We start from the raw sequence: 57,671 nt of genomic DNA, 5'->3' as shown, positions 1-57,671 counted from the left end.
AAGACGAGAGTCAAATCTTTTGATGGAATCCTGAAAAAAGTCAAGAGAAAACAGATTCCGTTTTCCTTAGAATCCATTGAAGAAAATATTAACGACATTGCAGGAGTCCGTGTGGTATGCTCGTTTCCGGAGGACATTTATCTGTTAGCGGAATGTCTGTTACAGCAGGATGACATCCGGCTCATCGAGAAAAAAGATTACATCAAGAATCCAAAACCAAGCGGCTACCGGAGTCTGCACCTGATCGTGGAAGTACCGATCTTTTTAGAAAACGAGAAGAGACCGATGAAGGTGGAAGTACAGCTTCGCACTATTGCAATGGACTTCTGGGCAAGTTTGGAGCATAAGCTGCGTTACAAAAAAGAGATCCCGGAAGCAGAGGCAGTACAGATGGCAGAAGAACTGACCGAGTGTGCAAATGTCATTGCCGATTGGGACAAGAAGATGGGAGAGATCCGTAACCGGATCGAGCGTTACAGCGAAGAAAAAGACGAGAGCCTGCCGGCAATCGGACTGGCACGGATCATCAATCGTGACTAAAAAAGAGCCTGTTGATAAAATTTTTCAATAAGATAAAAAACGTGGAAAATGCCGATGGGAGGTACTATGATAGAGTAAAATAAAAATAGCATATGCGTAAGGAGGAAACAACGATGAGTATTAATTGGAAAAAAATCGGACTTTTTGCAGGAGGAACGCTGTTTGGAACAGCCGGAGTCAAAATCCTGTCCAGTAAAGACGCAAAGAAAGTATACACAGGCTGTACGGCAGCGGTGCTTCGGGCAAAAGACTGCGTGATGAAGACTGCAACAACCATTCAGGAGAATGCAGGCGACATTTATGCAGAAGCTAAGGATATCAACGAGGCAAGAGCTGCAAAAGAAGAAGAATTTGAAGATACAGCAGGTGAGGAATAAGTGAAATTTTCAATTAAGCATGAAATGACGGGAAGGATGAGAGTTCATCTTTCGCAGAACAGAATGACTTATGCACAGGCAGATATTTTACTCTATTTTTTACAAAACGATAAGTACGTTACATGTGCAAAAGTATATGAGCGGACTGGAGATGCGGTGATTTCGTATACCGGAGAGAGAAGTTATATCATTCAGTTATTGCAGGGCTTCTGCTATGAAAAAGCAGAAGTTCCGACAGGTTTATTAGAGCATTCTGGCAGAGAACTCAATGCCGTTTATCAGGAAAAACTGATAGGAAAAGTTCTGATGCGGTATGTCAAAAAGATCGTACTTCCATATCCGGTCTACACAGCCTACATTACACTGAGTTCCTTAAAGTATATTGCAAAAGGAATCCAGTCACTCTGGCATCGTAAGATAGAAGTGGCGGTGTTAGATGCAACGGCAATTGGAGTATCTGTTCTTCGTAAAGATTTCGGCACGGCAGGCTCAGTCATGTTCCTGTTGGGAATCGGAGAACTTTTAGAGGAGTGGACACATAAGAAATCCGTGGATGACCTTGCAAGAACCATGGCTTTAAATGTAGGAAAAGTATGGTTGAAGTCAGACGGTCAGGAAGTCTTAGTATCGGTAAATGATATTTCCGCAGGAGATGAAGTTGTTGTACATATGGGTAATGTGATCCCATTTGACGGCGAGGTTTCCGAAGGAGAAGCAATGGTCAATCAGGCATCCTTAACCGGAGAGTCCCTGCCGATCAGAAAGGCAGAAGGCAACTATGTCTATGCCGGTACCGTTTTAGAGGAAGGCGAGCTTACCATTCTGGTAAAAGAAGTAGGTGGTTCAAGCCGCTTTGAGAAGATTGTGACCATGATCGAGGAATCAGAAAAACTGAAATCCTCATTAGAAGGAAAAGCAGAGCATTTAGCAGACAGATTAGTACCATATACACTTGGTGGAACCGCGTTGACCTATCTGTTGACCCGCAACACCACAAAGGCACTTTCTGTTTTAATGGTAGATTTTTCCTGTGCCTTAAAGTTAGCAATGCCGATCTCTGTTCTTTCTGCGATCCGTGAAGCAAGCCTCTACCATATGACGGTAAAAGGCGGCAAATATTTAGAAGCCGTAGCAGAGGCAGATACGATCGTATTTGATAAGACAGGAACCTTGACAAAGGCAAAACCATCGGTCGTTGAAGTTGTATCTTTTGACGGAAGAGAACCGGACGAGCTTTTAAGGATTGCAGCTTGCATGGAAGAGCATTTCCCACATTCGATGGCAAAAGCAGTCGTTCAGGCGGCAGAAGAAAAAGGCCTTGCCCATGAAGAGATGCATTCTAAGGTGGAGTACATTGTAGCACATGGAATTTCCACGACTATCAACGGAAAACGGGCGGTCATCGGAAGCAGCCATTTTGTCTTTGAAGATGAAAAATGTACGATTCCGGAGGGAAAAGAGGAATTATTTGAAAATCTTCCGGTAGAGTATACACATCTCTATTTAGCCATTGAGAATCAATTAGCAGCCGTCATCTGCATTGAAGATCCGTTACGCGAAGAAGCGGAAGCAGTCATCACCTCGCTTAGAAAAGCGGGACTGTCAAAAATCGTCATGATGACAGGTGACAGTGAACGTACTGCACATGCGATCGCAGAGCGCGTCGGTGTGGATGAATATTATTCGGAAGTGCTGCCGGAAGATAAAGCAGCATTTGTGGAAAAAGAAAAGGCTGCCGGAAGAAAAGTCATCATGATCGGTGACGGAATCAACGATTCTCCGGCGCTGTCAGCGGCAGACGTTGGAATTGCCATCAGTGATGGTGCAGAGATAGCAAGAGAGATCGCAGACATTACCATCAGTGCAGATGACTTGTACCAGATAGTAACTCTGAAACTCATCAGCGATGCTCTGATGAAAAAAATCAGTAAAAACTACAAACAGATCGTAGGATTCAACACAGGCTTAATCGCACTCGGTGTTGCAGGAGTGATCCAGCCGGCAACTTCGGCACTGCTTCACAATACCTCTACACTGGTGATCAGCTTGAAAAGTATGCAGAATTTACTGACATAAGGATATCTGATGTTTTTAAAAAAGGCAGCCGTAGGCTGTCTTTTTTTGTAAAGTGTATTTCATTTTTAAAAATTTATGCTAATATCATAGTATGAAAAAATATTTATCCATACTACTCATCTTATGCATGTGCCTGACCGCATGCGCAACTATACAACCGGACACATCCACTTCGGGAAAAGACCGGTTGGACACCACATCCGAAAAGACATTACAATCCGGGCAGGAGGAAAAAGCAGCAAAAGCACCGGATACGTCAAAACCGGAAGGGATGCTGGAAGTCCACTACATAGATGTTGGACAGGGAGATGCAACCTTGATAAAATGTGGCTCCCATGCCATGCTGATCGATGGCGGTAACAACAATAAAGGAACCACCGTACAATTATATTTGAAAAAACAGGGCGTGGAATCCTTAGATTATGTCATAGGCACACACCCGGATGCAGATCATATCGGTGGTCTGGATGTGATCGTATACAAGTACAACTGTGACACGGTCATTATGCCCGACTATGAAAAAGACACCAAAACCTATCAGGAGTTAGTCGATGTTATTCACGATAAAAATATGAAGATCACCTATCCGGTGGTAGGGGAACAGTATGCTCTTGGAGAAGCAAAATTTACGATCATAGCACCAAATTCCAATTCCTATGGTGGCAATGCCAATGACTATTCCGTAGCAATCCTCTTAGAATATGGAAAAAACAGATTTCTGTTTACCGGAGATGCCGAGGAAGCATCAGAAGCGGAAATGCTCACGAATGGAATCGATATCTCGGCAGATGTGTACAAAGTGGCACATCACGGAAGCCGTTCGGCAAGCACGCAGGAATTTTTAAATGCTGTTCATCCAAAATATGCCGTCATAAGCTGTGGCGAGGGGAACAGCTATGGACATCCTCATGCAGAAGTGTTAAACCGGCTGCGGAGTATGGGAGTAGAGGTGTTCCGTACCGATGAGCAGGGCAGCATTATCGCAAGTTCGGATGGAGAAAACATCACCTGGAACTGTTCGGCAACGGATTCCTGGCAGAGCGGGGAACAGACAGAGTCTGACAGGGAAAATGCAGACAATGTCACAGAGCAGACAACCTATGTCCTGAACACCAATACGAAAAAATTCCACCGGGAGACCTGCGGCAACGTATCACAGATCAAAGAGGAAAATTTTCAAAAAGTACAGATGAGCCGTGAAGAGTTAGAACAGAGTGGATATTCGCCGTGCAAGAACTGCAATCCGTAGAATAAATGCGTTGAATCTGTTTTCGCAAAGTGCTAGAATAAGAACATCATGAAATCTCGGAGGAACAGAATGGAAACAGAAAAAAAATATGCACTGCTGATAGATGCGGATAATGTATCGCCAAAATACATGGATTTGGTTCTTCGTGAAACCAAGACCTTAGGAGATGTCAGCATCCGTAGGATTTATGGGGACTGGACAGAGATTGGAAAACATTCATGGAAAGAATGTCTGTTGGAAAATTCACTGACACCGATTCAGCAGTACAGCTATACAACCGGGAAAAATGCATCCGATTCGGCAATGATCATTGATGCAATGGACATACTGTATACAAGAGAAATAGATGGATTTGTCATTGTCTCATCAGACAGTGATTTTACTAAACTCGCAATGCGTTTAAGAGAGTCGGGAAAATATGTGGTCGGCATGGGCGAGAGCAAGACACCGTCACCGTTTGTCAAAGCATGTGACCGTTTTAAGACACTGGATATCTTAATGCGCAGCGTGGAAGAGATTCCGAAAAAAGGAAGAAATGTTGGAAAAAGTTATTATAAACGTGAGAACAATAACATTGCGGAGCAGAGTATAGAGAAAGAAAAAAATGAGGCAGATATTTCTCCGATCACCGATCTTAGAGAGATCAAAACGGCAATCTTTTCACTGTTAAAAGAAAATTCAGACGAGAGCGGCTGGATGTTCTTAGGGGAACTTGGAAACATGGTCTTAAAGCTCTATCCGGATTTTGACTGCCGTAACTATGGCTATGCAAAACTGAGCAATCTGTTAGAGTCCTTCCGGGATGTTGAGATCCGTCGGGAGAATGCAAAGGACAGCCATAATCAGTTGGTTTATGTGAGAAAACGGGATTAAGTTCATTTCGATTGAATAATTGAAATAATTGTGATATAACAGTCATAGACAAAACACTTGGAGGAAAAGAAAATGAACATTTTTCAAAAAATAAAAAGTGGAATGCTGATATCGGGAGCAGTTCTGATCGTTGCAGGATTGGTATTGCTGTTTTTCCCTGTTACAACCACAAAAATGATTGCGTATATCGCAGCGGCAATGCTGCTCTTTATGGGAATAGGACAGGTCATCGGCTACTTCCGCTATGAGCCGGGAAGTGGAAGATACAGCAGCGGACTGGTGCTTGGAATCTTTCTGATGATCGTAGGATTGCTGATCTACTATAAGGCAGAAGTTGTCGTTTCCATTATCCCGATCATCTTAGGCGTGGTCATCCTGTTCAGTGGATTTTCCAAACTGCAGCAGGCAGTAGATTTAGCAAGAATGAAAGCCAGAAGATGGACGACGGTATTAGCAACCGCCTGTTTAAACCTGATCTTAGGAGGCGTTATTATCTTTAATCCGTTTTCAACGGCAATGACATTACTTCGCTTTGTCGGAATCGGATTGTTATACAGTGGCATCTCCGATATTGTCTCAACACTTTATATTTCGCGCGAGACAAAGAATTATCGTGATTTTGAGTAAAAGATCCTATCAGAATATCTAAGAATAAGAGAAAATCTTTCTGTACATACTAAGAAAAATATTTCGTGAAAGGAAACAGAAGATGGACTCTTTACATCATGAACAGAACAACTTTAAGCCGTTTATCCCTGCAGAAAAAAGGGTATCGGAATTTACCGCCACCAGTGTGATCTTAGGCATCATACTGGCGGTTTTATTTGGAGGGGCAAACGCATATCTCGGACTGCGTGTCGGAATGACGGTATCCGCATCGATCCCGGCAGCGGTCATCTCAATGGGAGTTATTCGCATTATCTTAAGGAAAGATTCCGTTTTAGAAAATAATATGGTGCAGACGATCGGTTCAGCCGGAGAGTCCCTTGCGGCAGGAGCTATCTTTACCATGCCAGTACTTTTTATGTGGGCAGCGGAAGGAAAAAGTACCATGCCCGGATTAGGAGAAATCGCACTGATCTGTATCTGTGGAGGGGCGCTTGGAGTATTTTTCATGATCCCGCTGCGCTCCGCACTCATTGTACAGGAGCATGGCGTACTGCCATATCCGGAAGGAACGGCCTGTGCAGAAGTATTGTTGGCAGGAGAAAAAGGTGGAGCCAAAGCAGGAACGGTTTTTGCAGGACTTGGGATAGCGGCTGTTTACAAATTTATCGCAGATGGTCTGCGGGTGTTTCCAAGTGAAGTGGATTTTGAGGTAAAAAGTTATAAGGGAGCGGGAATCGGTATAGATGTGCTTCCGGCACTGTTAGGAGTCGGCTATATCTGCGGAATGCGTGTGGCATCCTATCTGCTTGCCGGCGGAGTAACGGCGTGGTTTGTCATTATGCCTGTGATCGCACTTTTTGGAGGAGATGCTGTTTTATATCCGGCTACGGTACCGATCAGCGAACTTGGAGCATGGGGCATCTGGAGACATTACATCCGTTATATCGGTGCAGGAGCCGTGGCGGCGGGAGGTATTTTCAGTCTGATCAAAGCATTGCCGCTGATCATACGGACTTTTGCACAGGCAGTCCGCGGTTATGGAAAAAATATGGAAGAGGAATCTAGAACAGCGCAGGATATCCCAATCCGTGTCGTCCTTGTGGGAATTTTAATTACCGCGATCGTGATGTGGCTGATCCCTGTGATACCGGTCAATTTACCGGGAGCAATTTTAATTGTAGTCTTAGGATTCTTTTTTGCAACCGTATCTTCAAGAATGGTCGGGTTAGTAGGAAGTTCGAATAATCCGGTATCGGGAATGGCAATTGCAACTTTGATCATTACCGCAGCAATTTATAAAAGCAGTGGGGCAAGTGCAGAGGGAATGGTATCGTCGATCGCAGTCGGCACGATCATCTGTATCATTGCCGCAATGGCAGGCGATACTTCACAGGATTTAAAGACCGGTTATATCGTTGGGGCAACCCCGAAAAAACAGCAGTACGGAGAGCTGATCAGTGTAGTGGTATCCTCGATGGCAATTGGAGGAATTCTCTATCTGCTCAATGCAGCCTGGGGATATGGCTCGTCAGAACTTCCGGCTCCGCAGGCGACCTTAATGAAAATGGTAGTGGAAGGTGTCATGGGCGGTAATCTTCCATGGAATCTGGTTTTTGCAGGCGTGGCACTCGCAGTTGCAGCAGAAATACTGACGATACCGGTCCTTCCGTTTGCAGTCGGTCTCTATCTTCCGATCCATCTTAGCACACCGATGGCAGTCGGTGGTCTGGTAAGACTCTGGATTGAAAAAAAGAGAGGGGAAGAGGAAGAAAATCAAAAACAGATGATCGAGAGCGGAATCCTGTATTCATCCGGCTTAATTGCAGGGGAAGGACTGATCGGAATCCTGCTTGCCGTATTTGCCGTCCTTCCGTCAAAACGAGGCGGAACCGTAGGGGAATGGCTCGCAGCCGCCGGAGACAGAATGAATTTTGGAAATATCGGAGCACTGATCATGTTTGTGGTATTGATCGGAACATTGATATTATCCATCCAGAAAGGAAAAGAAAAATGAGAAAGCAGGAGAACTATCTTGACTATATCCCAAAGAGAAACAGCAGATATTCTTATCAGTTAAATGAACACGGCAATGTAGAGATTATCGTAAAAAATGAAGGATTCTGGAATCGAATCTTGCAAATCACACTAAAAAAGCCACGCTACTCCATGATAGAATTAGAGCAGATGGGAAGCTATGTATGGCAGGAAATGGACGGGCAAAAAACAGTATATGAGCTGGCATGTATGGAGAGAGAAAGGTTTGGGGATAGGGCAGAACCTGCATTTGAGCGTCTAAGTTCCTATTTGAAAATCCTAAGAGAGTGTGGTTATATCTGCTATGTCAATAAAATATAAAAAATTTTATCAATTAAATTAATAAAAATGCAGGAAAAATGTTGCAAAATTGCAAAAATCATAATAAAATAAAAAACGATGAGGCGGTTATTAAAGATTATGGATAACCCTAACGAAGTATGTACACTAATTAAAAAGGAGATTGAAAACGATGAGCTATGTTGATGAAGTACTTGAGAGAGTACGCGAAAAAAATGCGTCTGAACCGGAATTCCTTCAGGCAGTAACCGAAGTATTAAATTCTTTACGCCCGGTCATTGATGCAAACGAAGAAGTATATAGAAGAGAAGCTTTATTAGAGCGTCTTTGCGAGCCGGACAGACAGTTTAAATTCAGAGTACCTTGGGTAGACGACAAAGGTCAGGTTCAGGTAAATACAGGATACCGTGTACAGTTCAATAATTCTATTGGACCATACAAAGGAGGACTCAGATTACATCCTTCCGTAAATATCGGTATTATCAAATTCTTAGGATTTGAGCAGATTTTCAAGAACTCTTTAACAGGACTTCCAATCGGAGGCGGTAAAGGTGGTTCTGACTTTGATCCAAAAGGAAAATCAGACCGTGAAGTTATGGCATTCTGCCAGAGCTTTATGACAGAACTCTGCAAATACATAGGAGCAGATACAGATGTTCCTGCAGGAGATATCGGAACAGGTGCCAGAGAGATCGGTTACATGTTCGGACAGTATAAAAAGATCAGAGGTCTTTATGAAGGTGTATTAACAGGAAAAGGATTATCCTACGGCGGATCTTTAGCTCGTACAGAAGCTACAGGATATGGTCTGTTATATTTAACAGAAGAGATGTTAAAATGCAACGGACATGACATCAAAGGCAAGACCGTATGTGTTTCCGGTTCCGGTAATGTTGCAATTTATGCAACACAGAAAGCACAGCAGTTAGGTGCTAAGGTTGTTACCGTATCTGATTCTACCGGTTGGGTATATGATCCGGAAGGAATTGATGTAGCATTATTAAAAGAAGTAAAAGAAGTAAAACGTGCACGTTTAACAGAGTACGCTGCAGCAAGACCAAGTGCAGAATATCATGAAGGACGTGGAGTATGGAGCATCAAGTGTGACGTAGCTCTTCCATGTGCAACTCAGAACGAGTTATTATTAGACGATGCAAAACAGCTTGTTGCAAACGGATGTATTGCAGTAGCAGAAGGAGCAAACATGCCTACTACCTTAGAGGCAACCGAGTACTTACAGAAGAACAACGTACTCTTTGCACCTGGAAAAGCTGCAAATGCAGGTGGTGTTGCAACATCCGCATTAGAGATGAGCCAGAACTCCGAGAGATTAAGCTGGACCTTCGAGGAAGTAGATGCAAAATTACAGAACATCATGGTAAATATCTTCCACAACTTAGACGATGCTGCAAAACGCTACAACATGGAAGGTGACTATGTTGCAGGTGCAAACATTGCAGGATTTGAGAAAGTTGCAGATGCGATGTTAGCTCAGGGTGTTTGCTAATCAGAATTCATAACGAATCAGCAGAATAAAGAATATATGATATGGAAAAGTCTCATAGACCTTGGTCTATGGGACTTTTTGTGTTTGTTTTAGGGGTATTTTATGACGGCTTTTTAATGCAAAAATAGGGTTACTGATAATGTTGATTTACAATTTTCATGCAAAAAGCACATGGAAATGAGAAAAAATCGAATTTATACATTGATTTTAGATAAAAAGTGTATATACTAGAATATAGAAAAGAAGGTAAGGTGGCAATCATGTTAATCCAATTTAATTTTAAAAATTTTAAATCATTTAGAGAAGAAGCTACTTTGGATTTGTCAGCAGCGAAGATGACAGAGTTTTCAGATAGAGTAGTTGCTATTGGTAGTGAGAAGATTTTGCCGGTTGCTGCCATTTATGGAGCCAATGCCAGCGGAAAGTCTAATATATATAATGCCTTTGAATATATGTCGGATTATGTTGTTAATTCTTTTAAGTATGGGGATGAAGAGGAAAAGTTTGAAGAATTCAGACCTACTCCGTTTTTATTTGATTCCATATCAGCGAATGCAGAATCCGGTTTTGAAGTATATTTCATTTTTCCGGGGGATAAGTCGGAGAGAACATATAATTATGGTTTTTGCATTAATAAAGAAGGTGTGACAGAGGAATGGCTCAATTCTAAAGCGAAGACTGCTAGAAAATATAGCACTGTGTTCTATCGTGGAACTTCTGATGAAGAATTAGACTTGTCTGGTTTTCCTAAGAACAGCAGGGATAATATTCGAGTCGCACTTGAAAAACAGGTGCTTATTATTTCTTTAGGAGCGAAACTGAAAATCAGTAAGTGTAAAGCAATCAGAGACTGGTTTGTGGCAAATGAATTTGCTGATTTTGGTAATCCGTTTACAAACTTTTTTATGTCCCACAGATTACCAAAGGACTTTGTTGAAAGCAAAGATGTCCAGCAGAAGGTAGTAGAGTACTTTGCATCTTTTGATGAGCATATTAAGGATTTTAAGATAGAAAAGATTCCCAGTGATGGAGAGGTAAAAGAGGATACTTACAAGATTAATGCGCTTCACAAAATGATTGATTCGGATAGAATGGCAGAAATTCCTTTGGGCATGGAATCTGCCGGAACATTGAAAATGTTTGCATTATATCCGGAGTTGCAGGAAGTATTGGAGAAGGGAAGCGTGTTCTTTATTGATGAATTAAATGCTCGTCTTCATCCGTTGCTTGTAAGAAATTTTTTGCTTACATTTTTAAACCCGGAAATCAATACCAATCATGCACAACTTGTATTTACAACCCATGATACATGGCAGCTATCTAACCAGTTGTTGCGTCGTGATGAAATTTGGTTTGTAGAAAAGGACAAAAGAGGGGTTTCCGCATTGTATTCTTTAGCTGATTTCGTAGATGAGGATGGCTATCGTATTCGTAAAGATGAGAGTTATGAGAAGAATTATTTGCTTGGAAAGTATGGAGCAATTCCAAACTTAAAGAGCATTGATGTTTTTAGGGAGGATTGAGTATGGCGAAAAAGGACAGAACTGGTAATAGAAAGACTCGTGAGCAAAGCAAACGATTTAGAGTACCGAATACCGTGGATTGTGTTTGACAGAGACCAAGTGCAGGGATTTGATGAGATTATTGCGAAAGCGGAGAGGGAAGGAATACAGGTGGGATGGTCAAATCCGTGTTTTGAAATATAGATGTATGCATATTTTGGTTCCATGCCGGTAATTCAGAATTCCTGGACATGTTGCTCAGAATTTGGACGGATGTATGAAAATAAAACAGGGCAGAAGTACTCTAAGGCTGATGGTCAGATGTATGGAAAACTCTGTAAATTTGGTAATGAGGAAAATGCGATCCGGATAGCAGAAAAGAAGCTGGAGCAATGTATCAGGGAAGGTAAAACAAAGCCATCAGAGATGTGTCCATGTACCACGGTAGATGAGCTGGTGGGGGAGATAAAAAGATAAAGTATGAGGTGTAAAATAGTTATGATGATTAGAAGTTTTTTGCCTGTTGGTCAGGGGGCATTTTATTGTGAGCAATTTATGGACGACTTAAAAAGAGAATGGGTAAATGTTGTTTATGATTGTGGTTCTTCAACAAATGTGAAATTGGTTGAAGAACAAATAAAAAATAATTTTGAAAAAGATGAAATTATTCATGCAGTATTTATTTCACATTTAGATGAAGATCACATTAATGGAATTCCCTTTTTGTTAAAATATTGTAAGGTTAAAAAAATCTTTTTTCCATTATTAACAGAGGAAAATGCAAAGTATCTAAGATTATATAATTTAATCAAATATAATGGAAGAGAATCATTTACATCATTATTTGCCCGTAATCCTTATGAAGCACTCAATTATTTAAACATAGGATATAGTCCAAGTCTATATCAGATCCGTGAAACCGAGGAAAGCTATAGTGTCATTGATGTAAGAGGAATCTCTTCAGGAGAAAATATTGTTGGTACTATTTTTGAACGAACTCTTAACAATGACTATATGTGTGAAGAATGGGCATATATTCCTTATAATTTTAGACAAACAGACAGGCTTAGACGGTTGCACGAGGAATTAAATCGTGTGTTTTTGAGTGAGATGAATAACGAGGATATACAGGAAATTTGGGAGAAAGGAACAGAAAGTAATCGTGAGAAGATAAAAAATGCATATAAAGCAATAGGAGGAAGTTTTAACACAAATTCAATGACTTTATATTCTGGCATGAAAGAACAATATTTTAGACAAAGTATAGTTGATACTAGTTATTGTGGGGAGTACTGTAATCGAAATTTTAAAAATGCTGGATGCTTGTATCTGGGGGATTATGATGCGTCTGGAAAATTTAAGTGGCAGAATTTGGTTCAGGCATATGATATATATTGGAAAAATATAGGCTGTATCCAAATTCCTCATCATGGATCAAAATATAACTATAATAAGGAATTAGGGAAATTAAATGCTTATTGTATTATATCAGCAGGGATGAATAACAGATATCAACATCCACATAGTATGGTGATTAAAGACTTGCTATTTAATGGGAATTTTCCACATATTGTTACAGAAAATAAGTCAAGTGAAATACATTTGGTTATAAATGTATAGGTTGTTTGATGATCAAAATCTTACGTTGAATTTTACAGCAATACTGGATATAATACAGATATAAGATAAAAAACACCTCAGAAAAAGGAGTTGATGTTATGCCAAATATATTACCTGTATCGGATTTAAGAAATTATAATGAGGTATTAAAAAATTGCCAGGTTGGAGAACCCGTGTTTTTGACGAAAAATGGCAGAGGCAAGTTTGTGGTTATGGACATTGAGGACTATGAGCGCGAGAAGGCAGAGAAAAAGCTGTTGATGAAGCTGCAGGAAGCAGAAGAAGCAGTTAAGGATGAAAGTACCTGGATGAGTTTGGATGAACTGAAGAAATCTGTCGGGGTATAGCTTATGATGAAATTACGGATTAACCCTATTGTAGCAGAGGACTTGAATAATTGCAGAAGATAATGAAGAAATGGCAGTAAAGACCATTCAGGAGATATATGCTCGAATTGAGAATATACAGCAATTTCCGTATATGGGATCTGATTTTGCTAAGAGGGTCAGCTTTCGTACGGATTATAAATATGTGATTTGTGGGAATTATGTTGTGCTGTATAAGATCGGGGAAGAATATGTAGAGATTTACCGGGTGGTGAATCGGTATCAGGATATTACGCAGATATTTATATAAAATTACAATAACCAAGGAGGATGATTAGGTGTCATATATTCCAAAGCCAAAACCTTGCTTTTTGGATGGATTACAAAAGTTTAGGGTAATAGGAGATAGACAGATTTATAGAGCTAATGATAAGTATTATTCGTGGGATGAATTGCACGGAGAAATAGAAGTTTTTAATAAACGAGGTAGACATATCATGGTATTAGATGCGCAAGGAAATTATATTAAAGATGCAGTAAATGGGAGGAAAATCGATGTTAAGTAAAACATATGTACAAGCATGCTTGGATGGCGACGCAAATATATTTGACTTAGATGACTACATTGATTATTGGCATGATAATGACACAGGTGTGACATTGAGAGAATTTCTTGGCTTGACCCCATATGAGTATCAAGAATGGGGAAAGAATAGTGACAGTATATTTAGAGATATCTTAAGATGTCGAAGAGAAGGAATTGATTTCGCTGAGTATGAAAGGATGAGTGATACAAACCGAATTGCAGCACGCTCTTATGACGAAGAAGCTATTGATAGGTTAAGAAAGGAGTCAAATGAATAGATTCGAAGCTGTGAGAAAATTTGCACGAAGAATTGCAGATAGATTTGATTTGACGCCGCCAATTGATGTAAGTAATATTTTTTCAGAAATGGATATTCAAATTGTGGAAGAAGAAAATCAATACGGAATAGAAGCATATTCACAGTTGAATGATAATAAAGTAATAATAAATACGGAAATAACATATATACCAAGGCGAAGATTTACATTGGCACATGAGCTGGGGCATATATGTATACCGTGGCACAATGGAGACGTTAAGTGTATAGCAGGTGAACACTATATTCAAGTTAGTGGTAAACGTTTATTAGATACTCAAGAATTAGAAGCAAATATTTTTGCTTCGGAATTGTTAATGCCTACTAGTTGGGTAAAAGAAAAGATAGAAGAATATCTAGAGCAAGGTTTTCAAATATTAGTAAGAAATATAACCGAAAGTGCTCAAACATCAACTATGGCATGTTTTTTTGCACTTGAAAATGCTATGCCCAGTGGTAACATTTTTTTTGTGAAAAAGGAGACAGATGAATATTGGAGAACCTTTAGTAGTGTAAATACATGTACTATTAGCTGGAATTATCTTGCTGAGAAAAACATGGAATTTTTAGATGTTATATGTGAGAAAAAAGAGGAATGTAAGATTTCTCAATATGGTGTAATATATTATCAAGTATTACCGTGCCCAACTACAAAAGTTATTACATATACTTAGGTCAGTTTACAAGGAACTACACGCAGACCACGAAACGGGGGCTGCTGACAACAAATAAAGGCTGAGTATCAAGCACCGGGAAAGTGCGGGATATTCAGCCTGTTTTGTTGTCAGGGGTTTCCAAAGGGGCTTGCCCCTTGGCACACGACTTTGCTTGCAAAGTGTAGTGTGTTATACGCTCTGTCGGCGTTGCTGCGAAAATGCGGTTGCCACCAGGGAGGGCAAGGGCATTTGAAACGGCAGGAAAACAGGGCTGTGATTGCGTGGCGTGGAGCTGCAAGCGCAGGACTGGTTTCATCAGCAGACAGGGCGTATATGAAAGCCCCCATCCCTCGTCCTGCGCCGAACTATGGGACAAAGTGTCCCAGACAGATAGCCACACTTACGAAAAAGCAGACGGATTTTCTTTTCAAAATTGAAATGGGTGGGAAGCCATTTTAGGGCTTTCCCGCCTTGATTACCCATCAGCAAAGACGAGCGAGGCTGTCAACGGCGGCGCATGAAATGTGCCGTTCATCTTGACCGTTGACTGGCTCGGCTGGCTTTGCTATCTCCTCGATAAATTTATAGTTTTAAATCATTCAAATAGTGTTTTAACTTTCAAATCAAGGTCTATTGCTTTCGTATAATTTTCTTTAGCATTTAATTCAGATTCCAAGAATAATATTACTATCTTATTTTTAGTTGGTTTGCATAATATTGCTTTTGTTTTTCCTTGCGAAAAAATTTGAGGCATTAATTGACCTTCACAAAACTCATTCAATGTGGCTACACTTCCATATTCTATCAGTTGCTTGAATAAATCATTTGAACTGCATTTTGTTACTCCATAATGTAACTGAAATATATTTTCAACTGTATCTCCTACAGCAAAAATAGAAATAGCATTTTCTATTAAAAATCCATTTATTTTTTCTTTCATTTGAAGGATTCCTCTCCAAGCCTAAATTGTGATTTGTCGCTCTCTTACTTTCTCCCCCGCTGTGGGGTTGGATTTTTCAGCAAGTCCGACTTCTGTGCAATCTTTTTCAGCCACTTCTTTTCTTCCTCGGACAGCTTTTTCAAATTCAATTTGAGCCGCTTACAGATAAACGCCAAAGCTGCTTGCTCCGGGTCGCTGTCTGGGCTGGCGGTTTCCTCGGCGGCTTGCAAAAAATCTTCCAGAGGATTGTCCTCCGGGACGCTGAAAAAATCGTCCTTATGGGCTTCCCGCAGGTCGAGGGCTATCTTGTTTATGTCCTGCTGTATCACATAGCGGCAAAAGCTGTCATCATCAATGTGGGCGGCAATAAGCTGCCGTAACTGCGGGTCGGTCAAGCCGGGATTGTGCTGTTTCATAATCCTTGCGATCACTGCGTCCACGATGGCGTTTGCGCCCTGTACCTGCTTTGTGGCTACGCCGTTCACATAGATTTCAAGGTCGGCCATGAGCCGGGGAAAATCCGGGTGCGTTGCCAGCTCGCACAAGAGGGGATTATCTAACAGCCCGCTTTTCAATAGTTCAATCATATCATCACTCAAACGCAGGTCTGCGAGATCGGCGTTTGGGTGATTTTTTGTTTGAGAACGCCCCAGCAGATAATCAACAGTCACTTCATAAAACTTTGCCAACTCAATAAGGGCATAATGGCTGATGTCCTTGAAATTATCTCCTTCATAACTGCCCAACGCAGACTTGGAGAGGTGCGTCTGCTCCGCAAGCTGTTCCAGCGTCAGCCCACGCTCCACACGCAGGTCTTTCAATCGTTCTTGTATGGATAGTTCCATGCGCTCCCTCCTCCCATGCTTAAGAAACTCTGTATGTATTTATAAATTTCCCTCAACTACGATGATAGATGAATATTTGAGTGCTTCTTTTAACCATTCAAGAAAGCCTGTCAAAAAAATTCTTTCTCCATCCAAAACACCGTTTAAGTCTTTTTCTATTTCGAAAATAATTTTTATCCAATCATTTTTCCCTATCCAATTATCAAAACAGACACTAAATTCCTGCTCAAGTGTTCCATCAAATGTATCCTTAATAGGATATATTTTGTTGAAATAATCAACTAAAATCTCATAATCCTGCTGATAAATCCTTAAAGGATTTCTATAACAATGCCATTCTTCCCACGCAGGGTTCCAATCAGGCGTATCAGAGATTTTTAGCGGATTGAATTCTAATAATATTTTTTCGGCTTTTGGTGCATTCAATCTCAATTCCACATATTCTTGTCTTTCATAACTATTTAAATTTAACCATGCCATATTTTTCAGTTCACCTCTATCATTTCCTATTTCTTGTTCCGTTTTTTCTATTCTACCATAATTCCGAGAGCGTGGAAATAGAGAGTTTTTGGTGCTGATTTCCGACCTTATGGATATACGGGGCGGGCGGTCTTTTAGGTGTAGACTTAGGGTAGTTCATCGATGAACTGCACCTTGAAAAATGAATGACCGTCCGAAAAGGAATACCCCGGCAGGGGAAGCACTGCAACGAGCCACTTCGGGACAAAATGTCCCGAAGTCCGGGGAGCGTGCCAACGCCGGAACACGCCGCAGGAATGGGGCAGGAAGCCTTTTCGGGAAGAACGGCTAAGGAGAAATGGAGGGAACACATGAAAGAGAACCCATATAAACGACTGCCGCCCATAGAGCGCAAGCCGGACGGTTCCCTTTACCGCATGACACCGGCACAGAGGAAACAGGCAAACGCCCTGATCCGCCGGGAGTGCTGCAACTATGAGGACGGGAACTGTATGCTCCTTGACGATGGGGACACCTGCGCCTGCCCCCAGACCATTTCTTTCTCGGTCTGCTGCAAGTGGTTTCGGTGGGCGGTCTTGCCGCTTGCCGGGACGCTGGAAGCGGAGATTTACCGGGGCAGGGACTTGAAACGCTGTGCGGTCTGCGGCGGTGTGTTCGTCCCCAAATCCAACCGGGCTAAATACTGCCCCGACTGCGCCGCCAGAGTTCACAGGCGGCAGAAAACAGAAAGTGAACGGAAAAGGAGGTCTTGTGTGGACAGTTAGGGGCTGAAAAGTCCTTGATTTACAAGGCTTTGCAAGCACAGAACAGGGGCAGGCAATAGAAACTACCGTCTGCCCCCGGAAACAGGCTTCTAACCGTCCACAAAACACGATATGACAAACACCATTTATATCCATCAGCCGGAAAAGGCGGTCAGCTTTACCCGGCTTCCGAATTTCCTTTTTGAAGCCCCCACATTCACACCCCTGTCCAACGAAGCAAAGGTACTGTATGCCTTTATCCTGCGCCGGACAGACCTGTCCCGGAAAAACGGCTGGGCGGACGAGTACGGGCGGATTTTCCTGTATTACCCAATCTGCGAGGTTGTTGCCCTGCTTCACTGTGGGCGGCAAAAGGCGGTGAACACCCTGCGGGAACTGCAATATGCCGGATTGGTGGAGATCCAGAAGCAGGGCTGTGGAAAACCCAACCGCATTTACCCAAAATCCTACGAAGCGGTTCTAAACACCGACTTCAATAAATCCCGTTCCGGTACGCCGGAGGACTGAAAACCGCACTCCACAAGTACGATAATCAATCCTCTTGAAGTACGAAAACCGGACGGTATATAGAAATACAGAGATTAAAAGATTGATTTATATTCTATCCATTCCCTTTCTATCCGAGATATTTTCTGCGGGATTTTCCTGTGGAAAAGTCCCGGAAAGGAACGGAACGGGGAAAGGAGTTTCATGGCACAACACGCAATTTTGCGATTTGAAAAACACAAGGGCAATCCAGCAAGACCGCTGGAAGCCCATCACGAACGGCAAAAGGAACAGTACGCCAGCAACCCGGATATTGACACCAGCCGGAGCAAGTACAACTTCCATATCGTCAAGCCGGAGGGACGGTATTACCACTTCATTCAAAGCCGCATTGAACAGGCAGGCTGCCGGACACGCAGGGACAGCACCCGGTTTGTGGATACGCTGATAACCGCCAGCCCGGAGTTTTTCAAGAAGAAGTCCCCAAAGGAGATACAGGCGTTTTTCCAGAGGGCGGCTGATTTCTTAATCGGGCGGGTAGGAAAAGAAAATATCGTGTCGGCGGTGGTACACATGGACGAGAAAACACCCCACCTACATTTGGTCTTTGTTCCGCTGACAGAGGACAACCGCCTGTGTGCAAAGGAGATTATAGGAAATAGAGCCAACCTCACAAAATGGCAGGACGATTTTCACGCTTATATGGTGGAGAAATATCCCGACTTGGAGCGTGGGGAAAGTGCCAGTAAGACAGGCAGGAAGCATATCCCCACCCGTCTGTTCAAGCAGGCGGTCAATCTCTCCAAACAGGCAAGAGCCATTGAAGCCACGCTGGGCGATATTACCCCGTTCAACGCCGGAAAGAAAAAAGAGGAAGCCCTCTCCCTGCTGAAAAAGTGGTTTCCGCAGATGGAGAACTTCTCCGGTCAGCTCAAAAAATACAAGGTCACGATAAGCGACCTTTTGGCAGAAAATGAACAGTTGGAAGCCAGAGCCAAAGCCAGCGAAAAAGGCAAGATGAAAGATACGATGGAACGGGCAAAGCTGGAAAGCGAGCTGAAAGACATTCAGCGGCTGGTAGACCGTATCCCGCCGGAGGTGCTGGCAGAACTGAAACGGCAGCAGCGGCACACAAGGGAACGGTGATTGATGACAGAAAACATTTCACGCCGCAGCATGGCGGCACTGCACTTTGAAAATTAAATATGGAGGTACTATGGAGCATATCAGATACAAGAAAGAAACCGAAGTCGTGACTTTTCAGGGAAAGGAAATCACGCTGGAAAATCTCTCCCCGGTGTTCACGCCGGAGCAGGAAGCAGCAAAACGCCGGGAGCTGGAACAGCAGCTTTATGAGGTGTTCCGCAAGTATGCCGACAAACGGCAGAGAGAGGAAGCCGGGGCATAAGGTTTTCCGAAGCCATCGTTGATTTGCGGGGCTGCTGGCGGTATAATAAAACTGTCAGCAGCTCCGTTTCTTTTTTAAGAAAAGGAGCGACAATATGAACAATCGAATAGACGCAATCTATGCAAGACAATCGGTAGACAAAAAGGACAGCATTTCCATTGAAAGCCAGATTGAATTTTGCAAATACGAGTTGAAAGGCGGTAACTGCAAGGAATACACAGATAAAGGGTACAGCGGCAAGAACACAGACCGTCCAAAGTTTCAAGAACTGGTGCGGGACATCAAGCGGGGCTTAATTGCAAAAGTCGTGGTTTACAAGCTCGACCGTATCAGCCGTTCCATTCTGGACTTTGCCAACATGATGGAGCTGTTCCAACAGTACAATGTAGAGTTTGTGTCCTCTACGGAAAAGTTTGATACCTCCACCCCGATGGGGCGGGCGATGCTGAATATTTGTATTGTGTTCGCCCAGCTTGAGAGGGAAACCATACAGAAGCGGGTAACGGACGCTTACTATTCCCGCAGCCAGCGAGGTTTCAAGATGGGTGGGAAAGCACCTTACGGCTTCCACACCGAACCAATCAAGATGGATGGTATCAACACAAAGAAGCTGGTGGTAAATCCAGATGAAGCGGCAAATATCCGGCTGATGTTTGAGATGTACGCCCAGCCCACTACCTCCTATGGGGACATTACCCGGTACTTTGCGGAACAGGGGATTTTGTTCCATGGCAAAGAGCTGATACGCCCCACGCTGGCGCAGATGTTACGCAATCCTGTCTATGTGCAGGCAGACCTTGATGTGTACGAGTTTTTCAAAAGTCAAGGGACAGTCATTGTCAATGACGCCGCCGATTTTACAGGCATGAACGGCTGCTATCTGTATCAGGGGCGGGATGTGAAGCCCAGCAAAAAGAACGACTTGAAAGGCCAAATGCTGGTGCTGGCTCCCCATGAGGGCATTGTCCCCTCCGACATCTGGCTGACCTGCCGCAAGAAGCTGATGAACAACATGAAAATCCAGTCTGCCCGAAAAGCCACCCACACATGGCTGGCGGGAAAAATCAAGTGCGGGAACTGCGGGTATGCCCTTATGAGCATTAACAATCCTGTGGGGAAGCAATATCTCCGCTGCACAAAACGGCTGGACAATAAAAGCTGTGCCGGGTGCGGGAAAATTATCACTTCGGAACTGGAAACGGTTGTTTATCAGCAGATGGTAAAGAAACTGGCAAGCTACAAGACGCTGACAGGCAGAGAGAAAGCGGCAAAGGCAAACCCGAAAATTGCCGCCCTGCAAGTGGATCTTGCCCATGTGGACAGCGAGATTGAAAAGCTGGTGGACAGTCTGACGGGCGCAAACAATGTGCTGCTCTCCTATGTGAATGTGAAGATAGCGGAACTGGACGGGCGCAAACAGGAACTTGTGAAGCAGATAGCCGAGTTGACGGTGGAAGCCATCAGCCCGGAACAGGTCAATCAGATTTCTGGCTACCTCGACACATGGGACAATGTATCCTTTGACGACAAGCGGCGGGTGGTGGATTTGATGATTACCACCATAGCCGCCACAAGCGACAGCTTGAATATCACATGGAAAATCTGACGGGCGGAACCCCTCCCGTCAGATACCTACTCTGTGTAGTCCCTTGTAAACTGTACTTTATCATTCTTGTGGACAAAATTTATATAAGTTGTTAAATGCAATTTCAGAAAATCAACCTATAAAAGTATTGCCATTTTTGGATGTCGTATTAAATGCAATACCAGAAAATTATGTTGTTTTTCTTATTAATGATGATGCAATTATAAAAACTCTTTGTAATAATACTAGCCCACTTAGAATGTTCTATAGAGGGTTAGGGTGTACACAAATAATTAGCATAGCTAAATATTATGGATTTACATGTAATCATATACAATTAAGCAATGCATTTAGTATTTTATATATTAAGGAAAAGTACTTTGCTGTTCCGGAATGTGGAGCATGTGATCCAAATAAATTGCTTAAAAGTATTGTGAGTGAACTGTATTGGGATGATAATATGGAGCATATGTTAAAAAGTATAAATGGTATTGTTGCAGGAATGAATAGTTCATTTAAAGAAGCATCAAGAGAAGAATTATATAATTGGATAAAATATCGTTTTATGACAGATAAAAGATTTACGGAATTTTTTGAACATAGATATTTTGAAAAATATATAGTCAATAAGATTGACAAGATGATAGAGATGAGAAATGGATAATTGAATGTAAAGAAGGCCTCGCCTGTAGCGTTTGTTAATATTACATAGTAGAAATTCAAGCTATTTAATTGTGGATTTTGAGAAAATTATTATTATGCGACTCTTTGAATTCTTACTCATATGAGCATTGTTTGCATATATTATGGTATTTTCAAAAATAGGTCTTAATCGAAATTGTTCGACAATCACTCTATACACGTGATATACAAACGACCTCAAAACCCCGGTAAATTTGCGGATACCTTAGAAGTTGCCATGTTAGCTCAGGGTGTTTGCTAATCAGAATCAACAGTGAATTAGTACAATCAAAGAATATATGATATGGAAAAGTCTCATAGACCTTGGTCTATGGGACTTTTTGTGGTATGATAACGAGGTATTGAGGAACACAAAATCGGAGGAACATCCATGAAACTAAAAAACGTACTAATCGTTGTAAAAGACATCGAAAAATCAAAGCAGTTCTACCATGACTTGTTTGGCTTAAATGTGGTATTAGATAATGATGGGAATATGATTCTAACCGAAGGTCTGGTGCTTCAGGAAGAAAAGATCTGGAAGAGTTTTCTTGGAAAAGAGATTATTCCCCAAAACAATTCCTGCGAACTGTATTTTGAGGAACACGATATAGAGGCATTTGTTCAAAAACTGGAAAGACTGTATCCGCCTGTTCAATACGTCAATAAACTGATGACAGACAGTTGGGGTCAAAAAGTAGTTCGGTTTTATGATTTAGATGGTAACCTGATAGAAGTGGGAACACCGATGTAACCCGGACCCGTCCCCACACATACGATACAAAAAACATCCAAGGAGGCTCTACATGCAGATAAAAGATACCGATATCTACAAACTGAATTATTTTACATACAACAGGGCATTTACCGGCAGCTATGGAAATATGCGTTATCGACTTATCCGAAAAAAAGACGAGGAAGAGGAAGCAGTTCTGTCAGCAGCAGTCTATCCGCAGCCATACTGTTGGGAAGAAACGGAGGACGAAAAAAAGCAAATACGGGAATTTCCATTTACGGAGGAGGGAAGAACCGGGATGATAGAATGGCTGAATCAGAAATTGAGCGAATTTAAATAGAATGATAGAAAAATTATAGAAAGAGGAAAAAACATGGTAACATTATTGGCTGGAATATTTATTAAAGATAAGGAGAATACATCTTCGCCGGAAGTCCGGCAGGCATATGGAATGTTGACCGGAATTGTGGGGATATTTTTAAATATATGCCTGTTTGCGGGAAAATTCATAGCAGGAACGATCAGTGGTTCCATTTCCATTACTGCAGATGCGTTTAACAACCTGTCCGATGCAGGTTCTTCTTTTGTGACTTTGATCGGTTTTAAACTTGCAGGGGCGAAGCCAGACCCGGATCATCCGTTTGGCCATGGGAGAATAGAATATGTGTCAGGATTGATTGTTTCGGGAGTTATTTTGTTGATGGCGTTTGAGCTGATCAAAAATTCTGTGGATAAGATTATACATCCGACAGAAGTAGAATTCAGCCTTTTGGCAATGGGAATCTTAGTGGCATCCATTTTAGTAAAAATCTATATGTATTTTTATAATCAGCAAATCAGTAAAAAAATTGATTCCGCAGCAATGAAAGCAACAGCAGTGGACAGTCTGAGCGATACACTTGCAACAACAGTTGTTTTAATTGCAGCAATTGTTGCAAAATATACCGGATTACAGGTGGATGGCTATTGTGGAGTTCTGGTAGGCTTGTTTATCTTCTATGCGGGATTTTCAGCAGCAAAGGATACCTTGGACCCGCTGCTGGGGCAGCCGGCGGAGCCTGAATTTGTGGAGCGGATTGAAGAAATTGTAAATGGCTATGATATGGTATTGGGAATTCATGATTTAGTAGTACATAATTATGGACCGGGACGGGTGATGATTTCACTTCATGCAGAGGTGCCGGCAGATGAAGATATTTTAAAAATACATGATATGATAGACATTATAGAAAATGATTTGAAGGAACAGCTGCACTGCGAGGCAGTCATTCATATGGACCCGCTGGTGGTGAATGATGAGCAGACAAATGAGCTGCGGACAGCAGTGAAAGAAATCGTAGAGAGTTTTGAAGGCAGCGTGTCCATGCATGACTTTAGAACAGTCATAGGACCGACACATACCAATATGATATTTGATGTGCTAGTACCGTTTGACTATCCGATGACAGATGCACAAGTCAAAGAAAAAGTGCAGGCAGAAGTGTGGGAGCGACTTGGAAAAGAATATTACACTGTTATTCAGATTGACAGACCATATACGGCAATGAAGAAGTAATAAGAAAAAATAAAAAAGATAATAGAACATAAAAACGGCAGCTTGAAAAATACGATTCAAACTGCCGTTTTACTTCCTATTTTCTATAAAGGAGAAATTCTCACAATCTCACTATTCTTTTGCAGTTGCCGGTGGATATTGTTTTACCGGTTCTTCGGTTCCTTCCTGAATGTCGTTTACTACTTCGTTTTTATCCATATTATTCATCAGGGCATCCTGATCTTCGATATCTGTTTCGTTTTGCGGTGTATCAGTAGCAGGCGTCTCTTCGGAAGGGTCAGCAGGAATATGGTAAACATATTCGTTGGAGCTTCTAAAGATCGTATTGCTCGAACCCATCTGGTTCACGACAAGGACATCGCTATCATCTAATTTATCCGTTTTAATCTTAAGATAGTTGCCACTGACGTAAGTGGTAGGAACCTTTGTGCCATTGATAAAGACTTTACTCCAAGGAGTAAAATGTTGTCCGTAAATCATCAGTTTTCCATCACTGGCAAGCCATGTTCGGTCAATACTGGTCTCATCGATACCCATGACCAGATCAGAAGCCGGATACGGGTCTTTATCGCCGTTGTAGCAGTAGCGTTTTCCATAAAGGATATCGTACTGTAAAAGCTCAAAATTCTGGATGTAATCCTTAGAGTCAGTTGCTACATCCTGCTGACTCTGATGGAAACGGAACATTGTTCCTTCATGGATGTCAAGCTGGTCGGTTAAGTGAGCTAAAAGCTGATAGGAAGTCAGATCAGCGTCTTGTTTCTCCAAACCGAAATTATTCCAGGTTACATACTTTGTCTTAAAAATATCACCGGTTGCCATATCACTCTCTTCTAAGCCGAGTGTAGGAAGATGGTCCCCCCAGAGCACGAGGATCGTTTTCTCATCACGCTGCGCAAGGGCATCCTTTAACTTTCCGATAAATTTATCCACTTCGTGGATTTCATTAATGTAATATTCCCACTGATTATTGGTAGCTTCATCTTTTGCACCACTAACGGTAATTTCAGGGTTTTCAATGACCTTTTCCGTCGGATAATCGCCGTGACCCTGAACCGTGATCGTGTAGACAAGATCCTGCTGATCCGGTGTGGCATCCATGGACTTGATCGTTTCATCCACTAAGATATCATCAGTAGGCCAGGAACCAAGCGGAGTGTATTCCGTGATGTTCATCAGTTCCTTACTGGTAAAGGTATCAAATCCCATCATAGAAAACGCATTGGCACGGCTGTAGAAGTTACCGCCGTTGTTGTGGACTACATGAGTTCCGTAACCTAATTTAGAAAGGTCGGAAGCAATGCTTTCACAGTCTGTTTCTTTTAAGATCGTCTTATATGGATATTCTCCGGTTCCGAAGAACTGAAGTCCCATACCGGTTAAAACTTCAAATTCCGTATTCGCCGTACCGGCACCTACAACCGGAACCGTCATATGACCGGTGGAGTAATTTGCCTCCAGTTCATGGAAGTTCGGGATCGGATCACTTGAAGTCTTTAAAAAGTTGATATCAGTAGGGTCTACAAAAGACTCTAACAGAACGACAACGATATTAGGCATATCCTCTTTAGAGCGGCTGGTATCCGCTACTTTTACGGAATCTTCAATCGATTCAATCTTCTTTTTTGAGTAGGCATCCGGTTTGCTCATGCCTCTGTCCACAACGGAAGAGGAGAAACCGTAAACAAAACCGTAATTTTCATAACCCTGTGCAATATTAGAAAAATAAGAAGCAATGATATTCTTATCCTGCGCTGCCTGTGTGGTCAGTGGAACCCAGATAAAACAGGATGCCACGAACAGGAAAACGACCAGTTTGTTAGAACGTCCCTGGAATTTCGGACCCTTTGCCCAAAGCCAGATACAAAAGGCAATAAAAGCAGCGACTCCGATAACGGCGATCAATGCCTGACCGGCAGTAAAGTAATTCGTATTCTGCATGGTTAAGAGGTCAGTGACCATCTTTAAGTCGGTATAGCCAAATGGTGTGACACGCTGTGCTAAGATACATCCGTTGATAATTCCAAGGAACAGCCACAGACCGCTGATGATGACGCGAGCAAGGGCTCTTCTGCGGAAAAAGTATACAATGGACAGCGAAACAAAAATGATCAGTGAGTTATAAAGGTAAGCCCAGGTATGTGCATCCATAAAGGTTAAAGTAGAACGCAGGTCTCTTCTGGAAATAAACTCAATGATAAATGTCAAAAAGCATGCCAGTATAACATGGAAGATAATCGAAAAGCGGTTCATAAAGTTGATGACCTTATCCAGCTTTTCACGCGTCTCCGGTTTCATAGGCGGGATCTTTGGTAACTTTGAATGTACCTTTGAGAAAAAGTTCTTTATGCCTGATAAAATATTTTTTGGTTTCTTCATGTATTTCACCTCGAAAAAGTATATTCATATATAGATAAAAAAGCAATGTAAAAAAAGATTTACACCAAATTTACACTACCTAAACAAGAATAAAACGATTTCAAGTAAAAATCAACGGTAATCTTACATAAAAATATCTTAAGAATTTATGAATGTTCATCCAATATGCGAAGAAACGCGAAAAAGGGGATGGAAAAGTCAGGAAAAGCACTTGAAACTGCAAAAACCATGGGTTATACTAAAATAATAACAGAAGGTAAGAAAATGGGTATTCATATGAAGAAATACATAAATACAAGTCGTAGGATTAATACAAAAGAGAGTGAAGAGTGGGGCTTCATTGTCATAAATGCATTGAAAAAAGTATGGCTTGCAACGTTGATCATAGAGTTGTTTCTGTTTATCTTCTTTCAGCCGAATGAAGAGTGTAGCAGAGCCTATTACTTTTATTTGTTTGTAGCCCGCCCGTCGATTGGACAGGGGGTATGGTTAGCAGCGGCAGATATTTTGTTTAAGAAGTGTATAAAGAGTAAAAGCCATAGGATTGTTTCCTTATTTATGATGATTCTGGTATCGGGATTTGCAGCCATTGCCGTCTGGGTGCATACCAGCGTCGGACTGATGCCGGTAGCATTACTGTTCCCAATGGTGTTGTGTCCGTTTTACAGGGACTGGAAGATGATGGTGCTGCAGGCAGGAATCTCTACCGCATTATATGCGGCGTATCAGGGGTATTTTTTACCATATTCCCCGTATTTGCCGCCGGAAAATCTGTTGATTGATGTGACGATTTTTGCCGGTTGTACCTTTGTAACACTTGTATTAGAAGAACAGGTCAACCTTTCCTATATTTTACAGGAAGAAAAATCCGTCAGGGATTCCCTGACGCATCTGTATAATCATGAGACATTTTATGAAGAGTTAGAATATCACATGAAGCGGTATGAGGAGAAAAAAGAGACTTTTTCCGTTATGATCGCCGATATTGATAATTTTAAAAAAGTCAATGACACCTATGGTCATGCATTTGGAGATGAGGTCATTCGCAAAGTGGTTGTGGCATTTGCGGAGGGACATGGAAATAATGATTTTTCTGCACGTTATGGCGGCGAGGAGTTTGCGATGATTCTTCCGAAACGGGGCATAGAAGAAGCAGCAGGAATTGCAGAGAATATCCGAAAGAAGTTTGAAGAAATTGCTTTTCAGACAGAACTGGGGGAAAAGCATTTTACTTTAAGTATCGGAGTTGCGGAATATACAAAAATATATGAGAATGCCAGCACATTTTTTGAACAGGCAGATAAAGCATTGTACGAGGCGAAGAGATCGGGAAAGAACCGGGTATGCTGTGCGAAAAGTGCTGAATAGGAAAGGCAGGGAGATACACGAAGAAAAAGTGGAGTCAGTAAGCTCCACTTTATTTTATAAACTTATTAATTGCTTCTTCAAGGTCTTTTAACATCTGGGTGTCGCCGGTTTCCACGGCGTCCACAACACAGTGATTAATGTGATCTTCAAGAATGATTTTTCCTATATTATTAATGGCAGAGCGGACAGCGGCAATCTGAATCAGAACTTCGCTGCAATCACGTCCGTCTTCGATCATGGTTCGTACAGCTTCCATATGACCGATTGCACGGGACATGCGGTTTAAAACAGCCTTTGTGTTTTCATGATGATGACCGTGGTCATGTTCATGCGTATGTGAGTGTTCATGCTCATGCGTATGCGTTTCCTGTTTTTTTGTACTCATAAGTAACTCCTTTAGTATGAATGAGTTTATTGTAAAACAAAAAATATCTTCACGCAACCGTTTTGTGAGGGGCAGCAAAGCGTATCAGCGTAGTATTGGGGTATTGTAGAGAGATAGCAGAAGAAAAATGTATGAGGTATTTTTATGAAAAAAATAGCAGTTGTATTGTGCGGAATGGAATATAGCAATCAGCAGGAGCTGGTACAGGGGATGATACAGTATCAGTCGGAGCATGGGGGAAGTATCCATGTGTTTCACTGCAGTGGGGACCATCTGCAGACCGGAGGTTATAAAAGGGGAGCTTTTAAAATCTTTGATTTACTGAATCCGCAGAATTACGATGGAATTATTTTGGCACGCGAGACACTTCATGAAAAAAATATGCAAAGACGCGTGGTGGAACGTTTGAGGGAGAGTGGCGTTCCGGTGATTTCCGTAGGGGCAAAAACAGAGGGCATGGGCTGCATAGAATTTGACGATTACCATGCAATGAGTCAGATGGTTCGCCATGTCATATGTGAGCATGGCGCGCGTAAGCTGGCATATATTGATGGTCCGAAAGAATACAGTGATGCGGCAAAAAGAGCACAGGCATACAAAGATGTTTTAGAAGAAGAAGGGGTCCCATTTGATTCCCACTGGTTTTTCAAAGGGGATTACAGTGTGGAAGCAGGAACCTATGTAGTCAGTGAACTCGACAGGATGCACAGGATTCCCGAAGCGATCATCTGTGCAAATGACTGTATGGCAGCAGGAGCCATTATGGAATTGCAGGATCGCGGATACCGGGTACCGGAGGATGTTTTAGTTACAGGATTCGATAATGTGTCGATCGCAAAGGATAATTCTCCAAGGATTACAACGGTGGATTGTGATAGAGAGACTATGGGATATCGTGCCTGTGAATATCTTATGACAAAAACGGCAAAAGAGATACAAAAGCTTTGTGTTCAAATACCGACTACCCAGATCTATTCAGAGAGTTGTGGCTGTGAAAGAGAAGGACAGGACGATGGCAGAGAAATAAAACACCGCCTGATCCGCCAATCCGCAAAGACCAAGAATTATCAGAGGAGAATGAACGAAGTCTTTAACAGTTTTATGAAGTCTAAGAAGGTCAAGGATTTTATTGGGCCGGTCAAAGAATTTGTTCCGGGGTTGGAGACGGAGTGTTTTTACATAGCATTCCGTGATACGGATGCCTTTGCAAGACGTATGGTACGCAGTTATGGAGACAGAGATTCGTTGCAGGATGCCGCATGGGATGAAGCGGAGACAGAAAGATACCGACTGCCGATCGCCTATGAAAAAGGAGTATTTTCTTCCTATGGTGAGTTAGAACCGGGGATGCTGCTTCCAAAAGAATGTACGGCAGATGAGAATGTAGTTTCGTTTATTATGCCGATCCACTATCAGGAGCATTTTTTCGGATACTGCATGATCGGACACTGTGATATGGCAACCGAAGCGGATCTGATCAAACAGTGGATGTTAGAACTTGGAAATGCCGTAGAGAGTGTTTTGAAAAAACAGATCTTGCAGAACATCACGGAAAAATTAGACCGCATGAGTGCGTTTGACAGTCTGACCGGACTCTACAACCGGGTTGGTTTTCAGATACAGGCAGATAAGTATAAAATGTATGCAAAGAGCAGCGGAAGAAGTCTGTACATCAGCTTTATCGATATTGATGGTTTGAAAAAAGTGAATGATACTTATGGTCATCACGAAGGCGACTGGCTGATCAAGACAATTGGAGAATGTTTGAAAAAAGCAAGCCATGAAGAAGAGGTCTGTATGCGTTTTGGCGGAGATGAGTTCATTGTGTTAGGACTTGAAAACGTTGCAGACGGACGGCATCTGGAATTTGAGCAGGAATTTCAGAAGAATATCCAAAAGGTCAATGAGACACAGGAGAGGGAATATCAGGTTTCTGCAAGTATTGGAAGCTATACAATAGAAGATGTGGAAAATACCAATCTTCAGATTGTTATAGAACGTGCAGATATGGAGATGTATCTGCGAAAGAAGAAGAAAAAAAGAGGATAGAGGAGCCGCACTTTTTTGGAAAAGAGGCATATAGTATAGTGATGTTTTTTCCAGGAGAAGTGGAGTGGACTATAATAATAAAGACTGGTATTACTCACCACAGACCTATCCATTTTATACACCATACCAGATGCAGATGCAGGGCGGATTTCCGATGCAAATGCAGGGAAATTATTTAAAGGAAATGGAATATGAAAAGGATTTAGACCGGATGAGGGAACTTTATCCTAATGAGGTCAAAAAGATTCAGAAGTATGTAGATGAAGAATGCGACAGGATGGAGTATGAGGGAAGCCTGATGTTTGACGAATATCCGGATAAAACGATGCTCTCTTTAGTCAGCAAGCGGATTATGGATAAGATCGCACAGGATAGCGAAAAAGACGAAGTGGAAACCAGCGAATGCTGCGGAGGTTCCCGCCGTGGCGGAGGATTGTCCGATTTGGTGGAAGTGTTGTTATACAATGAAATGTATAGAAGACGCTGCAGACATCGGCGTTGTAACCGCTGGTGGTAAAATAGTAGTTGAGTTTTTGGATAAAACTATATACAATGAAAGAAGTCAGCGGTGCCGTATGGCACCGCCTGTTTTTGAAGAAAGGGAGGACAGGCTTTTGAAGAAAGGAAAGATAAAAATAATCGCACTGATCGGGGCATTTGTACTGACCGTATTGATCGTGGGACTAATAAACCGTCATTCGAGCAATGACACGACCGATAATATGGCGGGAGCAACACTGCCGGTTGTTACGCTCACCTATGCAGATGAAGAGATCAATGAACTTCATGGTCATACGGCACAGATGAATGCAGTATATATGAGAGACAGCATTACACCGTTAGATAAAAGCCGTAAATTGCCTGTCAGTATTGAGACTTTCGGCAATTCCATTGATAAGATTTCCTATGAGATCCGAAGCATGGACAGGAAGCGTTTGGTCGCAGAAGCCGATGTGAAAAATTTTAAGGCAGAAGACAAACAGGTGACAGCGAATATTAAAATACAGAACATCATTGAAGAGGGAGAGGAATATCTTCTGATCTTAAAGCTGCAGCAGGGAAAAAAAGAAGTCTACTATTACACACGCATCATACAGCCGGTAGATGCCTATGTGCAGGAGAGCCTTGCGTTTGCGAAGGATTTTCATGATACATCCATGAATCCGGAAACAAAAGGGACACTGGCAACTTACTTAGAACCGAACTCATCAGGGGATAACAGCAGTCTGAATAACGTTACGATCCATTCTTCCTTAAAGCAGGTGACATGGGCAGATTTTCCATATCAGAAAGTCAGTGAACCGATCCCGTCCATTAAGGAGATCAGCAGTACCTGTAATGTGATCACGTTAGATTATGTAGTAAAAGCAAAAGATTCGGATTCCGAATACTATAATGTAGAGGAATACTATAGAATACGATACACCAGTGCAAGACCGTATCTGCTCAGCTATGAGCGATCGATGAACCGCGTTTTTTCAGGTGGAAAAGACAGTATTTATGATAACTATATCCAGTTGGGAATACGTTCTAAGGATGTAAACTATATCTCAAATGAAAATGGAAGCGTTGCAGCCTTTGTACAGGAAGGAGATCTGTGGATGTACAATCAGGACACCAATCAGATCGCAAAGGTATTCAGTTTCCGTTCGGATATGGAAGAAGTGGATGACAGGGAAAATTATGGAGAACACGATATCCGTATTGTCAGCATTGATGAGCGTGGAAGTATGGACTTTTTAGTCTATGGCTACATGAACCGGGGAATCCATGAGGGCAGGACCGGGATCAGTGTGTGCCATTATGACTCTGTAACCAATACGGTAGAAGAGCAGCTGTTTTTACCGGTAACGACTTCTTATCAGGTTATGAAAGAAGATTTAGGAGAGCTGGCATATCAGAACAATCAGGAACAGTTCTACCTGATCGCAGGCAAGACACTTTATCAGATCGATTTAGACAGCCTGAAAGTTACCAAAAAAAGGAAGGATTTAAAGGCAGGAACCTATCAGGTGTCAGCAAGCGGACGCTACCTTGCATATAAAGATAGCGAAGGACAGCTTTTAGTGGAAGATTTAGAGACGGGAAATACACATCCGGTCAAGAGCAGCGGTGGAGAAGAGACGCGTGCCATCGGATTTATCGGAGAAGATTTTATATACGGACAGGCGAGAAATGCAGACAGCGTTAAGGATGCAGCAGGAAATCAGGTATTTCCAATGTATCAGATCCGGATCTTATCACCGGAAGAAGATTATAAAGTAGTAAAGACCTATGAAAAAGGCGGATATTATATTACAGATGTCCGTATAGATGAAAATACCATCTATTTGAGCAGAGTCCGTCCGGAGGGCGGAGCCTATGTGGATGCTTCGGAGGATACGATCGTAAACAGCGAGGAAGAGAGCGGAGCAAAAGCCGAGCTGCATACAACTTCGACAAAAGAACGCCAGACACAGGTGCAGATACAGCTTGCAAAGGCGGCAGAAGAAGAGAAAAAATTGCAGACTCTGGTTTCAAAAGAGATCATCCATGAGAGATCAAAAGAGGTGCAGTTAGATATTTCCGGTGAGCAGCAGTATTACGCTTATGCAGCAGGAAAGGTCGTGCTTGGAACAGCGAATGCAGCTGAAGCGGTCAGAGCAGCCGATGAAAAAATGGGAGTGGTTGTAGGAACAAAGCAGCAGTACATCTGGAAGCGTTCACGCAGGGCTTTAAGAGAAACCGTCATAGCGGATGGAACACAGGCACAGGGCAATAGCACGGCTGCAAAATGCCTGAATGTTATCCTGAAAAAAGAAGGGCTGAATTTAGATGCAGGAGCGTTGTTAGAAAACGGTGAAACCGCAAAACAGATCTTGCAGGAAGCCTTAAAGGAAAGTACGGTACTGGATCTAAGCGGATGCGGAGTAGAGCAGGTTCTTTACTATGTCAGTGAGGGAAATCCGGTCTTTGCAGTACGCGGAACAGGAGATGCCGTTCTGATCACAGGGTACGATTCGAACAGTGTGTGTATTTATGAACCGGGAAGCGGAGCAATTCAGAGGAAAAATATGGAAGAAGCCAAGAATACACTGGAAGGATCAGGAAGCTGCTTCTATGCATATTTAAAATAGAAAAGTTGCATAAAAAAATGTAGTTTTGTTGGAATCCTTGTTGGAAATTGCCAAAAATGAAAAAAACATATTGTAAAACCCCTGCGAATAGGCTATATTACATGAATAAGCTATACAATGTAGCAATATGTTAGAACACGGAATGAAGTGAAGCGAGGTATTGGGACTGTGAGTAAAAAAGAGATTGTAGTTTCTGATGTTGAAAAAGAACATGATAACCCGATTGCCGAACTGGTACAGGTAGCCTGTAAGTTCGACAGTGAGATCATATTAGAGAGCAATAACCGCAAGATTAATGCCAAGAGTATTATGGGAATTATGGCATTTAATCCTTCCAACGGTATGAAAGTAAATATCGTAGCAAATGGAGAGGATGAAGCGGAAGCTTTAGATGCAATGGAAAAGTTCTTAGTTTGTGAATAGGAGGAGCATATGAACGCAAAATCAGGAAAGAAGCCGGAAGTGAAACCAGTTGTAACAACTGCACAGACAAAGGAAGCAGAAGTAAAGCCTGCTGAAACAAAGGAAGCAGAAGTAAAACCTGCAGAGACAAAGACTCTTGAGGCAAAGGCAGCAGAAGTAAAAGCAGCAGCCAGCGCAGTAGAAGCAAAGGCAACAGAAAAGTTAGCGAATGTAAAAGAAACCGTAAAAGAGACAACAGAGGCTGTAAAAGAAGAAGTAAAGAAAGCTCCAAAGAAAAAAGCCACACGCAAGGCAGCCGCTAAGAAACAGAGCGAAAGCGAGACCGAAGTATTTGTAGAGTATTACGGACAGCAGTCTTCTGTAGAAGAGATTACAAATAAGGTAAAAGAAGTATTTGTATCAGAGGGACACAGAGTATCTACCATTAAATCCTTAAAGCTGTATCTGAAACCGGAAGATGGTTTTGCATACTATGTGATCAACGAGAAGTTCGCAGGACGGGTTCCATTGTTCTAAGAGAACGGATAAATCAGTATAGGATCACATAATGATCGTACATAAAAAAGGATTTCCTGTAAGTCGTAGGACGACTTATCGGAAATCCTTTTTTGCTCTATCGAAAATACAATGTTCCGTTAAAGTATGAAAACTGTGTTTCCTATAGAGTAAAAAGCCCCTCGGGCAAAGATGCACTTTGGGAAGGGGAACCGGGAAATTTTAGTATTCGCCGGCTCTGTATTTTTTCAGAAGTTTATCGATTCTCTCGTATGGATCTAAGAGATCGCTGATCGTTGTATCATGATTTAAAGTATCGATGATGTAAGCGATGTATTTACTCATATCACAGTTGATGTAGTAAGGTCTTGAAAGCAGTTCAGGACTCTGGTAAGTCAGGTTGGTCGTTACGACACGATAGATGATACCATCTTCTACTGCCTTGTCAAATTTTTCTAATCCGTTTGTGAACAGACCAAAGGTTGCAACGGTAAAGATACGGTTTGCTTTTCTCTTCTTTAATTCAGTTGCAACGTCGATCATACTTTCTCCAGAGGAGATCATATCGTCGATAATGATCACGTCCTTGCCCTCTACGGAAGAGCCTAAGAATTCGTGTGCTACGATCGGGTTACGTCCGTCTACGATACGGCTGTAATCACGGCGTTTATAGAACATCCCCATATCCAGACCTAAAACGTTGGCAAGATATACGGCACGGTTTGTACCACCTTCATCCGGGCTGATGATCATCATGTGATCGGAATCGATCTGTAAATCCTTAATGTGTTTGCAGATACCTTTGATAAACTGGTAAGCCGGCTGAACGGTCTCAAATCCGTGCAGCGGAATGGAGTTCTGAACTCTAGGGTCATGAGCATCGAAAGTAATGATATTTTCTACACCCATGGCAGTCAGTTCCTGTAAAGCGATTGCACAGTCGAGAGATTCTCTGGAACTTCTCTTATGCTGACGGCTTTCATACAGGAATGGCATGATGACCGTGATACGGCGTGCCTTACCACCAACGGCTGCGATGATACGTTTTACATCAGCGTAGTGGTCGTCCGGAGACATGTGGTTTGTCTGTCCGCACAGAGAGTAAGTCATGCTGTAGTTGGTCACATCCACCATGATATAGAGGTCATAACCACGAACGGAATCTTTGATCACACCTTTGGCTTCACCGGAACCAAAACGAGGGGTATCTGCATTTACAATATAAGATGCGCGGTGATAATCCTTGAATGCAATGTTATCCTTGTGTGCATTGTGACGTGTGTCTCTCCATTTTACAAGATACTGGTTCACCTTCTCTCCGAGTTCCGTGCAGCTTGCTAACGGAATCAGACCGAGAGCACCGGTTGGAATCGTTTCCAAGTTTCTTTCATCATTTGCCATGATAGAGTTCCTCCATATGTTCATTTATTGTAATTATAATAAGTTCTTAAAAAATACCACAAAAGATTATAGCAAAGATATACTGTTATTGCAATTTCTTTTTAATGCGGATATCGTCTCCGAAAAGTTTGATCATCGTATAATTAGAAGAAATACGCGAAAAAGTCCGTTCGGAATAAATTTCTGCAAGCTGGTTTAAACCAAGGTTTGTAGATATTATGGTTGATTTTTTTCTTAAAATACGTTCATTCAGACATAAAAATAGCTGAGAGACCGTAAAGGAGTTAGAAAGCTCCGTTCCAAGGTCATCAATGATCAGTAAATCACAGTCAAAAATATTCTGATACGGAAGTGCCATATCCTGTGCTCTTTCAAAGACATTTTTTTCAAAAACATGGAAAAGTTCAAACGCCGTAAAATAAATGACTGAATGACCGCGGTCTAATAATTCTTTTGCAACACAATTAGATAAAAAAGTCTTGCCGACACCGGTATCACCATACAGAAAGAGATTAGAAAACTCTTTCGTAAAGCCGGCAATAAAATTCCGGCATTCCGCAACGGCATTCTGTGCAGTCTCTCTTGCGGAAAGTCCGGTAGCAGGATTGGTCTGCTCATCGGAATAATAGGAAAAAGAAAAAGTGGAAAAATTCTCTTTTTCTAACACCGACTTTAAGTTCGACTGTGTATACACTAGATCAATGGCTGCCTGCTTAAAGCAGTGGCAGCGTTCGTTGCCGATATATCCGGTATCCTTGCAGTCTGCACAGGTATAAGTCGGTGCGAGATAGTCCTTCGGATATCCGAGGGATGCGATCAGACCGGATTTTTCCTTTTGCAAAAGGGTAAGACGTTCCCGTAATTTTTGGGATTCTGCTTCATCACCGGATAACAACAGTCTGGCACTCGAAACAGAAGTAGAAGAAATCTCGTCATCTAAAAGTGTCAGCCGTGGTTCTTTTTCATAAATCTCTTTGGTGCGGAGTTCTAATCTGTGCCGGTTTTCGGTCTGACGCTGTTCATAACCCCGCATGATCTCATCATATTGAGCATTTGTTAAAGCCATAGCCTCTCCTTTACTGAATTGAACGGTTTAAAAGCTGACGTTCTAACTGGTCATAGTTATAATTTCTCTGGGAGAAATTGTTGAATTTACTTCCGGTATTTTTCGGTGGTGTCGGATGCTTCTTTGCTTTCTTATCCTTATAGGAAGCATCTAAAACTGCAATATCCTCTAAATGATGGATCTTATTATCCTTCCAGCTATGCAGGATCGTATCGGTATATTCAAAGCTCGGCTGGTGAATCGCCTGAATGGTACGTTTGCAGGCTTCCGTGATAATATCAAGGGTAAAGCCATACTCCTTCATCCATTTTTCAATAAAATCCATCTCATACGGTACCAGGTTGCGGTTGCTGATGCCAAGGGATTTGATCACTGCATAATAAGCCTGATTATGTACGGTAGAAAGCTGCTTTGCCTGTTCCGCAGTGTGGATCTTTAAGTCTGCCCAGGAAAGAGCGACCTTGTCCATATAGCGGAGACTCGGATGACCTTTTACAATGCAGTGCTCGATCAGATATTCTACTAACTCGGCAGAAAATCCAAGGCTATCGTACCAGTAGAGTATCATTTGCATATCGGTCGGAGTCAGAGGACGTTTTAAATATTTCTCTGCAACAAACAGCATCGTACGGACATCTTCTTTTTCGCGGAAATTGTCCATCTCATCAGTAGAATATTCGCGTCTGGCGTTCTCTTTTTCCTCTGTGGCAGGTGCTGCGGTATTGTCTGTTGCAGCATTTTGTGGCATATGCGTTGTGCTGCCGGTTACAGTATTCGGAATCCTTTGTGCAGTGACAAGTTCCGGAGCACTTACCTCCTGTGGTTGTGGCATATTTCCGGAATCTAAAAAATAAATACCGGACAGATCTCCCTCGTTATCGTATTCTAAGCGGAGAAGGTTCAGTTTTTCCCAATAGCACAGCGCACGTTTGATATCCTTTTCCGTATGTTCAAATTTGTCTGCCATTTTAGAAATGGACAGTTCGCTTTTATTGCCGTTGATACAGCGGAGCAGATAGAGATAAATCTTCACGAACTCACCACTCGCGTGAACCATATACTGGTCAATAAAGACATTAGGAACACAGGTAGTCGTAGCAGGACTATCTGTGTGTAGTGTAATATTTGACATGAAAGCTCCCTCTTTCGTTTTCTCTCTCAATTTGATATGTTGTGAATTATAGCACAGTTTTTTTGAAAAGAGAAGTGCTATATTTCCCACAAAGCCCCTGTTTATCAAGGGTTTCGGGATTGTGGATAATGTGGATAATTTTGTGCAAAACCGTTATGGTTAACTCACAAAAAAATAGTTTTCCCCAAAAATCGGGACAAACCGTAACTCGCAAAAAATATTATGTAAATAAAAAAAATCCACATGGAAAAGCGGAAAATTATTCGCTACTCCATGTGGACAATGTGGATAACTACTGTCCAAGCAGATGTTCACCCACGTTTACAATGTCTCCGGCACCCATAGTTATCAACAGGTCTCCGTTCATACATTTTTTTAATAAAAATTGTTCAATCTCATCAAAGGAGTGGAAATAATAAGCCGTTGTTCCGGCATCCTGAAGTCTCTTCTGGATATCACCGGAGCTGATCCCTAAGGTATCGGTTTCTCTTGCAGCATAAATATCTGCAAGCACAACGATATCCGCTAAAGACAGGGCATCGGCAAAATCTTCTAAAAATGCTTTGGTGCGCGTGTAGGTATGTGGCTGGAAAACACAGACGATACGTTCATGAGGATAATTTTTTGCAGCCTCTAAGGTTGCGCGGATCTCCGTCGGATGATGGGCGTAATCGTCGATGATCGTAATGCCGCCGACCGTACCTTTTTTTTCAAAACGGCGTTTGGTTCCATGGAAAGCAGACAGGCCACTTATAATAGAAGCAACCGGAATCTTCATCTGTGTGCAAAGAGCAATCGCCGCAAGGGCATTCTGTACATTGTGTTCTCCCGGAATGGAAAGTGTGATCTGTCCGATCGTTGTATCTCCCTCGTGAGCAAGAAAACTTGCGCATCCCTTTTCATTATAAGAAATATCGGAAGCATAGAAATCATTGTCAGCAGACAGACCATAGGTAACGACTTTCGCGGAAAGCCCCTCTGTAATAGCGTCATGCTGTTCGATGGCACCATTTAGAACGATCACACCGTCAGGAGCCGTATTTTCCGCAAACAGACGGAAAGAATGACGGATATCGTGGATATCCTTAAAAAAGTCTAAATGGTCTTCTTCTATATTTAATATCAGACAGTATTTTGGGCGGAAATTCAAAAAGCTGTTTGTGTATTCACATGCCTCCGTTACAAACAGGTTGGATTTTCCAACGCGGATGTTGCCGCCGATCGCATCTAAGATACCGCCAACGGAAATGGTCGGGTCCATTCGGGCATCTAAAAAAATCTGGGAGACCATAGAAGTCGTAGTGGTCTTTCCGTGCGTACCTGCGATCGCAACAGAATCCGAATAATTATCCATGATCTGTCCTAACAGCTCAGCTCTGGTCAGTGTCGGAATGCCTGCAGCCTTCGCGGCGGCAAGTTCCGGGTTATCTTCGTGGATCGCTGCCGTATAGACGACTAAATCCGTACCTTCTTCAATATTAGAAGCGCGTTGTCCGTAAAAAATCTTCGCTCCGGCATTCGTAAGTTTTTCGGTTAAAGGTGACTTCTGCGAGTCGGAACCGGAGATCGTAAAATGTTCTTCAAGTAAAATCTCGGCAAGACCGCTCATACTGATACCGCCAATGCCGATAAAGTGAATATGAATTGGTTTTTTAAAATTAATCTGATACATTTTTTACCTGTCCATTCTATCTAGAAATCTTAGTGCATATTTATCTAATATATTATAACCCTATCTTTCAAAATTGCAAACGAATTTGAGCGAAGTTCAAAAATATCAGGAAATCATAAAAAGTTATAAAATAAATCCACATTATACTAAATTTTACAAAAATACACACAAATTATCAGAAGAATTGTGAAAGCTGTTGAAATGCCGAGACGGGGTATGGTATAATTATTAAGAAATAAAAGCAAGGTTAAAAGGGGTGATGAGAATGGCAAAGAAAGAAATGATTGCGATGCTGTTAGCGGGAGGTCAGGGAAGCAGATTAGGCGTTCTGACAGCCAAAGTGGCAAAACCGGCGGTAACTTTCGGAGGAAAGTATCGTATTATAGATTTTCCGTTAAGTAACTGTATCAACTCAGGGATTGATACAGTCGGAGTTCTGACACAGTATCAGCCGTTGCGGCTGAATACTCACATAGGAATAGGTATTCCGTGGGATTTAGACCGGAACAATGGTGGAGTAACCGTACTTCCTCCATATGAAAAGAGCAATAACAGTGAATGGTATACAGGAACAGCGAATGCCATTTACCAGAATATGAATTACATTGATACCTATGATCCGGAATATGTCCTGATCTTATCCGGTGACCATATTTATAAGATGGATTATGAGGTTATGTTGGATTTCCATAAGGAAAATAATGCGGATGTAACCATTGCAGCAATGCCGGTACCGATCGAAGAGGCAAGCCGTTTTGGAATCGTTATTACAGATGAAGAAAGACGTATTACGGAATTTGAGGAAAAACCGGAGAAGCCGAGAAGTAATCTGGCATCCATGGGAATTTACATCTTCACATGGAAAGTTTTAAAGGAAGCCCTGATCTCTATGAAGGATCAGAGCAACTGTGACTTCGGAAAGCATGTAATTCCGTATTGCCACAGCAAGCAGCAGAGACTGTTTGCTTATGAATACAACGGATACTGGAAAGATGTTGGAACCTTAGGCTCTTATTGGGAAGCCAATATGGAACTGATCGATCTGATCCCGGAATTCAATCTCTACGAGGAATACTGGAGAATCTATACCAAGAGTGAGATTTTTGAACCACAGTATTTATCAGAAGATGCCGTAGTGGAAAAGAGTATCATCGGGGAAGGCAGCGAGATTTACGGAGAAGTACATAGTTCCGTGATCGGAGCAAATGTACGGATCGGCAAAGGCAGTGTTGTCCGTGATTCCATTATTATGGCAAATACCACGATCGGCGAGAATGTCATTATCGATAAATCCATCGTGGCAGAGAATACCGAGATTGCAGACCGTGTGGTTTTAGGTGAAGGCGAAGAAGCACCGAGCAAATTAAATGAGAGTATTTATGCATTCGGACTTGTTACGGTAGGAGAGAATTCCTATATACCGGAAGGAGTAAAGATTGGTAAGAATACGGCAATTTCCGGTGTAACAGAACTTTCCGATTATACAGAAGGAGAGTTGAAGGCAGGCGAATACATCATTAAGGCAGGTGAGATACAATGAAAGCATTAGGGTTAATTTTAGCAGGCGGAAACAATAACCGGATGAGAGAGCTTTCAAATAAGAGAGCGATCGCGGCAATGCCGGTCGGAGGAAGTTTCCGTTGTATAGATTTTGCACTGAGCAATATGTCAAATTCACATATTCAGAAAGTTGCAGTGCTGACACAGTATAATGCCCGCTCTCTGAACGAACATTTAAGTTCTTCAAAATGGTGGGATTTCGGAAGAAAACAGGGAGGACTCTATGTCTTTACACCAACGGTTACATCCGATAACAGCTGGTGGTATCGTGGAACGGCAGATGCGATTTACCGAAACATTGATTTCTTAAAGAGATGCCATGAACCATATGTGATCATTACCAGTGGTGACTGTGTCTACAAGATGGACTACAATGAAGTCTTAGATTACCACATCAGCAAGAAAGCCGACATCACGGTAGTATGCAGGGATATGGGACCGGAAGAAGATGATGTGTGCCGTTTCGGAATCGTTCGGATGAATGAGGATTCAAGGATTGTAGAGTTTGAAGAAAAACCGATGGTAGCACGTTCTAATACCGTATCTACCGGCATTTATGTCATCCGCAGAAGAGCATTGATCGAGATGTTAGAAAAGTGTGCAGAAGAAGCACGTTGGGACTTCGTTACGGATATCCTGATCCGCTATAAGAATCTGAAACGTATCTATGGATATAAAATGACCGGTTACTGGAGCAACATCGCAACTGTAGAATCTTATTACAAGACCAATATGGATTTCTTAAAAGAAGATGTGCGTAACTATATGTTCCGCAGTGAACCAAAGATTTATTCTAAGATCGATGATCTGCCGCCGGCAAAATATAATACCGGTTCCGTTGTAAAGAACAGTCTGGTATCGAGTGGATGTATCTTAAACAGCAAGGTAGAGAATTCTGTATTGTTTAAGAATGTCTTTGTCGGAAAGAATTGTGTGATCAAGAATTCGATCATCTTAAATGATGTTTATATCGGAGACAATACACATATAGAGAATTGTATCGTAGAGAGCAGAGGAACACTTAATGCAAACACATACTATTGCGGTGACAATGGTGTGAAGGTGGTTGTAGAGCATAACGAGAGATATGTGTTCTAAATAATTCTGTACATAGATAAGTATTCATAAAATGAACCTATCAGCAGGGCAGTTTCGCAAGTCGGGACTGTCCTGTCTGTGATTTAAAAAAGTAGTGAAATAAAAATGGGAAAGGTTACATTTTCGCCACAAAATATACAAAAAGTTTTTGTAAAATATGAAGTATTGTAATATAATGGGAAAAGCAAATTAAAACGCGGAGGATATTATGGAACAGTTGAAAGCCATTATACTGGCAGCAGGAAAAGGAACCCGAATGAAATCAGAACTTCCAAAAGTGGTACACCGTATAGACGGACAATGTCTGGTAGACTATGTGATTGATGCGGCAAAAGGTGCAGGTGCTAAGGATATCTGTCTGGTAGTCGGTTATAAACATGAAGTGGTGGAGGCAGAGATTTCTCATCAGGATGTTCAGTATGTATTGCAGACAGAGCAGCTTGGAACAGGTCACGCTGTAAAATGTGCGGGTGATTTTCTGACCGGAGAGGGAGAAACCTTAATCTTGTTTGGCGATACTCCGCTGATTACGGCAGGCACATTAAAGAGATTAAAGGAATATCACAGAGAAAAAGGAAATACTGTAACGGTATTATCCGCAATGGTGGATGACCCGACCGGATATGGACGAATTATCCGTGATGAAAATGGGAACTTTATTAAGAGTGTAGAGCATAAAGATGCAAATGAGGCGGAACTGGCATCCCATGAGATTAATTCGGGTATGTACATCTTTGATACAAAAGAGCTGCGACAGGCATTGGATTTACTGACCACGGATAATGCACAGGGAGAATATTATCTGCCGGATACACTGACCATTATTAAAAATAAAGGCTTAAAGGCAGATGCATTTGCATTGGAAAATGCAGAGGACATTACAGGAGTCAATGATCAGCAGCAGCTTGCAGAAGCGGCAAAAATTATTGATGAGAGAAAGAAGACACATTCTTAACAGGAGAAATACACGAAATGTACTTAATTGCAGGTTTAGGGAATCCTACAAGACAATACGACCATACAAGACATAATGTAGGATTTGATGTCATTGATGCTTTAGCAGAGAAGTATCATATCAGTATCAATGAAAAAAAACACAAAGCTCTACTTGGAAAAGGAGTTATAAACGGTCAGAAGGTCATACTCGCAAAACCGCAGACCTATATGAATTTAAGTGGTGAGAGCCTTGTGGAACTGGTGAACTATTATAAATTGGACCCGGAAAGTGAATTGATTGTCATCTATGATGATATCAGTTTTTCACCGGGAAATCTGCGTATTCGTGAGAGCGGAAGTGCAGGCGGCCATAATGGTGTGAAGAGCATTATTAAGTGTTTAAATACGCAGAGATTTATGCGAATCAAAGTGGGAGTTGGTGAAAAGCCAAAGGACTGGGATTTAGCAGACTTTGTATTAGGACGATTTACAAAAGAGGAGCGGGAACATTTAGAAGGTGCCATGGAAAGAGCGGCTGAAGCTGTCTGCTATATGGTAAACGGCGAAGTGGCAAAGGCAATGAATGAATATAATAAGAAGGTAACAGATTAAAATGAAGGCAATCGAAGAAGTCTTACATGGCTGGGCGGATTATGAAAAAATCCGGGAATTCCTAAAGAAAGAAAAGGGAATCATTCAGATTTCCGGTTGCGTTGACGCAGGAAAAGCACATATGGTATACGGAGTTGGCAATGGTTTTGGAAAGAAAATCATTGCTACTTTTAGCGAACAAAAAGCCAGAGAATTGTATGAGGACTGTCGTTTTTTTGATGACAATACCGTGTACTATCCGGCGAAAGATATTTTATTTTACCAGTCAGACTTACGGGGAAATCAGCTGACCAAAGAGCGGATGAATGCCATGAAGGTGTTGTTAGAAGAAGAGCAGATGACTTTAGTTACGACATTTGATGGTTTGATGAACCGCCTGATGCCTCTTGAAAAATTAACACAATTTATCTTAAGGCTCGCACCGGGAGATGAGCTGATTCTGACGGAGTTTACGAAGCAGTTAGTAGCCATGGGCTATGAGAAAAATTATCAGGCAGAGGCAGGCGGACAGTTTGCAGTCCGGGGCGGTATCATAGATATTTATCCACTGACAGAGGAAAATCCATATCGTATTGAATTGTGGGGCGATGAGATCGATTCGATCCGCAGCTTTTCAGCGGAGAGCCAGCGTTCCCTAGAGAATCTTGAAACAGTTAAAATTTATCCGGCAGCAGAGATCATCTTTGAAGAGGCTACCTTAGAAAAAGGTTTAAAGAAAATTGATGCAGATGCTAAAAAACTAAGTGAATTCTATCAAAAAGAAATGAAAACCGAAGAAGCACACCGTGTGCGCCTGTTAGCGTCAACTGCAAAGGAGAGTATTGAGCAGTTCGGAAGTGTCGAGGGTATGGATGCGTATTTGACCTATTTTGAAGAAGAAACGGTTTCGCTTCTGGATTATTTTTCTAAGGAGGATGCACTGGTATTTTTAGATGAACCAGTCCGGGCAATAGAAAAGGGAAGAGTCATAGAAAAAGAGTTTCAGGAGAGCATGAAGCAGCGTCTGGAAAAAGGCTATATTTTACCGGGACAGATGGATTCTCTCTATTCCTATGAAGAAATTGCAGCAAGACTGATGGCACATAAGGTCATCGGTCTGGCGGCACTTGAAATGAAAGAGAAGGCACTTCCGACCAAAGAATATTTTTCGATTCAGATGAAGACCGTCAATCCGTATAACAACAGTTTTGAACTGTTAATTAAGGATCTGAAACGATATAAAAAGAACCACTATCGTGTCATTCTCCTATCCGGTTCAAGAACCAGAGCGAATCGTCTGGCACAGGATATCACAGAAGAAGGGATCAGTGCATTTTATACACAGGACGAGGAGCATGAAGTAAAACCGGGCGAGGTCATGGTTGCCTATGGAAAAATCAAAAAGGGCTATGAGTACCCGGATCTGCAGTGCGTCGTCATTTCGGAAAGTGATATTTTTGGCAGGGAAAAGAAAAAGAAGAAAAAACGCAGAGTCTATGAAGGAGAGCAGATACAGAGCTTTTCCGATCTGCATGTCGGCGACTATGTGGTCCATGAAAATCACGGACTTGGTATCTACCGCGGAATTGAAAAAGTAGAAGTAGATAAAGTCGTAAAAGACTACATTAAGATCGAATATGCCAAAGGCGGAAATCTCTATATCCTTGCAACCCAGTTAGAGCTGATCCAGAAATATGCCGGTGCGGATGCCAAAAAACCAAAGCTGAATAAATTAGGAACACAGGAGTGGTCTAAGACAAAGTCAAAGGTGCATAAGGCAGTCGCGGATATTGCACAGGATTTAGTTGAACTTTACGCAAAACGTCAGAACCGGGAAGGTTATGTATATGGCGAAGATACCGTATGGCAACGGGAATTTGAGGAAATGTTCCCGTTTGAGGAGACGGAAGATCAGGAGCTTGCCATTGAAGCTACCAAGCAGGACATGGAGAGCAAGAAGATCATGGACCGTCTGATCTGCGGAGATGTCGGCTATGGAAAGACGGAAGTTGCCATCCGTGCGGCATTCAAAGCCGTGCAGGAAGGAAAACAGGTGGTATATTTAGTTCCGACAACGATATTGGCACAACAGCACTACAATACATTTGCGTCAAGAATGAAAGATTTTCCGGTACGGGTGGATCTGCTCTGCAGATTCCGGACGAGTGCGCAGCAGAAAAAGACCATCGAGGATCTGAAAAAAGGAATGGTCGATATTGTCATAGGAACGCACCGTGTCCTTTCAAAAGATGTTGCGTTTAAAGATTTAGGACTTCTGATCATCGATGAGGAACAGCGTTTTGGCGTTACCCATAAAGAAAAGATCAAAAAAATGAAAGAAAACGTGGACGTACTGACATTAACTGCGACACCGATCCCAAGAACCCTGCACATGAGTCTGATCGGAATCCGTGATATGAGCGTCTTAGAAGAACCTCCGATGGACAGAATGCCAATCCAGACTTATGTTATGGAGTATAACGAAGAATTAGTCAGAGAGGCGATCGTCCGGGAAATGTCAAGAGACGGTCAGGTGTATTATGTCTTTAACCGGGTAAATCAGATTGAAGATGTTGCGGCAAAAATTGCCTCACTGGTTCCGGAGGCATCCGTTGCCTTTGCTCATGGGCAGATGAAAGAGCGGGAATTAGAGAACATCATGTACAGTTTTATTAATGGTGAAATCGACGTACTGGTATCGACTACCATTATTGAGACCGGACTGGATATCTCCAATGTCAATACAATGATCATCCACGATGCAGATAATCTGGGACTTTCCCAGCTCTATCAGCTTCGCGGAAGAGTCGGAAGGTCGAACCGGACAGCTTATGCGTTCCTGCTCTATAAACGGGATAAGATGCTAAAGGAGATAGCAGAAAAACGTCTGGCAGCCATCAAGGAATTTACGGACTTAGGAAGCGGCTTCAAAATTGCTATGCGTGATTTGGAGATTCGTGGTGCCGGAAATCTGTTAGGTGCAGAGCAGCACGGTCATATGGAAGCAGTCGGATATGACCTTTACTGCAAGATGTTAAATGAAGCAGTCCGGCATTTAAAGGGAGAGCAGAAAGAGGAAAACTTTGACACGGCACTGGATGTAGATATTGATGCGTATATTCCGCCTGCTTATATCCCGAATGAATTCCAAAAGCTGGATATCTATAAGCGGATTGCGGGAATTGAAAATGAAGAAGAGAGCGAAGAGATGTTAGAAGAGCTGATAGACCGGTTTGGTGACCCGCCGAAATCCGTCGAAAATCTGCTCTGGATCGCAAAAGTCAAAGCCAAGGCACATTCATGCTTTTTAAAAGAAGTAACGCAAAAAGGCGAAAATATACGCTTTGTGTTCTTAGAACATGCAGCAATAGACCCGGTCAAGATCCCGGATTTTATTGCCCTGTATGATTATGCACTGGATTTTACACCGGATCAGAAGGGGCCGTATTTTACCTACCACTTTAAGAAAAATTCCAGACAGGAGAAGTTATCCGTAACAGAGGCGATCGAGAAGATCCTTACGGATATTGAAAAAATGCTGGTATTACACTATAATGAAACAAGCAGACAGGAAAACTAGGAGGAACAGACAGATGAAAATAAAGAAAGTTGCGGCATTGGCACTTGCGGCAGTGATGGGAGCATCTATGTTAGCCGGATGTGCTTCTAAGTCGATAGATGAGGATGCAGTTGTTGTAAAAATGAAAGACGGAGAAGTCAGACTGGGTGTTGCGAATTTTATGGCACGGTATACCCAGTATACCTATGACAGTATTTACGGTTCCTATTTCAAGGATGATTACTGGTCACAGGATATGTCGGGAAAAGGAAAGACCATGGAAGAGGAAGTAAAGAGTCAGGTTATGGATTCCTTAAAGACCTATTACGCATTAGCGGCGCATGCCGATGACTATGGTGTGAAGATCACCAAAGAGGATAAAAAGAAAATAGAAAAAGCGGCAAAGAAATTTATCTCCGACAACTCGAAAGATGCCGTTACGGAAATGAGTGCCACAGAAGAAGATGTAGAAGAGTATCTGCGTCTTGTGACGATCCAGCAGAGAATGCAGGCAAAAATAGAAGAAGATGTCAATGCCAATGTCAGTGACGAGGAAGCAGCGCAGCGTACCTTTAGTTATGTTTTCGTTTCTACCGAGGGAACCACTACAGAGGACGGAAAACAGAAAGCATACAGTGATGCAGAGAAAAAAGTATTGCGCCAGAAAGCACAGGCATTAGCAGCAGTAAAACCGGAAGAATTAGAGTCCAAGGCAGAAGAAGCAGGACTGACCGTTGCACAGGACTCCTACGGTTCCGCAAAAGATGAGAACAGCAGTCTGGATAAAAAAGTCTTAAAAGCAGCAGACAAGCTGAAAGCAAATGAAATGTCCGGTGTGGTTGAGACAGACAAGGGATATTATGTGATCCGTTTAGACAGCGAGTTCGACCAGAAAGCAACGGATGAGAAGAAAGACGAGATCATCGGACAGCGTCAGCAGGAACTTTATCAGAAGGTATGCGATGAATATACCAGCGATTTTAAATTTGATATCGATAAAAAAGTCTGGAAACAGGTCAAATTTGATAATCATTTCAAAGCAAAAGAGACCACAGACACAAAACAGGATTAGAATGCACTAAAAAAAGAAAGACACATATAGTAAAGTAGTAAGAAATGATCCCTGCCATAGAAATGTAATAAAAAAGTAAAACTATGTAAATTTACAAATGGGAAAATTATGCTATAATAGTACTGTATGAGCAGAAATATAATTGGAAAGATTTTACGATAGAAACATTCTTGACAAATAAGAATACAGGATACTATAATTACTGATTGTATGAAAATATAGAGGTGCAGGATGGAACAATATGTAATCAAAGGTGGAGTTCCGCTTTCCGGTGAAGTTGAAATTGGTGGTGCAAAGAATGCAGCACTTGCCATTTTAGCGGCAGCCATTATGACGGATGAAACCGTAACAATAGATAATTTACCTGATGTTCGTGATATTAACGTACTGTTGGATGCGATTGCGGGAATCGGAGCAAAAGTAGAACGTATCGACAGTCATACCGTAAAGATCAACGGATCTTATATTGATTGCCTTTGCGTAGATTATGACTCTATGAAAAAAATCCGTGCTTCCTACTATCTGTTAGGAGCATTGCTTGGCAAATACAAAGAGGCAGAGGTCGCACTGCCGGGCGGATGCAATATCGGAAGCCGACCGATGGATCTGCATATCAAAGGATTTAAGGCACTCGGTGCAAGCGTGGAACTGCGGAACGGAGCAGTTGCCGTAGAAGCAAAAGAGCTTGTAGGTACCCACATTTATTTAGATAAAGTCTCTGTTGGAGCAACGATCAATGTTATGATGGCAGCAGTGATGGCAGATGGAAAGACAACGATCGAGAACGCTGCAAAAGAGCCGCATGTGGTAGACGTTGCAAACTTCTTAAACAGTATGGGCGCAAATATCCGCGGAGCCGGAACCGATGTTATCCGTATTGTCGGAGTAGAGAGTCTTCATAAGACCGATTATTCGGTCATTCCGGATCAGATTGAGGCAGGAACTTTTATGTTTGCGGCAGCCGCAACGCATGGAGATATTTTAGTAAAGAATGTCATTCCAAAACATTTAGAGGCAACTTCCGCAAAACTCTTAGAAGCAGGATGCCGCATTGAGGAATTTGATGATGCAGTACGCGTATCAGCGGCAGGAACATTGCACAATACACAGGTGACGACACTGCCTTATCCTGGTTTTCCGACGGATATGCAGCCACAGATGGCAGTGGTACTTGGAATTGCACAGGGAACGAGTACGGTAACGGAGAGTATTTTTGAGAACCGTTTTAAATATGTGGATGAACTGACTCGTATGGGAGCAGACATCAAGGTTGAGAGTAATGTAGCCATTATCAATGGCGTAGACCATTATATGGGTGCAAGGGTCAGTGCTCCGGATTTGCGTGCCGGTGCAGCACTGGTCATTGCAGGGCTTGCAGCCGAAGGAATTACCGTGATTGATGACATTCATTTTATTGAACGCGGATATGAAGAATTTCCGGAAAAACTCAGCCGGGTCGGTGCAAAGATTGAAAAGGTATCAACGGAAAAAGAGATTCAGAAGTTTACCTTAAAAGTGTCTTAGACAAATCATCATAGAATGAAAAATAAAAGAAACTACTATTTTACGAACAGGTATCGTAAAGCAGTAGTTTCTTTTTTGTATGTTTTCTATCAGTTGTGATGGCAAAAACTATACAACGGATTTGATATACAAAGCTGGTTCACGGTCTAAATCCAGACAGGTTCCGTCATCAAGCTGAATCATTGGCGCGGACAGATGCTTGGAATTTAAAAGAATAATTTTTGCACTTCTGCCATCGTTTAAAAGAATACGGTTATTCTGGTATGCGTTGGCAATATGCTCTAAAAATGTCAGGATATATTTTGGCTTGTATTTAGAAAGACCATCCTTTTCAAATTCGGCAATGACCTCAAACGGACAAAGCGGAGTACGGTATTTTCTTGCAGAGGTCATTGCGTCATAAACATCTGCAATGGCAATAATCATTGCGTGGCTGTCAATCTCATCAGCCTTAAGACCAAGTGGATATCCGCTTCCGTCACAACGTTCATGGTGGGACAGTGCTGCCTGTTTTACATGATAATCTAAATCCAGTTCTTTCAATAAATCATAACCCAGAATAGGATGCTGTTTAATCAGTGCAAATTCGCTGTCGGTCAGTTTTGTTTCTTTATTTAAAATATCGCTTGGAATTAAGAATTTACCAACATCATGTAAAGCGGCTGACAATGTCAGGGTATCTAAATCAGCCTCACTGAAATGTAACCATTTTCCTAACATTCTTGCAATCATTGCAACATTCAGGGAATGTGCAAAAATCGGATCGTCAATCTGACGCAGATTATGAATCATATCAAAGAACTGAATGGAGGTTCTGGTTTCTGAGATTAATAGTTTTGGAATCTCAACCAACTCCGTAGCGTGATTCATGGTTCTGGTATTGACCAACTCTTTTAAATAGTTGTTGAAATTTGTAATATGTCTGGTGTAATCAATCTGAAATTTTTGAAAGGAAGAACTTTTGCGAACCTTCTGGGAATATGATAATTCATGTTCCGGTGCAACAATCTTCTTTGGTTCTTCTTCTACGGTATCTTTGATATCAACGACAGACACGTTCTGAATATTGTAAAAAGACATACGCGTGATCAATGCCTCTGTTAATACCGTATTTTTACCGATGATCAACTGACCTGCTGTTGTCTTTACAGGGGCAGCAGTGACCATACCCGGTTTTAAGTCCTGTATTGTAATAACGCCCATGATTAACTCCTATCACTCCGAAAACGAAGTATCCTTTGTATTTGCTAATACCTTCTTTTAAATGCTCTTAAAAACTTTCATATATAAAAAAGTATAAATATTTTCAGAAAATTGTCAATATAAAATGAAGCAAAAGACAGAAAAAGGCAGAAATACATTAAATTAGCTTGACTTTTTTAACAAAGGAGAGTAAAGTAACGCCTGTAGATAAATCATAAATAATATATATCTCTCTTATTCAGAGTGGTGGAGGTACAGAGGACCTGTGAAGCCACGGCAACCCCTTTTGATGGAAGGTGCCTGCCTGAGCGAGAAATCGAACAATAAGAGGAAGGAATTGTAAGATTCGTGTCCGCTTATCACAGCGGATTTTTTTATGCGGCAAAATTCAGTTGTCAGAACTATGTTTTACGAATGTGATTTGCCATCCTGCACCAAGAGATATTTCAAGTTTCCTTGTGCAGAACATTCCGATGAACCTCAGAAAGCAGAAATCATGTTCGCCAGTGGGCTCCATGATTTCTTGAGTTTCATCTCCATTGCACAAAAAGAAACTTTCCATATCTTCTTGGTGCAGGCAGAAATATCACTTTGAAATATAGTTTTGACAATTGAAACTACATAAAAAATCATATGTATGTCGTATGATAATGAAAATCCGCAGGAGAGATACGATGACAAGGAGGAAAAAGATGGACAAGAGACTTTTTACATCAGAGTCAGTAACAGAGGGACATCCGGACAAAGTCTGCGATGCAATCTCTGACGCAATTTTAGATGCATTGATGGCACAGGACCCAATGAGCCGTGTGGCATGTGAAACAGCAACATGTACAGGATTTGTACTGGTAACAGGTGAGATCACAAGTCAAGCAGATATCGACATTCCAAAGATCGTACGCCAGACCGTAAATGAGATCGGATACAATGATGCAGCAACCGGTTTTGATGGCAATACCTGTGCAGTTATGGTTGCAGTAGATGAGCAGTCAAGCGATATTGCAATGGGCGTTGATAAGGCGTTAGAAGCAAAAGAGAACAAAATGTCTGACGAAGAGCTTGAAGCGATCGGTGCAGGCGATCAGGGTATGATGTTTGGTTATGCAACAAACGAGACAGAGGAATATATGCCATATCCGATTTCTTTGGCACACAAATTAGCATTACAGTTAACTAAGGTTCGTAAAGACGGTACTTTAAAATACTTAAGACCGGATGGAAAAACACAGGTATCCGTTGAGTATGATGAAGCAGGAAAACCGGTACGTCTTGAGGCAGTGGTACTTTCCACACAGCATGACCCGGATGTAACGCAGGAGCAGATACATAATGATATTAAAAAATATGTATTTGATGAGATCCTTCCAAAAGAGATGATCGATGCAGATACAAAATTCTTCATCAACCCGACCGGAAGATTCGTAATCGGTGGACCACACGGAGATGCAGGTTTAACAGGACGTAAGATCATCGTAGATACATATGGCGGATATGCACGTCACGGCGGCGGTGCTTTCTCAGGTAAGGACTGCACAAAGGTAGACCGTTCCGCAGCTTACGCAGCACGTTATGTAGCAAAGAATATTGTAGCAGCAGGACTTGCAGAAAAATGTGAGATTCAGCTTTCCTACGCAATCGGTGTTGCACAGCCGACATCTGTTATGGTAGATACTTTCGGAACCGGAAAAATTTCCGATGAGAAGTTAGTAGAGATCATCAGAGAGAACTTCGATCTTCGTCCGGCAGGAATCATCAAAATGTTAGACTTAAGAAGACCGATCTACAAACAGACAGCAGCATACGGACACTTTGGACGTAATGATTTGAATCTTCCATGGGAAGCATTAGACAAAGCAGATGAGCTGAAAAAATATCTGTAAATTTTTTAAAAAAGTTGATATAAGATAGCGGGAACAGTCCTTTTTTCTAAAAACAGAAAGAAGGGCTGTTTTTTATAAAAAGTTTAGAATTCTTTTTGAAAATAGCCATAGGATTCCGTAAGATTCGTGTTATAATAAAAATTATGAGAGGAAATCTATTATGAAGCTTAGAACAAGACTATGTATTGCTTTTTGTATTTTAATATTTATTCCGCTTCTTTTAACCGGTATGGCAGCATTTGGAGTCTACCGGACACAGTCTTATGCGTTTGAACAGGCAAAGGATGTGTTAGTCGATATTGGATTTTCGGTACTGCTGATCTTAATATTTACGGCAGCACTGATGACCGTCTGGATCTACCGGGCAATTATCGATCCGATCCGTAAATTAGAAAAGGCTGCACAGGAGATCCGGGATGGAAATCTGGATTTTGAGATTGAAGTAAAGGGAAATGATGAGATCAGCGAATTGTGTCAGAGCTTTGAGCAGATGCGAGAACAATTAAAGCAGTCGTCAGAGGAAAGGGTGCTAAACGAGAAAGAGAACCGGGAACTCATCAGTAATATTTCTCATGACTTAAAGACACCGATTACCGCAATCAAAGGCTATGTCGAAGGAATCATGGATGGAGTGGCAGATACACCGGAGAAGATGGAGAAGTATGTCCGCACCATTTACAATAAGACAAATGAAATGGATTTGTTAATCAATGAACTGACGATTTATTCTAAGATTGACACGAACCGTATTCCTTATAATTTCAGCAAGATTAATGTGGCAGAATATTTTGAGGACTGTGTCGAGGAGATAGGAATGGATTTGGATTCCAAAGGAATCGGTCTTTCTTATATTAATTATGCAGAGGATGATATTGTAGTCATTATGGATCCGGAGCAGATCCGGCGTGTGATACATAATATTATCAGCAACTCCGTCAAGTATTTAGATAAACAGAACGGCTTTATCAATATCCGTGTACGGGACGTTGGAGATTTTGTCCAGTTTGAATTTGAGGACAATGGACGAGGCATTGCAGCAAAGGATTTACCATATATCTTTGAACGTTTTTACCGTGCAGAGAAATCCAGAAATTCTGCAACGGGAGGAAGCGGAATCGGTCTTTCGATTGTTAAGAAGATTATTGAGGATCACGGTGGAAAAATCTGGGCAACCAGTAAAGAATCAAGCGGAACAACTATGTATTTTGTAATTCGCAAATATCAGGAGGTACCAAATGAGCAGAATATTGATCATTGAGGATGAGGTCGCAATTGCAGATTTAGAGCGTGACTATTTAGAACTCAGCGGCTTCACGGTGGAGATTGAGAATACAGGAGATGTAGGATTAGCGAGAGCATTAAAGGAGGAGTTTGACCTCTTTATCTTAGATTTGATGCTTCCGGGCGTTGACGGATTTGAAATCTGCAAGAGAATCCGGGATGAAAAAAATACGCCGATCCTGATGGTGTCTGCAAAGAAAGAGGACATTGACAAAATCCGTGGGTTGGGACTTGGAGCAGATGATTACATTACCAAACCGTTTTCACCAAGTGAGTTAGTGGCAAGGGTCAAAGCACATCTGGCACGTTATGAAAGACTCATTGGAAGCAGTGTGGAGACACGCAATATTATTGAAATCCGTGGAATTAAGATTGATAAGGATGCCCGCCGTGTGTGGGTTAATGAGGAAGAAAAAGCATTTACCTCCAAGGAATTTGACCTGCTTTGCTTTTTGGCAGAAAATCCGAATCGTGTCTATACGAAAGAAGAACTGTTTAAAGAAATCTGGGATATGGAATCGATTGGCGATATTGCAACTGTGACCGTGCATATTAAAAAAATCCGTGAAAAGATTGAATTTAATACGGCAAAGCCACAGTACATTGAAACCATCTGGGGTGTCGGTTACCGGTTCAAGGTATAATCATTCATATGATACCTGCTGAAATACTGCACCCGAAGGAGTGATCTCATAGACCACCTTTTTCTTTGTAACAGGATGGATAAAACCAATATGGTAGGAGCAGAGTCCGAGTGGAAGATAACCCGGTGTGTTCCTGCCATATTTTTTGTCACCGATGATCGGATGTCCGGCGTGGGCAAGCTGCACGCGGATCTGATGATGGCGGCCGGTCTTTAACTGTATCCGTACCAGACTGCGATCCTCCATTGTTTTTACGGTTTCATAGGATAATTCTGCACGTTTTGCACCGGTGGTATCTTTTGGGACTACGCTGGACACATTGCTTTTTCCATCCCGAAGCAGATAATTTTCCAGTGTGCCGCAGGCAGGAGAAAAAGTACCTTCCACCATGGCATAATAATATTTTTCAAAGGTATGGGCTTGCATCTGGGCAGACAGTGCTGCCGCACTTTTTTTATCTTTGGCAAATACCATCACACCTTCTACCGGCTGGTCTAAACGGTGCACCAGTCCGACATAGTGCGGTTCGCCTTTGGAAACCCGATAATTTTTTAACAGGCTGACCATATCGGTCACACCGGATTTTGGAGTCTGCGTCGGAATGCCCGGCGGTTTTTTACATACAATGATAAATTCATCTTCAAAAATAATCTCTAACATGGGTGGTATTATAACACAGACCTTTTGGAAAAGAAAGAATAAAAAGGGACTTTTTCTGACATACTTTTTTTATGAAAAACGAAGTGAAAAATTCCATGTTACAGTTATTAAAAATTGCGGTGATCACGGCACTGGTCTATCTGGCATTCCGCTATCTGTTAGGGCTTGTTTTCCCATTTCTGATCGCGTATGGAATTGCAGTGCTGCTCAATCCGCTGTTAGAAAAAATAAACAGACACTGGAAGATCAAACGGGGAATCTTAAGTGCATTGTTGGTGCTGCTCGTGTTTGCGGTGGCTGGTGGATTGCTCGGTATGGCAGGATATGCACTGATCAGTCAAGCCAAAAAACTGGTTCAGAATTACGATTCCGTTGCCGCGCAGGGAACGCAGGTATGGAATCTGTGCTGTCAGCGTGTCGAGGAGCTCTGCGGGATACAGAACGGTTATGTAGAACATTGCGTTTCCTCTTATGTGCCAATGCTCTGGCAAAAATGCCGGACAGATGTGGTACCAAAGCTGATGAATTATTCGATCGGTTATGTGAAAGGTTTTCTGGTAGGCTTTACGATCTTTATTGTCATTATGGTCTCTACGATCCTGATCCTTGCAGATTATCCGAATATCCGAAAAAAAGCGGTGGAGCATCCGATCGGGAATCTGATCTATCGGATCGGACGAAATATGAAAAAGGCAGGAGGTACTTATTTAAAGGCACAGCTTATCATCCTTTTGATCATCAGCAGTATTTGTTGTGTCGGACTTTTTCTGACCGGAAATTCGTATGCGGTACTGGTTGGATGCGGAATAGGGTTGTGCGATGCCCTTCCTTTTTTCGGAACGGGAACCGTGTTTATCCCATGGCTTCTATTCAAGGTATTCTGTGGACAGTATCTGCTCGCGGGTGCGTATGGGATCATCTATCTGATCTGCAACTTTACCAGAGAATTCTTAGAGCCAAAGCTGATCGGCAATAAATTATCCATTCATCCGATGCTGGTATTGATCAGTACCTATGTCGGTCTGTGCGTGTTTGGGGTCTTTGGGTTTTTTCTGGGGCCGGTGGCAGGGCTTTTGATCGCGGAGATTTATAAGGCGTCGGAGGAAGGGTGAGGAAAATAGTTTTATAGGATATAAGATATAGCTGATGGCACCGATGAAATATTCCGTGTTCCCTTGTGCAGGACATTCCATATTTCATCTGTGCCATCTTTCTACGGAGTCTATGAAAAAATATAAAGTTTATTTCTGTAAGGGACGAAAATCAGTTATCAAAGGGTGAAAGTAAAATGATTGCAGTCAGTAGTTTGGATGTAGTGTTTTTAAGAAATGTGTGTTAGATTATTGTTATACAACTCGGGATTTATAGGAGGAAGAGATGAATAAGCTAATACCTAAAATAGGTGCAGCAATAGTGACATTAACCGTTTTCCTTTTTGCAATATTTATGATAGTAGATTTTCCATTTGGTTCATACTTTGTATGTATGTTTTTACCGATAGGCCATATCATGATGGCGGCTGGCTTTCACCATGAAAGTGCAAAGGAACAACGAGTATCTGCAAATATAGGAATGATTTTTTCTGCAATATATGCGGTATTGATTTTCTTGGTATATTTTGCACAGACCACAACCGTAAGACTGGAAGATATAAATGAGCAAGCAATAAAGATATTAGATTTCCAGAGAGGTGGTCTGCTTTTTAATTACGACCTGCTCGGATATGGAATGATGGCTCTTTCAACTTTTTTTATCGGACTTTCTATTAAGGCAGAAAGTAAATCTGACAAATGGCTGAAATATCTGATGATTATACACGGTGTCTTTTTCATTGGTTGCTTTATAATGCCTATGACAGGTGTTTTCACAAGTATGGCAAATGGTGATAACGGCAATGGTGGCACAATCGCACTTCTGTTTTGGTGTGCTTACTTCATTCCAATAGGTATATTGTCGTATAGGCATTTTGAAAAAGAAAAACGATAAATTCAAGTTTGCCGAAATATATTTCTAACTTTCCCTATTTTACAGGCTTTCCGGCCTGTGCACTAGCGAAACGATATGTATTTTCCCTTATTTTTGCCCTTATGAGATAATCGTAAGGGAAATAAGGGAAAGTTTTATTT

General features: G+C 41.9%; 55 protein-coding genes, 1 pseudogene and 1 riboswitch (1 of these 57 running past the window's edge). Of the genes and pseudogenes, 45 read left to right on the top strand and 11 right to left on the bottom strand.

The annotated features are described in order from the left end of the window. From WMO43_RS11290 to WMO43_RS11210, 18 genes and pseudogenes are all read left to right on the top strand, one after another. Positions 1-540, top strand: partial view of a GTP pyrophosphokinase gene (locus tag WMO43_RS11290; protein WP_353531262.1) — the 3' portion only. 216 nt of this gene lie to the left of the window's left edge; only the last 540 of its 756 coding nucleotides appear in the window; its start codon lies off the left edge, out of view; its stop codon occupies positions 538-540. Between the two features lie 113 nt (positions 541-653). Further along, positions 654-917 carry a DUF6110 family protein gene (locus tag WMO43_RS11285; protein WP_353531261.1) on the top strand — a complete coding sequence of 88 codons (264 nt, stop codon included), beginning with the start codon at positions 654-656 and terminating at the stop codon, positions 915-917. Beyond that, entirely contained in the window at positions 918-2,993 is a 2,076-nt protein-coding gene (locus tag WMO43_RS11280; protein WP_353531260.1) for a heavy metal translocating P-type ATPase, read from the top strand. A 187-nt stretch (positions 2,994-3,180) separates the two neighbouring features. Next, positions 3,181-4,242 (top strand): ComEC/Rec2 family competence protein, encoded by a 1,062-nt coding sequence (locus tag WMO43_RS11275; RefSeq protein WP_353531259.1) that lies wholly within the window; start codon positions 3,181-3,183, stop codon positions 4,240-4,242. 69 nt (positions 4,243-4,311) lie between these two features. Beyond that, positions 4,312-5,115 (top strand): NYN domain-containing protein, encoded by an 804-nt coding sequence (locus WMO43_RS11270; RefSeq protein ID WP_177962102.1) that lies wholly within the window; start codon positions 4,312-4,314, stop codon positions 5,113-5,115. 72 nt (positions 5,116-5,187) lie between these two features. Further along, positions 5,188-5,742, top strand: coding sequence for an HdeD family acid-resistance protein (locus WMO43_RS11265; protein WP_177962101.1), 555 nt, complete (start codon positions 5,188-5,190; stop codon positions 5,740-5,742). 82 nt (positions 5,743-5,824) lie between these two features. Next, positions 5,825-7,738, top strand: coding sequence for an OPT family oligopeptide transporter (locus WMO43_RS11260; RefSeq protein WP_353531257.1), 1,914 nt, complete (start codon positions 5,825-5,827; stop codon positions 7,736-7,738). After that, positions 7,735-8,079, top strand: coding sequence for a PqqD family protein (locus tag WMO43_RS11255; protein ID WP_353531256.1), 345 nt, complete (start codon positions 7,735-7,737; stop codon positions 8,077-8,079). The genes WMO43_RS11260 and WMO43_RS11255 overlap by 4 nt, the downstream gene beginning before the upstream one ends. 151 nt (positions 8,080-8,230) lie before the next feature. After that, positions 8,231-9,565, top strand: a complete 1,335-nt coding sequence (gene gdhA / locus WMO43_RS11250) for an NADP-specific glutamate dehydrogenase (RefSeq protein WP_353531254.1) — start codon at positions 8,231-8,233, stop codon at positions 9,563-9,565. A 260-nt stretch (positions 9,566-9,825) separates the two neighbouring features. After that, positions 9,826-11,088 (top strand): AAA family ATPase, encoded by a 1,263-nt coding sequence (locus WMO43_RS11245; RefSeq protein ID WP_353531252.1) that lies wholly within the window; start codon positions 9,826-9,828, stop codon positions 11,086-11,088. Positions 11,089-11,127: 39 nt separating this feature from the next. Continuing rightward, positions 11,128-11,271 (top strand): RloB family protein, encoded by a 144-nt coding sequence (locus WMO43_RS14255; RefSeq protein ID WP_496113293.1) that lies wholly within the window; start codon positions 11,128-11,130, stop codon positions 11,269-11,271. A 69-nt stretch (positions 11,272-11,340) separates the two neighbouring features. Continuing rightward, on the top strand, positions 11,341-11,544 hold the full coding sequence (locus tag WMO43_RS14250; protein WP_496113292.1) for a hypothetical protein: 204 nt from the start codon (positions 11,341-11,343) through the stop codon (positions 11,542-11,544). 21 nt (positions 11,545-11,565) lie between these two features. Beyond that, the gene (locus tag WMO43_RS11235) at positions 11,566-12,687 is read left to right on the top strand and encodes an MBL fold metallo-hydrolase (protein WP_353531251.1); all 1,122 of its coding nucleotides are present in this window, start codon (positions 11,566-11,568) and stop codon (positions 12,685-12,687) included. Between the two features lie 98 nt (positions 12,688-12,785). Then, on the top strand, positions 12,786-13,034 hold the full coding sequence (locus WMO43_RS11230; protein WP_117841374.1) for a type II toxin-antitoxin system prevent-host-death family antitoxin: 249 nt from the start codon (positions 12,786-12,788) through the stop codon (positions 13,032-13,034). A gap of 3 nt (positions 13,035-13,037) precedes the next feature. Beyond that, positions 13,038-13,323: pseudogene (locus WMO43_RS11225) on the top strand (type II toxin-antitoxin system RelE/ParE family toxin). A gap of 28 nt (positions 13,324-13,351) precedes the next feature. Then, positions 13,352-13,579 (top strand): colicin E3/pyocin S6 family cytotoxin, encoded by a 228-nt coding sequence (locus WMO43_RS11220; RefSeq protein WP_353531250.1) that lies wholly within the window; start codon positions 13,352-13,354, stop codon positions 13,577-13,579. After that, entirely contained in the window at positions 13,569-13,877 is a 309-nt protein-coding gene (locus WMO43_RS11215) for a hypothetical protein (protein ID WP_353531248.1), read from the top strand. The genes WMO43_RS11220 and WMO43_RS11215 overlap by 11 nt, the downstream gene beginning before the upstream one ends. Further along, positions 13,870-14,589 carry an ImmA/IrrE family metallo-endopeptidase gene (locus tag WMO43_RS11210; protein WP_353531247.1) on the top strand — a complete coding sequence of 240 codons (720 nt, stop codon included), beginning with the start codon at positions 13,870-13,872 and terminating at the stop codon, positions 14,587-14,589. The genes WMO43_RS11215 and WMO43_RS11210 overlap by 8 nt, the downstream gene beginning before the upstream one ends. A 577-nt stretch (positions 14,590-15,166) precedes the next feature. Here the strand turns inward: WMO43_RS11210 and WMO43_RS11205 are convergent. The 3 genes from WMO43_RS11205 to WMO43_RS11195 are packed head-to-tail and all read right to left on the bottom strand — an operon-like array spanning position 15,167 to position 16,836. Further along, positions 15,167-15,511 carry a hypothetical protein gene (locus WMO43_RS11205; protein ID WP_055648980.1) on the bottom strand — a complete coding sequence of 115 codons (345 nt, stop codon included), beginning with the start codon at positions 15,509-15,511 and terminating at the stop codon, positions 15,167-15,169. A gap of 44 nt (positions 15,512-15,555) precedes the next feature. Next, positions 15,556-16,356 (bottom strand): helix-turn-helix domain-containing protein, encoded by an 801-nt coding sequence (locus tag WMO43_RS11200; protein ID WP_353531245.1) that lies wholly within the window; start codon positions 16,354-16,356, stop codon positions 15,556-15,558. A gap of 39 nt (positions 16,357-16,395) precedes the next feature. Next, complete coding sequence (locus WMO43_RS11195) at positions 16,396-16,836, bottom strand: hypothetical protein (RefSeq protein ID WP_353531243.1); 441 nt, start codon at positions 16,834-16,836, stop codon at positions 16,396-16,398. 350 nt (positions 16,837-17,186) lie between these two features. Here WMO43_RS11195 and WMO43_RS11190 point away from each other — a divergent pair, with 350 nt between their 5' ends. The 9 genes from WMO43_RS11190 to WMO43_RS11150 all read left to right on the top strand — a co-directional run bounded on the left by WMO43_RS11190 (position 17,187) and on the right by WMO43_RS11150 (position 24,051). Then, entirely contained in the window at positions 17,187-17,600 is a 414-nt protein-coding gene (locus WMO43_RS11190) for a cysteine-rich VLP domain-containing protein (protein WP_353531242.1), read from the top strand. Positions 17,601-17,711: 111 nt separating this feature from the next. Further along, positions 17,712-18,107: a replication initiator protein A gene (locus WMO43_RS11185; RefSeq protein ID WP_353531241.1), complete on the top strand. Its 396-nt coding sequence runs from the start codon at positions 17,712-17,714 to the stop codon at positions 18,105-18,107. 183 nt (positions 18,108-18,290) lie between these two features. Beyond that, the gene (mobV, locus tag WMO43_RS11180) at positions 18,291-19,232 is read left to right on the top strand and encodes a MobV family relaxase (RefSeq protein WP_353531239.1); all 942 of its coding nucleotides are present in this window, start codon (positions 18,291-18,293) and stop codon (positions 19,230-19,232) included. Positions 19,233-19,302: 70 nt separating this feature from the next. Next, on the top strand, positions 19,303-19,494 hold the full coding sequence (locus WMO43_RS11175) for a hypothetical protein (RefSeq protein ID WP_117581631.1): 192 nt from the start codon (positions 19,303-19,305) through the stop codon (positions 19,492-19,494). 94 nt (positions 19,495-19,588) lie between these two features. After that, entirely contained in the window at positions 19,589-21,100 is a 1,512-nt protein-coding gene (locus WMO43_RS11170; protein WP_353531237.1) for a recombinase family protein, read from the top strand. 88 nt (positions 21,101-21,188) lie between these two features. Beyond that, the gene (locus tag WMO43_RS11165; RefSeq protein WP_353531235.1) at positions 21,189-21,743 is read left to right on the top strand and encodes a hypothetical protein; all 555 of its coding nucleotides are present in this window, start codon (positions 21,189-21,191) and stop codon (positions 21,741-21,743) included. A 408-nt stretch (positions 21,744-22,151) separates the two neighbouring features. Then, positions 22,152-22,514, top strand: coding sequence for a VOC family protein (locus tag WMO43_RS11160; protein ID WP_353531233.1), 363 nt, complete (start codon positions 22,152-22,154; stop codon positions 22,512-22,514). 52 nt (positions 22,515-22,566) lie between these two features. Continuing rightward, a complete protein-coding gene (locus WMO43_RS11155; RefSeq protein WP_353531232.1) occupies positions 22,567-22,836 on the top strand; it encodes a GNAT family acetyltransferase in 270 nt (89 codons plus the stop codon). Between the two features lie 33 nt (positions 22,837-22,869). Next, positions 22,870-24,051 carry a cation diffusion facilitator family transporter gene (locus tag WMO43_RS11150; protein ID WP_353531231.1) on the top strand — a complete coding sequence of 394 codons (1,182 nt, stop codon included), beginning with the start codon at positions 22,870-22,872 and terminating at the stop codon, positions 24,049-24,051. Positions 24,052-24,162: 111 nt separating this feature from the next. On the opposite strand, the gene WMO43_RS11145 is transcribed toward WMO43_RS11150, so the two are convergent. Beyond that, on the bottom strand, positions 24,163-26,430 hold the full coding sequence (locus WMO43_RS11145) for an LTA synthase family protein (RefSeq protein WP_353531230.1): 2,268 nt from the start codon (positions 26,428-26,430) through the stop codon (positions 24,163-24,165). Positions 26,431-26,694: 264 nt separating this feature from the next. Here WMO43_RS11145 and WMO43_RS11140 point away from each other — a divergent pair, with 264 nt between their 5' ends. Continuing rightward, positions 26,695-27,798, top strand: coding sequence for a GGDEF domain-containing protein (locus WMO43_RS11140; RefSeq protein ID WP_353531229.1), 1,104 nt, complete (start codon positions 26,695-26,697; stop codon positions 27,796-27,798). A gap of 49 nt (positions 27,799-27,847) precedes the next feature. Here WMO43_RS11140 and WMO43_RS11135 read toward each other — a convergent pair whose 3' ends face one another. Continuing rightward, the gene (locus tag WMO43_RS11135; protein WP_353531228.1) at positions 27,848-28,183 is read right to left on the bottom strand and encodes a metal-sensing transcriptional repressor; all 336 of its coding nucleotides are present in this window, start codon (positions 28,181-28,183) and stop codon (positions 27,848-27,850) included. A 144-nt stretch (positions 28,184-28,327) separates the two neighbouring features. On the opposite strand from WMO43_RS11135, the gene WMO43_RS11130 reads away from it, so the two are divergent. From WMO43_RS11130 to WMO43_RS11110, 5 genes are all read left to right on the top strand, one after another. After that, entirely contained in the window at positions 28,328-30,232 is a 1,905-nt protein-coding gene (locus WMO43_RS11130) for a GGDEF domain-containing protein (protein WP_353531227.1), read from the top strand. Positions 30,233-30,296: 64 nt separating this feature from the next. Then, entirely contained in the window at positions 30,297-30,749 is a 453-nt protein-coding gene (locus WMO43_RS11125; RefSeq protein WP_353531226.1) for a hypothetical protein, read from the top strand. Next, positions 30,697-33,348: a hypothetical protein gene (locus WMO43_RS11120; RefSeq protein ID WP_353531225.1), complete on the top strand. Its 2,652-nt coding sequence runs from the start codon at positions 30,697-30,699 to the stop codon at positions 33,346-33,348. The genes WMO43_RS11125 and WMO43_RS11120 overlap by 53 nt, the downstream gene beginning before the upstream one ends. A 168-nt stretch (positions 33,349-33,516) precedes the next feature. Further along, the gene (locus WMO43_RS11115) at positions 33,517-33,771 is read left to right on the top strand and encodes an HPr family phosphocarrier protein (protein ID WP_177963812.1); all 255 of its coding nucleotides are present in this window, start codon (positions 33,517-33,519) and stop codon (positions 33,769-33,771) included. 9 nt (positions 33,772-33,780) lie between these two features. Continuing rightward, positions 33,781-34,287: a DUF6465 family protein gene (locus WMO43_RS11110; protein ID WP_353531224.1), complete on the top strand. Its 507-nt coding sequence runs from the start codon at positions 33,781-33,783 to the stop codon at positions 34,285-34,287. 201 nt (positions 34,288-34,488) lie between these two features. Here the strand turns inward: WMO43_RS11110 and WMO43_RS11105 are convergent, their stop codons facing one another. From WMO43_RS11105 to murC, 4 genes are all read right to left on the bottom strand, one after another. Then, the gene (locus WMO43_RS11105) at positions 34,489-35,667 is read right to left on the bottom strand and encodes a ribose-phosphate pyrophosphokinase (protein WP_177963810.1); all 1,179 of its coding nucleotides are present in this window, start codon (positions 35,665-35,667) and stop codon (positions 34,489-34,491) included. Between the two features lie 85 nt (positions 35,668-35,752). Further along, on the bottom strand, positions 35,753-36,733 hold the full coding sequence (locus tag WMO43_RS11100) for an ATP-binding protein (RefSeq protein ID WP_353531222.1): 981 nt from the start codon (positions 36,731-36,733) through the stop codon (positions 35,753-35,755). A 10-nt stretch (positions 36,734-36,743) separates the two neighbouring features. Next, positions 36,744-37,865 carry a DnaD domain protein gene (locus tag WMO43_RS11095; protein WP_353531221.1) on the bottom strand — a complete coding sequence of 374 codons (1,122 nt, stop codon included), beginning with the start codon at positions 37,863-37,865 and terminating at the stop codon, positions 36,744-36,746. A gap of 292 nt (positions 37,866-38,157) precedes the next feature. Beyond that, the gene (gene murC, locus WMO43_RS11090) at positions 38,158-39,537 is read right to left on the bottom strand and encodes a UDP-N-acetylmuramate--L-alanine ligase (RefSeq protein ID WP_353531220.1); all 1,380 of its coding nucleotides are present in this window, start codon (positions 39,535-39,537) and stop codon (positions 38,158-38,160) included. Positions 39,538-39,802: 265 nt separating this feature from the next. On the opposite strand from murC, the gene WMO43_RS11085 reads away from it, so the two are divergent. The 7 genes from WMO43_RS11085 to murA all read left to right on the top strand — a co-directional run bounded on the left by WMO43_RS11085 (position 39,803) and on the right by murA (position 49,877). Beyond that, positions 39,803-41,077, top strand: a complete 1,275-nt coding sequence (locus tag WMO43_RS11085) for a glucose-1-phosphate adenylyltransferase (RefSeq protein ID WP_353531219.1) — start codon at positions 39,803-39,805, stop codon at positions 41,075-41,077. Then, complete coding sequence (glgD, locus tag WMO43_RS11080; RefSeq protein ID WP_177963093.1) at positions 41,074-42,195, top strand: glucose-1-phosphate adenylyltransferase subunit GlgD; 1,122 nt, start codon at positions 41,074-41,076, stop codon at positions 42,193-42,195. Before WMO43_RS11085 ends, glgD begins: the two co-directional genes overlap by 4 nt. Positions 42,196-42,403: 208 nt before the next feature. Further along, positions 42,404-43,150: a sugar phosphate nucleotidyltransferase gene (locus WMO43_RS11075; protein WP_353531218.1), complete on the top strand. Its 747-nt coding sequence runs from the start codon at positions 42,404-42,406 to the stop codon at positions 43,148-43,150. A 17-nt stretch (positions 43,151-43,167) separates the two neighbouring features. Further along, positions 43,168-43,743: an aminoacyl-tRNA hydrolase gene (pth, locus tag WMO43_RS11070; protein ID WP_353531217.1), complete on the top strand. Its 576-nt coding sequence runs from the start codon at positions 43,168-43,170 to the stop codon at positions 43,741-43,743. Between the two features lies 1 nt (position 43,744). Beyond that, the gene (gene mfd, locus WMO43_RS11065) at positions 43,745-47,302 is read left to right on the top strand and encodes a transcription-repair coupling factor (RefSeq protein ID WP_353531216.1); all 3,558 of its coding nucleotides are present in this window, start codon (positions 43,745-43,747) and stop codon (positions 47,300-47,302) included. Positions 47,303-47,315: 13 nt separating this feature from the next. Further along, a complete protein-coding gene (locus WMO43_RS11060) occupies positions 47,316-48,353 on the top strand; it encodes a peptidyl-prolyl cis-trans isomerase (protein ID WP_353531215.1) in 1,038 nt (345 codons plus the stop codon). Between the two features lie 231 nt (positions 48,354-48,584). After that, the gene (gene murA / locus WMO43_RS11055; protein ID WP_353531214.1) at positions 48,585-49,877 is read left to right on the top strand and encodes a UDP-N-acetylglucosamine 1-carboxyvinyltransferase; all 1,293 of its coding nucleotides are present in this window, start codon (positions 48,585-48,587) and stop codon (positions 49,875-49,877) included. Between the two features lie 108 nt (positions 49,878-49,985). Here the strand turns inward: murA and WMO43_RS11050 are convergent, their stop codons facing one another. Beyond that, a complete protein-coding gene (locus WMO43_RS11050; RefSeq protein WP_353531213.1) occupies positions 49,986-51,080 on the bottom strand; it encodes an HD-GYP domain-containing protein in 1,095 nt (364 codons plus the stop codon). A 231-nt stretch (positions 51,081-51,311) separates the two neighbouring features. After that, positions 51,312-51,410: riboswitch (SAM riboswitch) on the top strand. 362 nt (positions 51,411-51,772) lie between these two features. Between WMO43_RS11050 and metK the strand changes: the two genes are divergently transcribed. The 3 genes from metK to WMO43_RS11035 all read left to right on the top strand — a co-directional run bounded on the left by metK (position 51,773) and on the right by WMO43_RS11035 (position 54,885). Further along, positions 51,773-52,960 (top strand): methionine adenosyltransferase, encoded by a 1,188-nt coding sequence (gene metK, locus WMO43_RS11045; RefSeq protein ID WP_353531211.1) that lies wholly within the window; start codon positions 51,773-51,775, stop codon positions 52,958-52,960. Positions 52,961-53,120: 160 nt separating this feature from the next. Beyond that, positions 53,121-54,218, top strand: coding sequence for a sensor histidine kinase (locus WMO43_RS11040; protein WP_177963551.1), 1,098 nt, complete (start codon positions 53,121-53,123; stop codon positions 54,216-54,218). Next, on the top strand, positions 54,196-54,885 hold the full coding sequence (locus WMO43_RS11035) for a response regulator transcription factor (protein ID WP_177963550.1): 690 nt from the start codon (positions 54,196-54,198) through the stop codon (positions 54,883-54,885). The genes WMO43_RS11040 and WMO43_RS11035 overlap by 23 nt, the downstream gene beginning before the upstream one ends. Here WMO43_RS11035 and WMO43_RS11030 read toward each other — a convergent pair whose 3' ends face one another. Beyond that, entirely contained in the window at positions 54,886-55,545 is a 660-nt protein-coding gene (locus WMO43_RS11030; RefSeq protein ID WP_353531210.1) for an RluA family pseudouridine synthase, read from the bottom strand. Between the two features lie 95 nt (positions 55,546-55,640). Here WMO43_RS11030 and WMO43_RS11025 point away from each other — a divergent pair, with 95 nt between their 5' ends. Both WMO43_RS11025 and WMO43_RS11020 read left to right on the top strand, forming a co-directional pair. Further along, entirely contained in the window at positions 55,641-56,657 is a 1,017-nt protein-coding gene (locus WMO43_RS11025; RefSeq protein ID WP_353531209.1) for an AI-2E family transporter, read from the top strand. 265 nt (positions 56,658-56,922) lie between these two features. Continuing rightward, on the top strand, positions 56,923-57,531 hold the full coding sequence (locus tag WMO43_RS11020) for a hypothetical protein (protein WP_353531208.1): 609 nt from the start codon (positions 56,923-56,925) through the stop codon (positions 57,529-57,531). Positions 57,532-57,671 lie beyond the last annotated feature (140 nt).

It is taken from the genome of Maccoyibacter intestinihominis (genome assembly GCF_040096355.1).
Taxonomy (GTDB): Bacteria; Bacillota; Clostridia; order Lachnospirales; family Lachnospiraceae; genus Maccoyibacter; species Maccoyibacter intestinihominis.
This window is presented reverse-complemented; position numbering and strand designations above follow the sequence as displayed.

Excerpts from the sequence above, each read along its gene's own strand:
- WMO43_RS11285 (WP_353531261.1), top strand. The coding sequence starts at position 654 with ATGAGTATTAATTGGAAAAAAATCGGACTTTTTGCAGGAGGAACGCTG.
- WMO43_RS11270 (WP_177962102.1), top strand. The coding sequence starts at position 4,312 with ATGGAAACAGAAAAAAAATATGCACTGCTGATAGATGCGGATAATGTA.
- WMO43_RS11265 (WP_177962101.1), top strand. The coding sequence starts at position 5,188 with ATGAACATTTTTCAAAAAATAAAAAGTGGAATGCTGATATCGGGAGCA.
- WMO43_RS11260 (WP_353531257.1), top strand. The coding sequence starts at position 5,825 with ATGGACTCTTTACATCATGAACAGAACAACTTTAAGCCGTTTATCCCT.
- WMO43_RS11255 (WP_353531256.1), top strand. The coding sequence starts at position 7,735 with ATGAGAAAGCAGGAGAACTATCTTGACTATATCCCAAAGAGAAACAGC.
- gdhA (WP_353531254.1), top strand. The coding sequence starts at position 8,231 with ATGAGCTATGTTGATGAAGTACTTGAGAGAGTACGCGAAAAAAATGCG.
- WMO43_RS11245 (WP_353531252.1), top strand. The coding sequence starts at position 9,826 with ATGTTAATCCAATTTAATTTTAAAAATTTTAAATCATTTAGAGAAGAA.
- WMO43_RS14250 (WP_496113292.1), top strand. The coding sequence starts at position 11,341 with ATGTATGAAAATAAAACAGGGCAGAAGTACTCTAAGGCTGATGGTCAG.
- WMO43_RS11235 (WP_353531251.1), top strand. The coding sequence starts at position 11,566 with ATGATGATTAGAAGTTTTTTGCCTGTTGGTCAGGGGGCATTTTATTGT.
- WMO43_RS11230 (WP_117841374.1), top strand. The coding sequence starts at position 12,786 with ATGCCAAATATATTACCTGTATCGGATTTAAGAAATTATAATGAGGTA.
- WMO43_RS11215 (WP_353531248.1), top strand. The coding sequence starts at position 13,569 with ATGTTAAGTAAAACATATGTACAAGCATGCTTGGATGGCGACGCAAAT.
- WMO43_RS11210 (WP_353531247.1), top strand. The coding sequence starts at position 13,870 with ATGAATAGATTCGAAGCTGTGAGAAAATTTGCACGAAGAATTGCAGAT.
- WMO43_RS11205 (WP_055648980.1), bottom strand. The coding sequence starts at position 15,511 with ATGAAAGAAAAAATAAATGGATTTTTAATAGAAAATGCTATTTCTATT.
- WMO43_RS11200 (WP_353531245.1), bottom strand. The coding sequence starts at position 16,356 with ATGGAACTATCCATACAAGAACGATTGAAAGACCTGCGTGTGGAGCGT.
- WMO43_RS11195 (WP_353531243.1), bottom strand. The coding sequence starts at position 16,836 with ATGGCATGGTTAAATTTAAATAGTTATGAAAGACAAGAATATGTGGAA.
- WMO43_RS11190 (WP_353531242.1), top strand. The coding sequence starts at position 17,187 with ATGAAAGAGAACCCATATAAACGACTGCCGCCCATAGAGCGCAAGCCG.
- WMO43_RS11185 (WP_353531241.1), top strand. The coding sequence starts at position 17,712 with ATGACAAACACCATTTATATCCATCAGCCGGAAAAGGCGGTCAGCTTT.
- mobV (WP_353531239.1), top strand. The coding sequence starts at position 18,291 with ATGGCACAACACGCAATTTTGCGATTTGAAAAACACAAGGGCAATCCA.
- WMO43_RS11175 (WP_117581631.1), top strand. The coding sequence starts at position 19,303 with ATGGAGCATATCAGATACAAGAAAGAAACCGAAGTCGTGACTTTTCAG.
- WMO43_RS11170 (WP_353531237.1), top strand. The coding sequence starts at position 19,589 with ATGAACAATCGAATAGACGCAATCTATGCAAGACAATCGGTAGACAAA.
- WMO43_RS11160 (WP_353531233.1), top strand. The coding sequence starts at position 22,152 with ATGAAACTAAAAAACGTACTAATCGTTGTAAAAGACATCGAAAAATCA.
- WMO43_RS11155 (WP_353531232.1), top strand. The coding sequence starts at position 22,567 with ATGCAGATAAAAGATACCGATATCTACAAACTGAATTATTTTACATAC.
- WMO43_RS11150 (WP_353531231.1), top strand. The coding sequence starts at position 22,870 with ATGGTAACATTATTGGCTGGAATATTTATTAAAGATAAGGAGAATACA.
- WMO43_RS11145 (WP_353531230.1), bottom strand. The coding sequence starts at position 26,430 with ATGAAGAAACCAAAAAATATTTTATCAGGCATAAAGAACTTTTTCTCA.
- WMO43_RS11140 (WP_353531229.1), top strand. The coding sequence starts at position 26,695 with ATGGGTATTCATATGAAGAAATACATAAATACAAGTCGTAGGATTAAT.
- WMO43_RS11135 (WP_353531228.1), bottom strand. The coding sequence starts at position 28,183 with ATGAGTACAAAAAAACAGGAAACGCATACGCATGAGCATGAACACTCA.
- WMO43_RS11130 (WP_353531227.1), top strand. The coding sequence starts at position 28,328 with ATGAAAAAAATAGCAGTTGTATTGTGCGGAATGGAATATAGCAATCAG.
- WMO43_RS11120 (WP_353531225.1), top strand. The coding sequence starts at position 30,697 with ATGAAATGTATAGAAGACGCTGCAGACATCGGCGTTGTAACCGCTGGT.
- WMO43_RS11110 (WP_353531224.1), top strand. The coding sequence starts at position 33,781 with ATGAACGCAAAATCAGGAAAGAAGCCGGAAGTGAAACCAGTTGTAACA.
- WMO43_RS11105 (WP_177963810.1), bottom strand. The coding sequence starts at position 35,667 with ATGGCAAATGATGAAAGAAACTTGGAAACGATTCCAACCGGTGCTCTC.
- WMO43_RS11100 (WP_353531222.1), bottom strand. The coding sequence starts at position 36,733 with ATGGCTTTAACAAATGCTCAATATGATGAGATCATGCGGGGTTATGAA.
- WMO43_RS11095 (WP_353531221.1), bottom strand. The coding sequence starts at position 37,865 with ATGTCAAATATTACACTACACACAGATAGTCCTGCTACGACTACCTGT.
- murC (WP_353531220.1), bottom strand. The coding sequence starts at position 39,537 with ATGTATCAGATTAATTTTAAAAAACCAATTCATATTCACTTTATCGGC.
- WMO43_RS11085 (WP_353531219.1), top strand. The coding sequence starts at position 39,803 with ATGGCAAAGAAAGAAATGATTGCGATGCTGTTAGCGGGAGGTCAGGGA.
- glgD (WP_177963093.1), top strand. The coding sequence starts at position 41,074 with ATGAAAGCATTAGGGTTAATTTTAGCAGGCGGAAACAATAACCGGATG.
- WMO43_RS11075 (WP_353531218.1), top strand. The coding sequence starts at position 42,404 with ATGGAACAGTTGAAAGCCATTATACTGGCAGCAGGAAAAGGAACCCGA.
- pth (WP_353531217.1), top strand. The coding sequence starts at position 43,168 with ATGTACTTAATTGCAGGTTTAGGGAATCCTACAAGACAATACGACCAT.
- mfd (WP_353531216.1), top strand. The coding sequence starts at position 43,745 with ATGAAGGCAATCGAAGAAGTCTTACATGGCTGGGCGGATTATGAAAAA.
- WMO43_RS11060 (WP_353531215.1), top strand. The coding sequence starts at position 47,316 with ATGAAAATAAAGAAAGTTGCGGCATTGGCACTTGCGGCAGTGATGGGA.
- murA (WP_353531214.1), top strand. The coding sequence starts at position 48,585 with ATGGAACAATATGTAATCAAAGGTGGAGTTCCGCTTTCCGGTGAAGTT.
- WMO43_RS11050 (WP_353531213.1), bottom strand. The coding sequence starts at position 51,080 with ATGGGCGTTATTACAATACAGGACTTAAAACCGGGTATGGTCACTGCT.
- metK (WP_353531211.1), top strand. The coding sequence starts at position 51,773 with ATGGACAAGAGACTTTTTACATCAGAGTCAGTAACAGAGGGACATCCG.
- WMO43_RS11040 (WP_177963551.1), top strand. The coding sequence starts at position 53,121 with ATGAAGCTTAGAACAAGACTATGTATTGCTTTTTGTATTTTAATATTT.
- WMO43_RS11035 (WP_177963550.1), top strand. The coding sequence starts at position 54,196 with ATGAGCAGAATATTGATCATTGAGGATGAGGTCGCAATTGCAGATTTA.
- WMO43_RS11030 (WP_353531210.1), bottom strand. The coding sequence starts at position 55,545 with ATGTTAGAGATTATTTTTGAAGATGAATTTATCATTGTATGTAAAAAA.
- WMO43_RS11025 (WP_353531209.1), top strand. The coding sequence starts at position 55,641 with ATGTTACAGTTATTAAAAATTGCGGTGATCACGGCACTGGTCTATCTG.
- WMO43_RS11020 (WP_353531208.1), top strand. The coding sequence starts at position 56,923 with ATGAATAAGCTAATACCTAAAATAGGTGCAGCAATAGTGACATTAACC.